48 protein-coding genes and 1 pseudogene (1 of these 49 running past the window's edge) are annotated in these 57,671 nt (G+C 72.2%); 22 read left to right on the top strand and 27 right to left on the bottom strand.

The window, feature by feature from the left end:
- Window positions 1-88: 88 nt before the first annotated feature.
- From mraY to mraZ, 7 genes are all read right to left on the bottom strand, one after another.
- Window positions 89-1,213, bottom strand: coding sequence for a phospho-N-acetylmuramoyl-pentapeptide-transferase (gene mraY / locus F4558_RS04625; protein ID WP_053658091.1), 1,125 nt, complete (start codon window positions 1,211-1,213; stop codon window positions 89-91).
- On the bottom strand, window positions 1,210-2,607 hold the full coding sequence (locus F4558_RS04620; protein ID WP_053658089.1) for a UDP-N-acetylmuramoyl-tripeptide--D-alanyl-D-alanine ligase: 1,398 nt from the start codon (window positions 2,605-2,607) through the stop codon (window positions 1,210-1,212). The genes mraY and F4558_RS04620 overlap by 4 nt, the downstream gene beginning before the upstream one ends.
- On the bottom strand, window positions 2,604-4,166 hold the full coding sequence (locus F4558_RS04615) for a UDP-N-acetylmuramoyl-L-alanyl-D-glutamate--2,6-diaminopimelate ligase (protein ID WP_082377589.1): 1,563 nt from the start codon (window positions 4,164-4,166) through the stop codon (window positions 2,604-2,606). Before F4558_RS04615 ends, F4558_RS04620 begins: the two co-directional genes overlap by 4 nt.
- 52 nt (window positions 4,167-4,218) lie before the next feature.
- Window positions 4,219-6,426: a penicillin-binding transpeptidase domain-containing protein gene (locus F4558_RS04610; RefSeq protein ID WP_167943289.1), complete on the bottom strand. Its 2,208-nt coding sequence runs from the start codon at window positions 6,424-6,426 to the stop codon at window positions 4,219-4,221.
- A 3-nt stretch (window positions 6,427-6,429) separates the two neighbouring features.
- Window positions 6,430-7,032, bottom strand: coding sequence for a cell division protein FtsL (gene ftsL / locus F4558_RS04605; protein WP_167943288.1), 603 nt, complete (start codon window positions 7,030-7,032; stop codon window positions 6,430-6,432).
- Window positions 7,033-7,091: 59 nt separating this feature from the next.
- Window positions 7,092-8,132 carry a 16S rRNA (cytosine(1402)-N(4))-methyltransferase RsmH gene (rsmH, locus tag F4558_RS04600; protein ID WP_053658338.1) on the bottom strand — a complete coding sequence of 347 codons (1,041 nt, stop codon included), beginning with the start codon at window positions 8,130-8,132 and terminating at the stop codon, window positions 7,092-7,094.
- Between the two features lie 203 nt (window positions 8,133-8,335).
- Window positions 8,336-8,767, bottom strand: coding sequence for a division/cell wall cluster transcriptional repressor MraZ (gene mraZ, locus F4558_RS04595; RefSeq protein ID WP_053658083.1), 432 nt, complete (start codon window positions 8,765-8,767; stop codon window positions 8,336-8,338).
- Window positions 8,768-9,122: 355 nt separating this feature from the next.
- On the opposite strand from mraZ, the gene F4558_RS04590 reads away from it, so the two are divergent.
- The 3 genes from F4558_RS04590 to F4558_RS04580 are packed head-to-tail and all read left to right on the top strand — an operon-like array spanning window position 9,123 to window position 11,762.
- Complete coding sequence (locus F4558_RS04590; RefSeq protein WP_053658081.1) at window positions 9,123-10,370, top strand: MurT ligase domain-containing protein; 1,248 nt, start codon at window positions 9,123-9,125, stop codon at window positions 10,368-10,370.
- Entirely contained in the window at window positions 10,360-11,079 is a 720-nt protein-coding gene (locus tag F4558_RS04585) for a type 1 glutamine amidotransferase (RefSeq protein WP_053658079.1), read from the top strand. The genes F4558_RS04590 and F4558_RS04585 overlap by 11 nt, the downstream gene beginning before the upstream one ends.
- Window positions 11,076-11,762: a TVP38/TMEM64 family protein gene (locus F4558_RS04580; RefSeq protein WP_167943287.1), complete on the top strand. Its 687-nt coding sequence runs from the start codon at window positions 11,076-11,078 to the stop codon at window positions 11,760-11,762. The genes F4558_RS04585 and F4558_RS04580 overlap by 4 nt, the downstream gene beginning before the upstream one ends.
- A 112-nt stretch (window positions 11,763-11,874) precedes the next feature.
- Here F4558_RS04580 and leuS read toward each other — a convergent pair whose 3' ends face one another.
- Window positions 11,875-14,715 carry a leucine--tRNA ligase gene (gene leuS / locus F4558_RS04575; RefSeq protein ID WP_167943286.1) on the bottom strand — a complete coding sequence of 947 codons (2,841 nt, stop codon included), beginning with the start codon at window positions 14,713-14,715 and terminating at the stop codon, window positions 11,875-11,877.
- 431 nt (window positions 14,716-15,146) lie between these two features.
- Here leuS and F4558_RS04570 point away from each other — a divergent pair, with 431 nt between their 5' ends.
- Genes F4558_RS04570 through F4558_RS04560 form a run of 3 tightly spaced genes read left to right on the top strand, consistent with a single transcriptional unit; the run spans window position 15,147 to window position 19,990 of the window.
- Window positions 15,147-16,199, top strand: a complete 1,053-nt coding sequence (locus F4558_RS04570; protein ID WP_053658073.1) for an AAA family ATPase — start codon at window positions 15,147-15,149, stop codon at window positions 16,197-16,199.
- 1 nt (window position 16,200) lies between these two features.
- Window positions 16,201-17,499 carry a DUF58 domain-containing protein gene (locus F4558_RS04565; protein ID WP_053658071.1) on the top strand — a complete coding sequence of 433 codons (1,299 nt, stop codon included), beginning with the start codon at window positions 16,201-16,203 and terminating at the stop codon, window positions 17,497-17,499.
- Window positions 17,500-17,515: 16 nt separating this feature from the next.
- Window positions 17,516-19,990 (top strand): transglutaminase TgpA family protein, encoded by a 2,475-nt coding sequence (locus tag F4558_RS04560; protein WP_053658068.1) that lies wholly within the window; start codon window positions 17,516-17,518, stop codon window positions 19,988-19,990.
- Between the two features lie 278 nt (window positions 19,991-20,268).
- Here the strand turns inward: F4558_RS04560 and F4558_RS04555 are convergent, their stop codons facing one another.
- From F4558_RS04555 to F4558_RS04515, 9 genes and pseudogenes are all read right to left on the bottom strand, one after another.
- On the bottom strand, window positions 20,269-20,667 hold the full coding sequence (locus F4558_RS04555; protein WP_053658066.1) for an SCO2097 family morphological protein: 399 nt from the start codon (window positions 20,665-20,667) through the stop codon (window positions 20,269-20,271).
- Between the two features lie 116 nt (window positions 20,668-20,783).
- Window positions 20,784-22,043: a DNA polymerase IV gene (locus tag F4558_RS04550; RefSeq protein ID WP_167943285.1), complete on the bottom strand. Its 1,260-nt coding sequence runs from the start codon at window positions 22,041-22,043 to the stop codon at window positions 20,784-20,786.
- Window positions 22,044-22,105: 62 nt separating this feature from the next.
- The gene (locus F4558_RS04545) at window positions 22,106-23,266 is read right to left on the bottom strand and encodes an alkaline phosphatase family protein (protein WP_167943284.1); all 1,161 of its coding nucleotides are present in this window, start codon (window positions 23,264-23,266) and stop codon (window positions 22,106-22,108) included.
- Window positions 23,263-24,030, bottom strand: coding sequence for a methyltransferase domain-containing protein (locus F4558_RS04540; RefSeq protein WP_053658059.1), 768 nt, complete (start codon window positions 24,028-24,030; stop codon window positions 23,263-23,265). The genes F4558_RS04545 and F4558_RS04540 overlap by 4 nt, the downstream gene beginning before the upstream one ends.
- A 76-nt stretch (window positions 24,031-24,106) precedes the next feature.
- On the bottom strand, window positions 24,107-24,283 hold the full coding sequence (locus F4558_RS04535; protein WP_167943283.1) for a hypothetical protein: 177 nt from the start codon (window positions 24,281-24,283) through the stop codon (window positions 24,107-24,109).
- A gap of 92 nt (window positions 24,284-24,375) precedes the next feature.
- Window positions 24,376-27,789: an error-prone DNA polymerase gene (locus F4558_RS04530; protein WP_053658336.1), complete on the bottom strand. Its 3,414-nt coding sequence runs from the start codon at window positions 27,787-27,789 to the stop codon at window positions 24,376-24,378.
- Between the two features lie 132 nt (window positions 27,790-27,921).
- Window positions 27,922-29,892 carry a DNA polymerase Y family protein gene (locus F4558_RS04525; RefSeq protein ID WP_167943282.1) on the bottom strand — a complete coding sequence of 657 codons (1,971 nt, stop codon included), beginning with the start codon at window positions 29,890-29,892 and terminating at the stop codon, window positions 27,922-27,924.
- A gap of 397 nt (window positions 29,893-30,289) precedes the next feature.
- Window positions 30,290-30,970: pseudogene (imuA', locus tag F4558_RS04520) on the bottom strand (DnaE2-dependent mutagenesis accessory factor ImuA'); the annotation flags it as partial.
- A gap of 95 nt (window positions 30,971-31,065) precedes the next feature.
- Window positions 31,066-31,515 carry an SAV_6107 family HEPN domain-containing protein gene (locus F4558_RS04515; RefSeq protein WP_167943281.1) on the bottom strand — a complete coding sequence of 150 codons (450 nt, stop codon included), beginning with the start codon at window positions 31,513-31,515 and terminating at the stop codon, window positions 31,066-31,068.
- Between the two features lie 505 nt (window positions 31,516-32,020).
- Here F4558_RS04515 and F4558_RS04510 point away from each other — a divergent pair.
- The 6 genes from F4558_RS04510 to F4558_RS04485 are packed head-to-tail and all read left to right on the top strand — an operon-like array spanning window position 32,021 to window position 37,319.
- Window positions 32,021-32,509, top strand: coding sequence for a YbaK/EbsC family protein (locus F4558_RS04510; protein ID WP_167943280.1), 489 nt, complete (start codon window positions 32,021-32,023; stop codon window positions 32,507-32,509).
- Window positions 32,506-33,267 (top strand): monooxygenase, encoded by a 762-nt coding sequence (locus F4558_RS04505; RefSeq protein WP_053658056.1) that lies wholly within the window; start codon window positions 32,506-32,508, stop codon window positions 33,265-33,267. The genes F4558_RS04510 and F4558_RS04505 overlap by 4 nt, the downstream gene beginning before the upstream one ends.
- Window positions 33,264-33,815, top strand: a complete 552-nt coding sequence (locus F4558_RS04500) for a GNAT family N-acetyltransferase (RefSeq protein WP_167943279.1) — start codon at window positions 33,264-33,266, stop codon at window positions 33,813-33,815. The genes F4558_RS04505 and F4558_RS04500 overlap by 4 nt, the downstream gene beginning before the upstream one ends.
- On the top strand, window positions 33,812-34,696 hold the full coding sequence (locus F4558_RS04495; RefSeq protein ID WP_053658052.1) for a carotenoid biosynthesis protein: 885 nt from the start codon (window positions 33,812-33,814) through the stop codon (window positions 34,694-34,696). The genes F4558_RS04500 and F4558_RS04495 overlap by 4 nt, the downstream gene beginning before the upstream one ends.
- The gene (locus tag F4558_RS04490) at window positions 34,693-35,820 is read left to right on the top strand and encodes a glycosyltransferase family 2 protein (RefSeq protein ID WP_167943278.1); all 1,128 of its coding nucleotides are present in this window, start codon (window positions 34,693-34,695) and stop codon (window positions 35,818-35,820) included. Before F4558_RS04495 ends, F4558_RS04490 begins: the two co-directional genes overlap by 4 nt.
- Window positions 35,821-35,831: 11 nt before the next feature.
- Window positions 35,832-37,319, top strand: a complete 1,488-nt coding sequence (locus F4558_RS04485; RefSeq protein ID WP_167943277.1) for a phytoene desaturase family protein — start codon at window positions 35,832-35,834, stop codon at window positions 37,317-37,319.
- 18 nt (window positions 37,320-37,337) lie between these two features.
- On the opposite strand, the gene F4558_RS04480 is transcribed toward F4558_RS04485, so the two are convergent.
- Entirely contained in the window at window positions 37,338-38,027 is a 690-nt protein-coding gene (locus tag F4558_RS04480) for a CDP-alcohol phosphatidyltransferase family protein (protein ID WP_053658046.1), read from the bottom strand.
- A gap of 44 nt (window positions 38,028-38,071) precedes the next feature.
- Window positions 38,072-38,989, bottom strand: a complete 918-nt coding sequence (gene metF, locus F4558_RS04475) for a methylenetetrahydrofolate reductase [NAD(P)H] (RefSeq protein ID WP_053658043.1) — start codon at window positions 38,987-38,989, stop codon at window positions 38,072-38,074.
- Between the two features lie 248 nt (window positions 38,990-39,237).
- On the opposite strand from metF, the gene F4558_RS04470 reads away from it, so the two are divergent.
- The gene (locus tag F4558_RS04470) at window positions 39,238-39,621 is read left to right on the top strand and encodes a helix-turn-helix domain-containing protein (protein ID WP_167943276.1); all 384 of its coding nucleotides are present in this window, start codon (window positions 39,238-39,240) and stop codon (window positions 39,619-39,621) included.
- Between the two features lie 17 nt (window positions 39,622-39,638).
- On the top strand, window positions 39,639-40,721 hold the full coding sequence (locus tag F4558_RS04465; protein WP_167943275.1) for a polyprenyl synthetase family protein: 1,083 nt from the start codon (window positions 39,639-39,641) through the stop codon (window positions 40,719-40,721).
- Between the two features lie 126 nt (window positions 40,722-40,847).
- On the opposite strand, the gene F4558_RS04460 is transcribed toward F4558_RS04465, so the two are convergent.
- Complete coding sequence (locus F4558_RS04460; RefSeq protein WP_053658037.1) at window positions 40,848-41,237, bottom strand: Rv2175c family DNA-binding protein; 390 nt, start codon at window positions 41,235-41,237, stop codon at window positions 40,848-40,850.
- Between the two features lie 199 nt (window positions 41,238-41,436).
- Between F4558_RS04460 and pknB the strand changes: the two genes are divergently transcribed.
- Both pknB and F4558_RS04450 read left to right on the top strand, forming a co-directional pair.
- Entirely contained in the window at window positions 41,437-43,422 is a 1,986-nt protein-coding gene (gene pknB, locus F4558_RS04455) for a Stk1 family PASTA domain-containing Ser/Thr kinase (RefSeq protein WP_167943274.1), read from the top strand.
- Between the two features lies 1 nt (window position 43,423).
- Window positions 43,424-44,281 carry a deoxyribonuclease IV gene (locus F4558_RS04450; RefSeq protein WP_053658034.1) on the top strand — a complete coding sequence of 286 codons (858 nt, stop codon included), beginning with the start codon at window positions 43,424-43,426 and terminating at the stop codon, window positions 44,279-44,281.
- 66 nt (window positions 44,282-44,347) lie between these two features.
- On the opposite strand, the gene F4558_RS04445 is transcribed toward F4558_RS04450, so the two are convergent.
- From F4558_RS04445 to F4558_RS04430, 4 genes are all read right to left on the bottom strand, one after another.
- Window positions 44,348-45,376, bottom strand: coding sequence for a threonine aldolase family protein (locus F4558_RS04445; RefSeq protein ID WP_167943273.1), 1,029 nt, complete (start codon window positions 45,374-45,376; stop codon window positions 44,348-44,350).
- 56 nt (window positions 45,377-45,432) lie between these two features.
- On the bottom strand, window positions 45,433-46,839 hold the full coding sequence (locus tag F4558_RS04440; protein WP_053658031.1) for a class II 3-deoxy-7-phosphoheptulonate synthase: 1,407 nt from the start codon (window positions 46,837-46,839) through the stop codon (window positions 45,433-45,435).
- Window positions 46,840-46,933: 94 nt separating this feature from the next.
- Complete coding sequence (locus F4558_RS04435; protein WP_053658030.1) at window positions 46,934-47,440, bottom strand: nuclear transport factor 2 family protein; 507 nt, start codon at window positions 47,438-47,440, stop codon at window positions 46,934-46,936.
- A 177-nt stretch (window positions 47,441-47,617) separates the two neighbouring features.
- Complete coding sequence (locus F4558_RS04430; protein ID WP_053658029.1) at window positions 47,618-49,249, bottom strand: glycosyl hydrolase family 18 protein; 1,632 nt, start codon at window positions 49,247-49,249, stop codon at window positions 47,618-47,620.
- A 273-nt stretch (window positions 49,250-49,522) separates the two neighbouring features.
- On the opposite strand from F4558_RS04430, the gene F4558_RS04425 reads away from it, so the two are divergent.
- The gene (locus F4558_RS04425; protein ID WP_167943272.1) at window positions 49,523-50,017 is read left to right on the top strand and encodes a glutathione peroxidase; all 495 of its coding nucleotides are present in this window, start codon (window positions 49,523-49,525) and stop codon (window positions 50,015-50,017) included.
- 67 nt (window positions 50,018-50,084) lie between these two features.
- On the opposite strand, the gene F4558_RS04420 is transcribed toward F4558_RS04425, so the two are convergent.
- A complete protein-coding gene (locus tag F4558_RS04420; RefSeq protein ID WP_167943271.1) occupies window positions 50,085-50,246 on the bottom strand; it encodes a hypothetical protein in 162 nt (53 codons plus the stop codon).
- A gap of 181 nt (window positions 50,247-50,427) precedes the next feature.
- On the opposite strand from F4558_RS04420, the gene F4558_RS04415 reads away from it, so the two are divergent.
- A complete protein-coding gene (locus tag F4558_RS04415; RefSeq protein ID WP_376767490.1) occupies window positions 50,428-51,135 on the top strand; it encodes an NADPH-dependent F420 reductase in 708 nt (235 codons plus the stop codon).
- On the opposite strand, the gene F4558_RS04410 is transcribed toward F4558_RS04415, so the two are convergent.
- Window positions 51,048-52,763: a glycosyltransferase 87 family protein gene (locus F4558_RS04410; RefSeq protein ID WP_167943269.1), complete on the bottom strand. Its 1,716-nt coding sequence runs from the start codon at window positions 52,761-52,763 to the stop codon at window positions 51,048-51,050. The genes F4558_RS04415 and F4558_RS04410 overlap by 88 nt on opposite strands.
- Before the next feature lie 210 nt (window positions 52,764-52,973).
- Between F4558_RS04410 and F4558_RS04405 the strand changes: the two genes are divergently transcribed.
- Together F4558_RS04405 and F4558_RS04400 are read left to right on the top strand one after the other, a co-directional pair.
- Window positions 52,974-53,840 (top strand): DUF4397 domain-containing protein, encoded by an 867-nt coding sequence (locus F4558_RS04405; RefSeq protein WP_245241266.1) that lies wholly within the window; start codon window positions 52,974-52,976, stop codon window positions 53,838-53,840.
- Window positions 53,810-54,607 carry a class F sortase gene (locus F4558_RS04400; RefSeq protein WP_312877268.1) on the top strand — a complete coding sequence of 266 codons (798 nt, stop codon included), beginning with the start codon at window positions 53,810-53,812 and terminating at the stop codon, window positions 54,605-54,607. Before F4558_RS04405 ends, F4558_RS04400 begins: the two co-directional genes overlap by 31 nt.
- 32 nt (window positions 54,608-54,639) lie before the next feature.
- Here the strand turns inward: F4558_RS04400 and F4558_RS04395 are convergent, their stop codons facing one another.
- Window positions 54,640-54,990 carry a DUF2203 domain-containing protein gene (locus F4558_RS04395; protein ID WP_053658024.1) on the bottom strand — a complete coding sequence of 117 codons (351 nt, stop codon included), beginning with the start codon at window positions 54,988-54,990 and terminating at the stop codon, window positions 54,640-54,642.
- Between the two features lie 356 nt (window positions 54,991-55,346).
- Between F4558_RS04395 and F4558_RS04390 the strand changes: the two genes are divergently transcribed.
- Window positions 55,347-57,035, top strand: a complete 1,689-nt coding sequence (locus tag F4558_RS04390; protein WP_053658023.1) for a calcineurin-like anti-phage phosphoesterase MisA — start codon at window positions 55,347-55,349, stop codon at window positions 57,033-57,035.
- Window positions 57,032-57,671, top strand: partial view of a haloacid dehalogenase-like anti-phage phosphatase MisB gene (locus F4558_RS04385; protein WP_082377586.1) — the 5' portion only. 287 nt of this gene lie beyond the right edge of the window; 640 of the gene's 927 nt are visible here — the first part of the coding sequence; the start codon lies at window positions 57,032-57,034; the stop codon falls past the right edge of the window. Before F4558_RS04390 ends, F4558_RS04385 begins: the two co-directional genes overlap by 4 nt.

The raw sequence follows: 57,671 nt of genomic DNA, 5'->3' as shown, positions 1-57,671 counted from the left end.
GATCTTGCACTTTCGGCCCGGACGGAAGCCGCAGACCGGGACATTCCACGGTCCGAAAGTGCAAGATCGCGGGGCGGGTGGGGTGGGGTTACGTCATGTTCGCGAGGAACTCGCTGTAGAACAGGCCCAGGGCTATGGCCACGCCGATGCCGGCGATGATCCAGAACCGGACCACGATGTTGACCTCGCTCCAGCCGGCCAGCTCGAAGTGGTGCTGCAGCGGCGACATCCGGAAGACACGTTTGCCAGTGGTGCGGAACGAGATGATCTGGATCACCACGGACATCGTGATGATCACGAAGAGGCCACCGATGATCGGCAGCAGCAGGATGGTCCGGGTGGACATCGCCATGCCGGCGATCAGGCCGCCCAGGCCCAGCGCGCCGGTGTCACCCATGAAGATCCGCGCCGGGGACGTGTTCCACCACAGGAAGCCCACACAGGCCCCGGCCGCGGCCCCGGCTATCAGCGCGATCTCCAGCGGGTCCCGCACGGCGTAGCAGTACGACTGGGTGTAGCTCGGGTCGGCGCACCAGTGCCGGTACTGCCAGAACGCGATGAGCGCGTACGCGGCCAGGACCATCACCGAGGCGCCGGTGGCCAGACCGTCCAGGCCGTCGGTGAGGTTCACGCCATTCGTCGCGCCCATCACCACGAAGATGAAGATGATCACCGCGCCGACCTTGCTGACCTCCAGGGCGTCGATGTCCCGGATGAAGCTCAGCGTGGTGCTGCCGACCGTCTCGGTGTTCGTCACCGCGCCCGAGGCGTCCGTCATGGTGCTCGGGAAGTACAGCGCCACCACGCCGAACACCGCGCCGACCAGGATCTGGCCGAGCAGCTTGCCACGCTTGTTCAGCCCGGCGCTGTTGCGCTTGCGCACCTTGAGGAAGTCGTCGAGGAAGCCGACCGCGCCGGAGAACACCATCAAGCCCAGCAGCACCAGCGCGGTGATCGTCGGCTCGACCTGGGCGATCTGCGCGTCCGGCAGGGTCGTCAGGGCCAGGTGTCCGGCCACGTACGCGATGACAGTGGCCAGGATGAAGACCACGCCGCCCATCGTGGGCGTGCCCTTCTTGCCCTGGTGCATGGCCGGGCCGTCGGAGCGGATCGGCTGACCGGCCTTGAGCCGGGTGAACACCTTGATGGCGATCGGGGTGCAGAAGAGCGAGACGAGGAAGGCCACCCCGATGGCGACGATGACCGCCCTCATCGGGTGGATTCCCCGGCGGCGTCGGCGCGCAGCGCGTCGACCACCTCCCAGGTCCGATACCGGGAGCCCTTGACCAGGACGACATCGCCCGGCCGTAACTCGCTCCGCAGCACCTCGACGGCCGCCGCCTGATCGGTGAGCAGCACCGACTCTCCTCCCCAGTTTGCTACCGCTGTCGCGCCTTCGTGGATCGGCGCGGCCGGCTCACCCACCACGAGCAGCCGGTTGACGCCCAACTCGGCCGCGAGTCGGCCGACCTCAAGGTGGCCGTCGCGCTCGAACGGGCCCAGCTCGGCCATGTAACCGAGCACCGCGACGGTACGCCGCCCCTCGCCGAGGCTGGCAAGCGCCCGCAGCGCGACAGCCATCGAGGCCGGGTTGGCGTTGTACGAGTCGTCGATGACAGTGACCCCGTCGGGCCTGTCGAAGACGTCCATCCGCCGGGTCGAGACCAACACCAGCTCGCCGAGCGCCGTGGCCAGCTCGGCGAGCGGCATGCCCAACTCCCGGGCGACCGCTGCGGCGGCGAGGGTGTTGCCGACCTGGTGGCGGCCGGTCAACCCGAGCCGTACCGGCGCGCGCCCCTCCGACGTCACAAGGGTGTACGACGGGTGCCCGCGCTCGTCGAGCGTGACGTCCTCGGCCCGTACGTCGGCGTCCGCCGCCTCGCCGTAACGCACCACCCGTGCCCGGGTGCGGCTCGCCATGGCGGACACCCGTGGGTCGTCGGCGTTGAGGACGGCCAGCCCGTCGGGCGGCAGCGCCTCGACCAGTTCGCCCTTGGCCTGCGCGATTGCGTCCTGGGAGCCGAACTCGCCGATGTGCGACGTCCCGACGTTGAGCACCACCGAGATCCGGGGCGGCACCAGCTCGCACAGGTAGCGCACGTGCCCGATCCCACGGGCGCCCTTCTCCATCACCAGGTAGCGGGTGCCCGGGTCGGCCTGCAAGGCCGTGTACGGGTGCCCAAGCTCGTTGTTGAACGAGCCGGGCGGCGCCACAGTGGCCCCGAGCCGGGTGGCGAGCTGCCCGATCAGGTCCTTCGTGGTGGTCTTGCCCGACGAGCCGGTCACGCCGATCACTGTCAGCTCGGGCAGCCGGTCGACAGCGGCACGGGCCAGCCGGCCCATCGCGGCGAGCGCGTCGTCGACAAGCACCATCGGCACGCCGGGCACCTCGCGGGTGCCGAGCACCGCCACCGCGCCCGCCGCCATCGCCGTGTCGGCGTAGTCGTGCCCGTCGACCTTCTCACCGGGGAACGCCACGAAGAGCGATCCGGCCCCCACCTTGCGCGAGTCGAACTCGACAGGGCCGGTGACTGTGGCGGTCGGGTCGGCGGCCACGAGCCGCCCCTGCACCGCCTCGGCCACCTCGGCCAGGCTCAGGGCGATCATCGCTGACCCGCCGTGTCGCCGAACCGTGCCCGCAGCGCGCCGGCCAACTCGACGCTGTCGTCGAACGGGAACACCTCGCCGGCAACCTCCTGGCCCCGCTCGTGGCCCTTGCCGAGCAGCGCGATGACGTCGCCCGGCTCGGCGAGCCGGACCGCCTCGTCGATAGCGGCCCGGCGACCTGCCACCTCGATGATCCGGGCGGGCGTGCCTGCCGCGTACGCCCCGGCGAGCACCTCGGCGCGGATCTCCGCCGGATCCTCGGTACGCGGATTGTCGTCGGTCACCAGCACCACGTCGGCCCCCTCCGCCGCGGCGGCGCCCATCACCGGCCGCTTGCCCCTGTCCCGGTCTCCGCCGGCACCGATCACACAGATCAACCGGCCGGCGCTCAGCTCGCGCAGCGCCGCCAGCGCCGCCACTATCGCGTCGGCCTTGTGCGCGTAGTCGACGACCCCGCGCACAGGCCCGGCGACGTCCACCAGTTGCAGTCGACCGGGTACGCCACCGCAGGCGGCCACGCCGGTCGCCGCGGTATTCGGGTCCACCCCCGCGCCCACGAGCGCGGCGATGGCCAGCAGCGCGTTGGCGATGTTGTGCCGGCCGGGCAGCGCCACTCCGGCGGCCAGCGCCACGCCGTCCGGGCCGTGCGCGGTGAACCGCTGCGCGTACCCCTCGCCGCCCACACTGTCGGCCCACCAGGTGGCGTCCTGGTCGCCGGCCGCCGAATAGCTGACCGTCGCCGGCTTGTAGAGCGGCTTGAGCGCCGCGTCGTCGTGGTTGAGCACCTCGACCGCGCACCGACCGTCGAAGAGCTGCGCCTTTGCCGCGAAGTAGTCGGCCGTGTCGGCGTGGAAGTCCAGGTGGTCGGAGCCGAAGTTGGTGTAGCCACCGACGGTGAACCGGACCCCGCCCACCCGGCCCATCGCCAGCGCGTGGCTGGAGACCTCCATGACGACGGCTGTCACCCCGCGCTCGCGGGCGGTGGCAAGCATGGCGTGCAGGTCCGTCGCCTCGGGCGTGGTGCGCACGCTGTCGATCACCAGGTCGCCGAGTCGGGTCTCCACGGTGCCGATCAGCCCGGTGGTGTGCCCGGCCGCCCGCAACCCCGACTCGATCAGATACGCGGTGGAGGTCTTGCCCGCCGTGCCGGTCACGCCGATCACTGTGAGCGCGGCCGTCGGATCGCCGTAGACGGCCGACGCCAGCTCGCCGAGCACCGCTCGCGGGTCCGCGACCACGAGCGTGGGCAGGCCGGCCCCCGCTGCCAACTCGGCACCGGCCGGGTCGGTCAGCAGGGCCACGGCACCCGCCTCGGCCGCCCCGGCGGCGAACTCCGCGCCGTGCCGGCGGGCACCGGGCAGGGCCGCGTACAGGTCGCCGGGGCGGACCTCCTGGCTGGCGTGGGTCGCCCCGGTGACGACCACGTCGGCGGCGTCCGCCGGAAGGTCGACAGCGATCCGGGCGGCGAGATCACCGAGCCGTAGGCCGGTCACGGTACGTGGACGTGGATTGCCGGGCACGGCGTCAGACCCTACCCGGTCGTCCGGTTCCGGCCGCACAGCCGCCCCGGTGGTTCGTCGGCACTCACCGATGATGTCCCGCCATTGCTGCTCAGCGCGGATAGACCACGAACTTGGGTGCCGAACCACTTGCCGAAGGCGGAATCCGGTTGTGACGCAGCGTGAACTGCATCATGTCCCGGAAGGCCGGTCCGGCGATCGCCGCGCCCCCACCGGAGGGCGCGTACACGAAGACGGCGATCACGTACCGCGGCTTCTCGGCGGGCGCCATGCCGATGAAGGAGGACACCTCGCCGGGCTGCTTCTTGCCGTCCACGAGCCGCCAGCCGGTGCCGGTCTTGCCGGCCACCCGGTAGCCGGGGACGGCGGCTGTGACACCGGTGGCGCCGTCGACGGTGGTGACCGCCTCCAGCATGGTGCGCAGGGCCGCCGCGTTCTGCGGGCTGAGCACCGAACGGGTCACCGGGGTGGGTCCGGGGGTGCGCTTGCCGTCCGGGTCGATGGTCTCCTTCACCAGGTGCGGCTGCACGTACGTGCCGTCGTTGGCGATGGCGGCGTACGCGGCGGCCATCTGCAGTGGCGTCGCGTCGACGCTGTGCCCGATCGGCACCGACCCGCGCGACGATTCGCTCCACTCGTCGGCGGGCAGCAGCCGCCCGCTGGCCTCGCCGGGAAGACCCTCTCGGGTGGGCTGACCCAGCCCGAACCGCTTCTGGTAGTCGATCAGCCGGTCCGGCCCGAGCCGGTCGGCGATGGTGATGGTGCCGACGTTCGACGAGTAGGCGAGCATCCCCGGAATGCTCATCTTCCGGCCGTTGGCCCGGTGGGTGTCGGAGAACCAGGTGTCGCCCTTCTTGATGCTGTTGGCGATGGGCAGCGTCGTGTCCGGGGTGATCACCCCCTCCTGGAGCGCCGCACCGAAGGTGATCGCCTTGTGCACCGAGCCGGGATCCACCACGAAACTCGTCGCGGCGTCCTCCCGGGCGACCGGGTCGCTGTCCGCGGGCTTCTTCGCGTCGTACGTGGGATGACTCGCCTGGGCCAGCACCTCACCGGTGGGCACGTCGATGATCACCGCCGCGGCGGTGCCACCACGCTGCTGGGCCATCCCCGCACTGAGGATCTGTTGCGTCTTGAACTGGAGGTCCCGGTCGATGGTCAGGCACAACGAGCTGCCCGGATTGGCCGGAGTGGTCTTGCTGTAGCCGCCGGGGATCGGCGCGGCCAGGTCGCTGCGGCCTGCCTCGTACACCCGTTTGCCGTCCTGACCGGCGAGCTGCTCGTCGTAGCGGGCCTCCAGCCCTTCCAACCCGACCATGTCCTGGCTTGTGAAACCGATGAGGTTGGCCGCCAGGTCACCGCCGGGGACCTCGCGGCGCTCGTCGCGGTGCACCCCGATGCCGGGCAGTTCCAGCGCCAGCACCTGCTTGGCTGTCGGGATCTCCACACCGCGCGCCAGGTACTCGAACCGGGACGGGTTGCCGTTCTCCAGCTTGCGGGGCTTCATGAGCGTGGTGAGCTTGGAGGCCGGGATGCCGAGCAGCGGGGAGAGCGCCTTCGCCGTGGCGGGCCCGTCCTTGATCTCGACCGGGTCGGCGAAGACGTACCGCGCCTCGACGCTGTGGGCGAGCGGCTCGCCGGTGCGGTCGTAGATCGCCCCGCGCGGCGCTGGCAGTTCCACGGTGCGGGTCCGGTCGGCGACGCCCGCCCCGGCGTACGCCGGGGCGTCGACCGCCTGTAGGAAGATCAGCCGGATCCCGATGGTGACGAACAGCGCCAGGGTGAGCACTGTGCCCAGCCGCAGCCGCAGGCGCGGGTCGGCGAGCTTCGGCGGGCGCGGCGGCTTGCGTGACGGCCGCCGGGCCGCCGGGCGGTCGGTGCGGCCGGGCGTCCTCGGCGTGGTCCGGCGACGCGGCGGCGGCTCGTCGCCGGCCGGGCGTCGCGGGGTACGCGGCGCGACGGTGCGCACCACGCCGCCACGTCCGGCGGCCGGGGCGTCGCGCCGGCCGGACCGGGCGGCGGCGCGACCGCCGTCGAGCACCTGCAACGCGGGGCGGAACGGGTCGCCGGACCTGGTGCTCCGCGGGGTACGTCGCTGCTCGGCGCCCCCGCTGCGCGCTGGCGTGCCGCGCTCCTCGCGGACCGTCCGACCCCTCGGGGTGTACGCCCGCGCGCCGGAGATGCCTCCGATGCCCGGCTCGTCGGGCCGAGGCTCCCCGTCGGCGGGGTTGGCGTCACGCGAAGAGCCGCGCCGGGCTCCCTTGGGATCCCGGCGCGGCTCGTCCGACCTTGGCGGCACCGGTCAGCCTCCCGCACCCTGACTGGTCACCGACGGCTCACCGGTCGCCGGCTTCGGCACGCCGATGGACTTTCCGTCCGGCAACCGGATGTACGCCGGCTCGACGTCCACCAGGCCCAGCCGCCGCGCCTCGGCGGTCAGGTTGCCGGGTGCCTTCGCCTCGGCGATCTGCTTGTCCAACTGCTGCTTCTCCAGGTCCAGCCGGGCCTGCTGCTGCTGCAGCTTCTCCAGCCGGAACGCGTTCTCATTGATCTTGGTGTTGACCGCCAGGATGCCCAGCACCCCGCCGACGACCAGCACCACGATCAGCGCCGCGAACGGCGCACGCGGCACCGACACCGGCGGCGGCGGTGCCACCCGCAGCCGGGGCGGGCGGGCGGTGGGCGCGGCGGTGGCCTTCTCGGCCGGTCGCAGCGCGGCGCTGCCCTGGGTGGGGAACTCGCGCGCCCCCCGGGCGCGAGCCTCCCCCTGCCGGTTGACTCGATCGATGCGTGGCGTACCGTTCTCCACGCGCGTGGCTCGCTCCGCCGCGGTCCGGCCCCCCGACCGCGGTGCGCGCTGCCCGCCGCCGGTTACGCCCCGGCGGTCGCGCTTGTCAATGCTCATGTCCCCTCCCCCTCAACGTCCGTCCCTCTGTGGGTCGACGTCTGCGGACCCCCCACGGATCACGCAGACCCCGTCCCCGGTTGGTGCATCCCCTTCACCCGTCGGCGGGACCGTTCGCGGTCGGTCCGCCCCTGCTCTGTCGCGTTCGGATCGAGTCGTTCCGCTGCCCGTAGCCGCACCGAGGCGGCACGCGGGTTCGCAGCGACCTCCGCCTCCCCGGGAAGCTCCGCGCCCCGGCTGAGCAGCCGGAACGTCGGACCTGACCCGGGAAGCTCGACCGGGAGGTCGATCGGGCCCTTGCTACGGACCCGTTCCGCGAGCGCCGCCTTGGTGAGCCGGTCCTCCAGCGAGTGGTAGGACAGGACCACCATGCGACCGCCCACGGTCAGAGCGTCGAGCGCGGACGGCAGCGCTGTCTCCAGCGCTGCCAGCTCTCTGTTTACCTCGATCCGCAAAGCCTGAAACGTTCTCTTTGCCGGGTGTCCACCCGTTCGTCGCGCTGGTGCCGGAATGGAATCCCGAACCAGCTCCGCCAGCCGCGCCGACGAGGTGATCCGGGCACGTTCCCGCTCCCGGATGATCGCCGAAGCGATCCGGCCGGCGAACTTCTCTTCGCCGTAGACCCGCAGCACACGGGCCAGATCCGGATGGCCGTAGGTGTTGACCACCTCCTCGGCGGTCACCCCCCGCGTCTGGTCCATCCGCATGTCAAGCGGGGCGTCCTGCGCGTAGGCGAACCCGCGGTCGGGCGCGTCCAACTGCAACGACGAGACACCCAGGTCGAACAGGATTCCGTCGATGCCCGGATAACCCAGCCGGGCCAGCACGTCCGGCAACTCGTCGTAGACGGCGTGCTCCAGGTGCACCCGGTCGGCGAAACGCGCCAGCCGGACCCGCGCGTGAGCGAGCGCCTCGGTGTCCCGGTCGAGCCCGATCAGGACCGTCTCCGGGTGCGCCTCCAGCACCGCCTCCGCATGCCCGGCCAGGCCGAGCGTCGCGTCGACGTGGATCGTCCGGCCGCCTCGACCCAGCGCGGGGGCCAGCAGCTCGAGGCACCGCTCAAGCAGCACCGGCACGTGCGTGCCGCGTAGCTCCCCCATGTTGACCCCCACTGGTTGAAACGTCCGTTCTTCTCCTGCGTCTGTCGTGGCGACGGCGCTGCCGTCGTACCGCCAGATCCCCATCCGCTCCCGCCGGCCACCGGACCACCCGATGACTGGATCGTGCGCCTGGCACCGGGGAAGGGATGCCAGGAACTCGAAAGCGGCTGGAGATCTCGCAGTACGTCGGGCGCCGTTCCGCCCTACAGTCCGCCGGGCAGCACCCCCTCCTCGATGTCGGCGAAGTCGTCTTCGCTCTCGGCGAGGTAGGTCTCCCAGGCGCCCTTGTCCCAGATCTCCACCCGCGTGCTCGCGCCGATCACCACAAGGTCCCGGTCGAGCGCGGCGTACTCCCGCAGGTGGGCGGGGATGGTTACCCGGCCCTGCTTGTCCGGCACCTCGTCGTGCGCGCTGGCGAAGAAGACCCGGCTGTAGGCCCGGGCCGCCTTGTGTGTCATCGGCTGCGCGCGCAACTGCTCCGCGATGCGCTGGAACTCAGGTGTCGGAAAGACATAGAGACAGCGATCCTGCCCTTTGGTGACCACGACACCCCCCGCCAGCTCATCCCGGAACTTCGCCGGAAGGATCAACCGGCCTTTGTCGTCCAGGCGCGGAGTATGGGTGCCGAGGAACATCGGCCCAACCCCCTCGCCCTGAAGCGGCGTTCGCGGCGCCGCTGACCCCCCGGGCCGGTGAGCCCTCCCGGCCTCACCATTGGGCCCCACTCTACTCCACTTCCCTCCACCTGCAACCAGAATCGCCCGCGTGGCGTGGCCGATCCCCGGGTAAAACAGCACGTCACGCGGGGTGGAGCGGAGTGGAGGGCTGGAGGGCCCACCGGGCGCGGTCCGCTTTCCGACATAGATCGACTCCGTCCGGTGGAGGTCGACCCGGCCGCCCACACACCCACCACGGCCGAACGGTTCGGCGTCGGCGGCGATCTGGCGGGGTCACCGGTCCGGTAACCTCGCTCGCGTGACGGACGCGAAAATGCCCCTACGGGCGAAGGTGGCCAGCTCCGTGTCACGGACCGCCGCAGCGCTCTCCCGGGCGGCCGGACGTGGCGACGGTTCGGTGATCGGCGGGTGGATCGGGCTGAAGATCGACCCGGATCTACTGGCGCACCTGTCGGCCGGACGCGCCATCGCGCTCGTCTCCGGCACCAACGGCAAGACAACCACCACCCGGCTGACCGCCGCCGCCGTCGGCGTGCTCGGGCGTGTCGCCACCAACTCCTTCGGCGCGAACATGCCCACCGGGCACACCTCGGCGTTGGCGAAGGCCGGCAGCACCCCGTACGCGGTGCTGGAGGTCGACGAGCACTACCTCGCCCAGGTGCTGGAGTCGACAGAGCCGCACGTGGTCGCGCTGCTGAACCTCTCCCGCGACCAGCTCGACCGCGCCAAGGAGGTCGCCATGATGGCGCAGCTCTGGCGTGCGGCGCTGGTCCGGCACACGAACGTACGGGTGGTGGCCAACGCCGACGACCCGATGGTGGTGTGGGCAGCCACCCCGCCCGCCGACCCGGCCAGCGGCATCAACCCGCCGCACGTGACCTGGTTCAGCGCCGGCCAACGCTGGCACGACGACTCCTGGGTCTGCCCCGAGTGCGGTTCCACGATCCAGCGCTCCGGTGACCAGTGGTGGTGCACCGGCTGCGCGCTGCGCCGACCGGAGCCGCAGTGGGTCGTCGAGGACGAGGGCGTGCTCGACCCCACCGGCGCCTGGCACAAGGTCTCCCTCCAGCTACCCGGCAAGGTCAACCTCGGCAACGCGGCGACCGCGCTGGCCGTGGCAGCCGAATTCGGCGTACGCCCCGTCGACGCGGTGTCCCGCCTCGGCATCGTCACGTCGGTGGCCGGCCGTTACGCCCAGGTAGAGAAGGACGGGCGCAACATCCGGCTGCTGCTGGCCAAGAACCCGGCCAGTTGGCTGGAGGCGTTCGACATGGCCGACGAGGCGCCGACGCTGCTCTCCATCAACGCGCGCGACCCCGACGGGCTGGACACCTCCTGGCTCTTCGACGTCGACTTCGCCCCGCTGCGCGGGCGGCAGGTGTTGATCACCGGCGACCGGGCGTACGACCTGGCGGTCCGGTTGGACGTCAACGACGTGCCGTTCCAGCATGTGCGTACCTTCAGCGACGCGATCCGGTCGGTCCCGCCCGGGCGGCTGGAGGTCATCGCGAACTACACCGCGTTCCAGGACATCCGAGCGGAGTTGGACCGTGTCAACTGAGAGCCTGCGCATCGTCTGGATCTACCCCGACCTGCTCTCCACCTACGGCGATCGGGGCAACGCGCTGATCCTGGCCCGGCGGGCCCGCCAGCGCGGCATGCCGGTCGAGGTGCTGGAGGTCCGCTCCGACCAGCAGTTGCCCGCGACCGCCGACATCTATCTGGTCGGCGGCGGTGAGGACGGCCCGCAGGCGCTGGGTGCGCAGCGGCTGATCGCCGACGGCGGCCTGCACCGGGCGGTCGCCCAGGGCGCCGTGGTGTTCGGCGTCTGCGCCGGCTACCAGTTGCTCGGCACGTCGTTCTTCGCGAAGGGCGTGCAGTGCCGTGGCCTGGAGTTGCTGGACCTGCAGTCCGACCGTGGCCCCAGCCGGGCCGTCGGCGAGCTGGCCGGTGAGATCGACCCTCGCCTGGGCCTGCCCGCGTTGACCGGTTTCGAGAACCACGGTGGCCGCACCCACCTCGGCCCGGAGGTCTCCCCACTGGCCCGGGTCAGCGCCGGCGTCGGCAACGACGGCACCACCGAGGGCGCCTGGCGCGGCAAGCTGCTCGGCACGTACTCGCACGGCCCCGCGCTGGCCCGCAACCCGGCCCTGGCCGACCTGCTGCTGCGCTGGGCCACCGGGGCGCACCAGCTCCCGCCGCTGGACGACACCTGGTCGGACCGGCTCCGCGCGGAGCGTCGCACCGCAGTGGCCGCCGCCCGGGCATGATCCGTGCTGTCCGACGGCTGCTCCGGCAGCCGTCGGCCGCCCGGTTCGCCCTGCTCGTACTGCTGATCGCCACCTGCGGACTGCTGCTGCTCCTGGTGCCCCGACCCGATCTGGCGGAGCTTCCCCGGCTTGCCGACCAGCTCGGTGACCTAGCCCCCGTGGCGGCGATCGTCGGCGGGGCGCTGCTGCTGGTCGCGCTGGTCCCCCGGACCTTCGTCACGCTGGCCGCCGGCGCGATCTTCGGCCCTCTCGAAGGTGCCGCCTACGCCCTGGGCGCCGCTCTGGTGGCGGCGGCCATCGGGTTCACGGTCGGCCGGCTGCTCGGTCGGGAGTTCGTCGCCGAGCGGGTCCGCGGCAGACTGGCCCGCCTCGACAGGTGGTTCGCGCGGCAGAGTGTGTTCGGGGTGGTCACCGTCCGGCTGCTGCCGGTCGCCGGCTTCGGGCTGGTCAGCTACGGCTACGGCACCACCGCCGCCCGGCTGGCGCCGTTCCTGACCGGCAGCGTGATCGCGTCCGCGCCCACCGCCTTCGGGTACGCAGCGATCGGCGCGGCCGTCAGCACCCCAGGCCAGATCAACTGGTACGCCGCCGCCCCGGCGAGCCTCGGCCTGATCGCCAGCCTCGTGCTTGTCCACCAGTGGTGGCGCGCCCAACGACGGGGTGCCCCAGGTCCGACCGGCTGACCGGCGTACGGCACCGCACACACCAGTGAGCGTGATGACTCACAGGTATATATATACCTGTGAGTCATCACGCTCGTCTCGACCACCCGCCTCGGCGGAGGTGACGCTGGCGTCAGGCGACCACGGAGACCATTCGGCCCGGGACCACGATGACCTTGCGAGGTTCCTTGCCGGCCAGGGAGGACGCCACCGCTTCCAGCGCTGCCGCGCGTACGGCCTCCTCGGGCGAGTCGGCCGGGACCTCGATGCGGCCCCGGACCTTGCCGTTGACCTGCACCGGATACGTGACGGTGTCGGCCACCAGCAGTGCCGGGTCGGCGGTCGGGAAGTCCGCGTACGTCAGCGAGGTGTCGTGGCCCAGCTTGCGCCACAGTTCCTCGGCCACGTGCGGGGCGAACGGCGCCAGCATCAGCACCAGCGGCTCGGCCACCTCACGGGGCGTCGCCGACAGCCCGGTCAGCCCGTTGGTCAGCTGGATCAGCTTCGCGATAGCCGTGTTGAACCGGATGCCGTCCATGTCGCCACGGACCCCGTCGATCACCTTGTGCAGCAGTCGGCGGGTCGCCTCGTCGGCCGGGTCGTCGGTGACCCGCACCGCGCCGGTCTGCTCGTCGACGATCGCCCGCCAGACGCGCTGCAGGAACCGGTACGAGCCGACCACTGCCCGGGTCTCCCAGGGGCGGGACACCTCCAGCGGGCCCATCGACATCTCGTACACCCGGAAGGTGTCGGCGCCGTACGCGGCGCACATGTCGTCGGGGGTCACCACGTTCTTCAGGGACTTGCCCATCTTGCCGTACTCGCGATTGACCACCAGGTCGTCCAGGTAGTACGCGCCGTCGCGCTCGACGACGTCCTCGGCCTGCACGTAACTGCCGCGCGAGTCGGTGTACGCGTACGCCTGGATCATGCCCTGGTTGAACAGCTTGCGGAACGGCTCGAACGACGACACGTGCCCCAGGTCGAACAGCACCTTGTGCCAGAACCGCGCGTACAGCAGGTGCAGCACGGCGTGCTCGGCGCCGCCGACGTACAGGTCGGTGCCCCCGCAGTCGCCCTCGCCGCGCGGGCCCATCCAGTACCGCTCGTTCTCCACGTCGACGAAACGCTCGGAGTTGGTCGGGTCCAGGTAGCGCAGCTCGTACCAGCAGGAGCCGGCCCACTGCGGCATCACGTTGGTCTCGCGGGTGTAGCGCTTCGGGCCGTCGCCCAGGTCCAGCTCCACCTCGACCCAGTCGCGGCGACGCGACAGCGGGGTCTCCGGGTTGGAGGCCGCGTCGTCCGGGTCGAACGTCTTCGGGGAGAAGTCCTCCACCTCCGGCAGCTCGACGGGCAGCATCTCCTCCGGCAGGGCGATCGCGGCGCCGGTCTCGTCGTAGACGATCGGGAACGGCTCACCCCAGTAGCGCTGCCGGGAGAACAGCCAGTCCCGCAGCCGGTAGGTCACCGCGCCCGTACCGTGGCCGTTGGCCTCCAGCCAGGCGATGGTCGCCGCCTTGGCGTCGGCGACCCCCAGGCCGTTCAGGTCCAGGCCGCGCTCGGGCGCGGCGCTGTTGATGGCCGGGCCGTCACCTGTGTACGCCTTGCCGTCGAAGCCCTCCGACGGCTGCACGGTACGGACGATGGGCAGCTCGAAGACCTCGGCGAACGCCCAGTCCCGCTCGTCCTGCGCGGGCACCGCCATGATCGCACCGGTGCCGTAGCCCGCCAGCACGTAGTCGGCGATGAAGATCGGGATCTGCCCGCCGGTGACCGGGTTGGTGGCGTACGCGCCGATGAAGACGCCCGTCTTCTCCTTGGAGTCGGACTGCCGCTCGACGTCGGTCTTGGCGGCGGCGTCCTTGCGGTACGCCTCGACGGCGGCCCGGGGGTTGGCGTGCCCGCCGGTCCAGGCGTCCCTGGTGCCCTGCGGCCAGACGGCCGGCACCAGCGCGTCGACCAGCTCGTGCTCGGGCGCCAGCACCATGTAGGTGGCACCGAAGATGGTGTCCGGTCGGGTGGTGAACACCCGCACCGGCGCCTGCGCGGTCGGGAAGTCGATGTGCGCGCCCGTGGAGCGACCGATCCAGTTGCGCTGCATCAGCTTGATCGGCTCGGGCCAGTCCAGGCTGTCCAGGTCGTCCAGCAGCCGGTCACCGTACGCGGTGATCCGCATCTTCCACTGCTTCAGGCTGCGCTTGAAGACCGGGAAGTTGCCCCGGTCGGAGCGGCCGTCGGCGGTGACCTCCTCGTTGGCCAGCACGGTGCCCAGCCCGGGGCACCAGTTCACCGGCGCCTCCGAGACGTACGCCAGCCGATGGTCGTCGACGACCTGGCGGCGCTCGGCGACGCTCAGCTCCGCCCAGGGGCGGCCGTCCGAGGTGGGCCGGTTGCCGCCTTCGAACTCGGCGATCAGCTCGGCGATGGGCCGGGCCTTCGCGGCGTCGCGGTCGTACCAGGAGTTGAAGATCTGCAGGAAGATCCACTGCGTCCAGCGGTAGAAGTCGGTGTCGATCGTCGCCACCGAACGCCGCTCGTCGTGCGCCAGACCCAGCCGACGCAGCTGCACCTTGTACCGCTCGATGTTCTGCTCGGTAGTGGTCCGCGGGTGGGTTCCGGTCTGCACCGCGTACTGCTCGGCGGGCAGGCCGAACGCGTCGAAGCCCATCGCGTGCAGCACGTTGCGCCCGGCCATCCGCTGGTAGCGGGCGTAGCAGTCGGTGCCGATGTAGCCCAGCGGGTGGCCCACGTGCAGGCCGGCACCCGACGGGTACGGGAACATGTCCAGCACGTACAGCTTCTCCGCGCCGGCTCGCGGGTGACCCGGGTCGGCCAGTGGGCCGCTCGGGTTTGGCGCGTGGAAGGTGCCCTCGCGCGCCCAGGTGTCCTGCCAACGGACTTCGATCTCGTCGGCCAGGGCCGCTGTGTACCGGAACGGGGGGATGTCGTCCGCCGGTGCGGCTGCCTCACTCATCGTCTCTCCTCGCTTCACTTCGCTTCGTCTCGGCACCGCCGGGCCGGGCCGGTCCTCTCGGCGCCACCGGCGGCGAGCCGGCGGCGGGCACGAAAAAGCCCCTCGCGCAGGAGGGGCCGCCGTGCTGTCGCGCGATCAGCGCATCAGCACGGCCCGGTAAGAAGCAGGAAGACTCCGGCCATGTCCGGCAGTGTACCCCTGTCCCGAGGCGGACAGACCGGACCCCGCACCGGCCGGATCCGATCCCCCGACTCGGCGAATATCCGTACGTAACCGACCGACTACCTGCGGGGGTCGGCGATAACGACAAACATGGTTAGCCTGAGAGGCCAGTGAGATTCCTGCGGCAAACGAGGCTCGGCGTCGCGAACCCAACGGCGGGTCCAGGTGCTCTCAACAGAGCTGCCGTGACGGCGACGAGGAGGAGGCCCGTGACACAACAGACCTGGGACGAGGTTGGCGGCCTACTGCCGCACGACGAGTTCCGCGCCGCCAGCGAGGCCATTGTGGCCAACATCGAGCAGGTCATCGAGGGCAAGACCGCCACCGTGCGGCTTGCCCTTGCCGTCCTCCTCGCCGAAGGACACCTCCTCATCGAAGACGTTCCCGGCGTCGGCAAGACCAAGCTGGCCAAGGCCCTCGCTCGGTCCATCGACTGCACGGTGCGGCGCATCCAGTTCACCCCCGACCTTCTGCCCAGCGATGTCACCGGCGTCAGCGTCTACAACCAGGAGACGCACGACTTCGAGTTCCGTCCGGGTGCCGTCTTCGCCAACCTCGTCGTTGGCGACGAGATCAACCGGGCGTCGCCGAAGACCCAGTCGGCGTTGCTCGAGTGCATGGAGGAACGCCAGGTCACCGTCGACGGCGTGACCTACCAGCTGCAGACCCCGTTCATGGTCATCGCCACCCAGAACCCGATCGAGATGGAGGGGACGTACCCGCTGCCCGAGGCGCAGCGGGACCGGTTCACCGCCCGGATCGCGATGGGCTACCCGGACGTCAGCGCCGAGCTGGCCATGCTCGACGGGCACGGTGCCACCGACCCGCTGCACGAATTGCGCCCGGTCTCCGACGCCAACATCGTCCGGCAGCTCATCTCCACCGTCCGGCAGGTGCACGTCGCGGACGCGGTCAAGCAGTACGCGATCGACCTGGTGACCGCCACCCGCGAGGCCCCCGACCTGCGCCTCGGCGCGTCCCCCCGGGCGACCCTGCAGCTGCTGCGTACCGCCCGGGCGGTCGCCGCCCTGGAGGGCCGCGACTACGTCCTCCCCGACGACCTGCAGGCCCTGGCGGTGCCGGTGCTGGCCCACCGCATCATCCCGACGGCCGACGCGCAGCTCGCCCGGCGTACCACCGACGCGATCGTCTCGGAGCTGGTGCACCGGCTGCCGCTGCCGCACGACCGGCAGCGCAACCCGTACGACACCCGGCCCGCCACCGGCAACGGTCGCGCCCCCTACGAGCCGCGGAGGCCGTGACGTGCGTGCCGGGCTGCGCGGTCTGACCACCCGCGGGCGCTCGTTCCTGGCCGCCGCGGCGGCGGCGGCCATCTCGGCCTTCATCCTGGGCGAGAAGGACCTGCTCCGGGTGGCCGTACTGCTGGCCATCCTTCCGCTGCTTGCCGCCGCCTACGTGGGGCGCAGCCGCTACAAGTTGGCCTGCAACCGGTCGCTGGACCCGCACCGGGTTCCGGTCGGGGCGAACTCGCGGGTGGTGCTGCGCCTGCAGAACCTGTCCCGTCTGCCCACCGGCACGCTGCTGCTGGAGGACCGGCTGCCCTACGCGCTGGGCAGCCGGCCACGGGTCGTGCTGGAGCGGCTCGGCGCCCACCAGGCCAGCTCCGTCGCGTACACGGTGCGCGCCGACGTGCGTGGCCGCTACGACGTGGGCCCGCTTGTGGTCCGGATGACCGACCCGTTCGGTCTGTGCGAGCTGACCCGGGCCTTCCCCAGCACCGACCACCTGACGGTCATCCCGCAGGTCACTCCCCTGCCGTCGGTCCGGCTCCCCGGGGAGTACGCGGGCAGCGGCGACAGCCGGGCCCGGTCGGTGGCGGTGCACGGCGAGGACGACGCGGCGACCCGGGAGTACCGGCGCGGCGACGACCTGCGCCGGGTGCACTGGAAGTCGACAGCGCGCACCGGTGAGCTGATGGTGCGCCGCGAGGAGCAGCCGTGGGAGAGCCGGGCCACTGTCGTCCTGGACACCCGCGCGTACGGCCACCGGGGTGACGGGCCGACGGCGAGTTTCGAGTGGGCGGTCTCCGCGGCCGCGAGCATCGCCGTGCACCTGCGCCAGTCCGGCTACAAGCTGCGCCTGGTCACCGGCTCGGGGGTGGACGTGGACGCCTCGGAGGGCGGCGGCGACGGTGTGCTGCTCGATCATCTCGCGGAGGTCCGGCTGGACCAGCGGGCCGAGCTGGCGGGCCTCGTGCAGCGGGTACGGCAGCGTGCCGACGGCGGTCTGATCATCGGGCTGTTCGGCGCGGTGAGCGTGGCCGAGGCCGAGTTGCTGGCCGGGCTGCGCGGCAACGGCGCGACGTGCGTCGGGTTCCTGTTGAACAGCTCCGGGTGGCTCAGCCTGCCGGAGAAGGCCCGCGCCGAGGCGGAGCACGCGCACGGCGCCGCCGTGCTCGCCATGGTGCAGAGCGGTTGGCGGGTGGTCGGCGTCGACCACGGTGGCCGGCTGCCGGCGCTCTGGCCGCAGGCGGGCCGGGGTTCCCAGGGCTTCGCTCTGCGCGCCGCGCTGGCCGAGACGGTCGCCGGCGGCGTGCGATGAACGGAAGGTCCCCCTCATGATCGCCAGTCGGAACATCGGTGCGGTGGCGGCCGCTGCCACGCTGCTCGCCGCCGCGCCGCTGTCGGCCATCTTCCAGAGCTGGACGTGGCTGATCCAGTCGGCCATCGCGGTCGCCGTGGTGGCCGGGGTCGCCGCCCTGACCCGGCTGGTCCGGGCACCTCTCTGGGGTCAGGTGCTCGGCATGCTGGCCGCGCTGACGCTCGCGCTGACCTGGCTGTTCCCCAGCGGTGGCGAACTGTTCGCCGTCCTGCCCACGCCGACCACGTTCGGGCACTTCGCCGACCTGCTCGGCGGCTCCATGCAGGACATGCGCTCGTACGGCGTCGAAGTTCCGGACACGGACCCGCTGCTGTTCATCACAGTGCTCGGTGTCGGCGGGGTGGCCGTGCTGGTGGACGTGCTGGCCGTGGGTATGCGCCGGCCGGCGCTGGCAGGGCTGCCGATGCTCGCCATCTACTCGGTGCCGGTCGCCGTCTACGTGGACAGCGTCCCCGCGCTGCCGTTCGTGATCGGCGCCGCCGGATACCTGTGGCTGCTGGTCAGCGACAACGTCGACCGGGTCCGGCGGTTCGGCCGCCGGTTCACCGGCGACGGCCGCGACGTCGACGTGTGGGAGGCGTCGCCGCTGGCCTCTGCCGGCCGCCGGCTCGCCGTGGTCGGGGTGGTGGTGGCGGTGGCGCTGCCACTTGCGGTGCCCGGCATGACCGGCGGGCTGCTCGACAGCCTCGGTGGCTCGGGCAACGGCTCGGGCAACGGCCGCGCGGGATCGGGAGGGTCGACGGGTCGGATCGACCTGTTCGCCTCGCTCGCCGGTCAGCTCAACCAGTCCGAGGTGGCAGACCTGGTCAAGGTGACCACCTCCGAGCCCAACCCGTTCTACCTGCGCTACGCGGTAGCCGACGAGCTGCGCCCCACTGGTTTCCAGGCTCGTAATCCGAGTGGCCGGCCGGCCAACCGGGACCTGCCGGATCCGACCGAGCGGGCCGGCCGAGGGGTGCAGCAGACCAGCTACCGGGCGACCGTCGAGGTCACCAAGAGCCTCAACATGTCGCTCATGCCGGTGTACGCCGAGCCGGTACGCACCGAGGACCTCAACAGCAACTGGCTCTACGACCCCAACCAGCAGGTCGTCTTCTCCAACCGGGAAAACTCCCGGGGCCGCAAGTACTCCTTCGACTACATCCGTTCGACGTACACGCCTGCCGCGCTGCGGGCGGCCCAGCCGTTGGCGGCCGACCACCCGGTACGCCGCCAGCTCACCGCCACCCCCGGGCCGGTGCCCGAGGTGGAGGAGCTGGTCAAGGGGCTGATCCAGGGCAAGCGCACCGACTACGACCGGGTGCTGTCGATCTACCAGCACTTCTCGTCGGACAACGGGTTCAGCTACCGGCTCAGCACCGAGAGCGGCAGCAGCGGCCAGGACATCGTCGACTTCCTGACCAACAAGGTCGGTTACTGCCAGCAGTACGCGGCGGCCATGGCCTGGCTGGTCCGCTCGGCGGGAATCCCGGCACGGGTGGCGTTCGGGTTCACCAATGGCAGCAAGCGCGACGGCGAAACGTACACGCTGACCAACCTCAACCTGCACGCCTGGACCGAGGTCTACTTCGGCGGGATCGGCTGGGTGCCGTTCGACGCCACTCCGGCGTACGGCGTACCGGGCTCGACCCGTTCGGCCTGGGCTCCGGACACGGACGCGCCGGAGCCGTCCGCGCCGCAGAGCGGTGCCACTGACACCCCGACCGACGCTGACCCGTCCGCCGGCCCGGCCGGCCCGGACAACGCCGACCGGGACACCGACTCCGGGCTCTCCCTCGCCGGTGAGGAGCCGGCCGAGCAGGCACCGGTGTGGCCGTGGTGGGCTGCCGGTCTGCTGGCCCTGATGGCGCTGCTGGCGGTGCCGGCTCTGCGCCGGATGGCGTTGCGCCGGCGGCGGGGTGCCCGGGCCGGCGCAGCGGTGACCGCCACCACCAGCGGCGAGGTCCAGCCGGCCGACGGGGCACCTGTGGTGGTGGTCGGCCCGGATGCCAACCGTGCCCGCGCGGACGCGCACGCCGCCTGGGCGGAACTGCTCGACACGATGGTCGACTTCAAGGTCCTTGTCGACCGCACCGAGACACCTCGGGCAACAGCGGACCGGCTGATCCGGGACACTCTCACCGACGACTCGGCGGCGGTCGGGGCGGCACGGCTGCTCGGCCGGGCGGAGGAGCGGGCCCGGTACGCGCGGGACCCGCTGACCGGTGAGCCGTTGCTGCCGGCGCTGCGCGCGGTGCGCGGTGCGCTTGCCACCCGGGCGGACCGGCGGACCCGTCTGCTGGCCGCCGTACTGCCGCCGTCGGTGCTGCTGCGCTGGCGGGTCGGCATGGCGGACACTTCGGGGCGTCTGGTGGCGCTGACCGGGCGGGCCCGCTATCGGCTCCTGCGCTGGAGCCCGCGTCGGATTCTGGCAGACCGCGCGGCCCGCTGAGCCCGACCGGCCGCGCGGCCCGCTGAAGTCGAGCGGCCGCGCGGCCCGTTGGAGTTCGGCCGGCCGCGCGGCCCGTTGAACTCAAGCGGCCGTGCGGCCTACGTTCGGTTGGTGCTCGGTCGTGCAGGGGGCGCGCGTCCGCTGATCGCATCAGCGCATGGTCGTCAGCCACAACGACAGGCCCGGCGGAGGACACGCCGATACGACGGCGGTCGCCGGAGCTGTTTCCGGCGACCCGCTCGTCGCGGTGTGCGGCCCGCCTCAGCGGCGGGACGGGTTCAGCGGTGGCCCTCCGGGCGCTGCCGCCACCTGTCTTCCATCCGGTCCAGAAGCGACGGCCGCCGACCTGATCGGCCACCGCGGGGACGACGACGACTCGTCGTGCCGCCCACCACGTGCAGGTCAGGTGACTGCGCCTTACGGTGCGACTGCACCGCGAACGCGGCCGACGCCAGCATGACGACAAAGCCCGCCACCGCCAGCGGTGGAGTCTTGATCACCGCGCCATAGACCAGTAGAGCCAAGCCAGCGATGATCACGCCAGCAGCGACGAGCAGGCGACGCCGCGCGTGGAAGCGCGGATCGCTGGCGCGCACGGCCGAGGCGAATTTGGGGTCCTCGGCAAGCGACCGCTCGATCTGCTCGAACAGCCGCTGCTCGTGCTCCGAGAGCGGCACGGCACTCCTCCCCGGTCACGTTGGTCGGACCCACTCGGGCCGACAGACCGTGGCAGCCATCCGGCTGCTTACCCGCAAGTCTACGAGGGGGGTCGCGCGTCGGAAAGCGGGACGACCTACGGGTGGGTGGGATTTTCCTTTTGCCGAGCGTCAGGGTCGCCTAACAGACTGGCCGGACCTATGACGGACCGCCCGAAACGGGCAGCGGCGGCGTCGGCGGCAGCTTCCGCCTCCCGCCAACCGCGCTCGGGCGCGCCGAGGGTGAGCTGCCGGGGCGCGCCCTGCGCCGAGGAGAGCCCTTCCACCCGGACACCGACGAGGCGAATCCGCTCGCCAGGGTCCAACGCGGTGTAGAGAGCCCAAACGGTGTCGAACATCTCACGGGCGGTGTCGGTGGCAGTGCCGAGGGTGCGGGATCGACTGACGGTGCGGAAGTCGGCCAACCGCACCTTGAGCGACACGGTGCGCCCCACCTGACCGGAGCCGCGCAACCGGACGCCGACCTTCGCGCTGAGCGCCAGCAGGGCACGGCGGATCTCCAGCGGGTCGGCCACGTCGGCGTCGAAGGTGACCTCGGCGCCGATCGACTTGTCGACCTGCTCGGGGCTGACCCGTCGCGGGTCACGCCCCCACGCCAGCTCGTGCAGGTGCGCGGCCGATGCGGCGCCCACCGCCCGGCGGAGCATGCCCACCGGGGCCTCGGCGAGGTCGCCGACGGTGGCCAGGCCGAGGCGGCGCAGCGTCTCGGCGGCCCGCTCCCCCACTCCCCACAGCGCGTCGACGGGCAGCGGGTGCAGAAATTCGAGGACCTGCCCGGGCGGCACGACCAGCATGCCGTCGGGTTTGGCCCGGGTGGAGCCCAGCTTGGCCACGAACTTGGTGGGCGCCACCCCCACCGAGCAGGTCAGCGCCTGCTCCTCGGCGACCCGGCGGCGGATCAGCCGGGCGATCGTCGCCGGGGAGCCGAACAGGCGGCGGGCCCCTGTCACGTCGAGGAACGCCTCGTCGAGGGAGAGCGGCTCGACCAGCGGGGTGACGTCCCGGAAGATCTGCATGACCGCGCGGGAGGCTTCCGTGTAGGCGCTGAAATCCGGAGGCAGGTAGACCGCGTGCGGGCAGCGGGCGCGGGCCTGACTGGTCGGCATCGCGCTGCGCACGCCGTAGCGGCGGGCCTCGTAGCTGGCCGAGCTGACCACGCCGCGCGGCCCGACGCCGCCGACCACCACCGGTCGTCCGCGCAGATCGGGTCGGCGGCGCACCTCGACGGCGGCGAAGAAGGCGTCCATGTCGACGTGCAGGATCGGGCTGTCGGAATCGTCGGCGTCCGGCCCGAAGCGCGGATCGCCACCTCGGGGCAACGACTGGCTGCGGCCCATCCCGGCAGGTTAACCCGGAGGTACGACAGCACCAGCCGCCGACCGGCCGGACCGTACGCCGGTCAGCCCCGCACGACAAGCAGCGGGACTGTCAGCTCGGCGGCGGTGTCCGAGCCGTGGTACGCCACGAGTCGGGACGCCATCGGCGGCTCGGTCCGGGTGGCCATGACCGCGTACGTGTCGTTGCAGATCACCACCACGTCGCCGATGCGGCCCAGATGGTCCTCGGGCACCGGCCCGAACCACCCGCCGGCCACCACCTCGTCCCGGGTCCGCACCCGTGCGGCGTCGCCAAGCACCTCGGACCAGGCGGCCACCACGTCGTCGACAGCACCCGGCTCGACGTGCAGGTACCGCACCCGGGCCTCCCCCGCCACCACCCGTACGCCGGCGCGCAGCCGCAGGTCGGTGTCCAGGTCGAAACGGTGCGCCACGGGCACGTCGAGTTGCCCGTGGTCGGCGGTCACCAGCAGGGCCGCGTCCGGGGGCAGCCCGTCGACCAGCCGGGCCAGCAGCGTGTCCACCTCGGCGGCGGCGATCCGCCAGGGCTCCGAGTCGACCCCGCTGACGTGCCCGTGCCGGTCCAGGTCGGCGTGGTAGCCGGAGACAAGTGTGGGGCCCGGGCCGGCGGCCAGCGCGGCCAGCATGGTGGCGGCCACCGCGTCGACACCTGCGGCGCCTCGGAAGTCACCGCCCCGGTTGGCGGCGAGCGTCAACCCGCTGCCGCCGAACTCCGGCCGGCTCACCACTGTCACCGCCACCCCGGCGGCGCGTGCCCGCTCGAACTGGGTGGGCACCGGCTGCCAGCGCAGCGGCGACGGATCGGCGGCCCAGACGGTGTGGGTGAGCACCCGGTCGGTGCCGGGCACCCGCACGGTGAAGCCGAGCACCCCGTGCGCGCCGGCCGCGACGCCCGTACCAAGCGTCACCAGGCTGGTCGGGGTGGTGGACGGGAAACCGGCGATGAGCGGGCGGGCCACCGTCGCGGCGAGCCCGGCGAGGGTCGGCGCGTACGGGGCGGCGGTCGGCAGCTGGTACCAGCCGAGCCCGTCGACGAGCAGCACGGCGACCCGGCGTACCCCGGCGAGGGAGGGGACCAACCCGAGCGGGTCGGCTGAGCCGGGCACGCCCAGTACGGCGAGAGCGCTGGGCAGCACGTCGGCGAGACGGCCGCCGCCGTGGTCCGGGCCGAGAACGGCCAGCGGTGCCGGAGGTGCGGTCATGCGGGCCGGCGGGCGAACAGGTGCAGCTGGGCCGCCAGATCCCGGTACGGGGGCTGGGCGGCCAACGCCAGTTCCAACTCGACCAGGCCGGCCGGCTGGCCGTCGGCGACGGTGGCCGGCAGCAGGTCGGCGAGCACGCGTACCCCGTGAATCTCCTCGACCGCGAGCCCGGCGGCGGTGAGCAGCGCGGCGGCGCCCGGGGCGTCGTAGCGTCGTCGCAGGGTGTCCCGCGCTCCGGCGGTGCCGGCCGGGTCGGCCGCCAGTGCCGCCGCGACGTCCAGGTGCCCGTTCATCGCCCGGCCCAGCACGGCGGCGGCCCGGCCGGCCACGAGCACGCTGGCCGCGCCGCCGGGGCGCAGCGCGGTGGCCAGCGCGGTCACCACAGGCGTCGGGTCGTCGACGACCTCCAGCACGGCGTGGCAGAGCACCAGGTCGACGCCGGCCGGCTCGACAAGCCCCGCGAGGGCGTCGCCGTCGCCCTGCACGGCGACGATCCGGTCGGCCACGCCGGCCTCGGCGGCCCGGCGGGTGAGCGCCGCCAACGCGTCGGGGCTGGCGTCGACCACTGTGACCCGGTGCCCGGCGCTGGCAAGCGGGACGGCGAAACCGCCGGTGCCACCGCCCACGTCCAGCACTGTCAGCTCGGCGTCGCCGCGCCGGTCCAGCTCGGCGCGGAGCACCGACCAGATCACTGCGGTACGGGGGGTCAGCGGCGGCCCGGCGAACCGGCCTCGGGTCTGCTCCACCCGGTCGAGCCTAGTCACCCGGTCCAGTCGTATCGCGGCCGTATGGCAGGTGGAACCAGCCGTCCGGCCGGTCGGGACGCGACCGCCCGGCGGGTCAGGACTCGCCGCCCTCGGCCTCGTCCTCCGCGCGGGACCGCCGCTCGTTGGCGACCGGGCCGTTCGTCACCTCGTACTCGCGAGGATCGGCGAGGTGCGACGGCATCCAACCCGCGCCGAGCCGGGTCCGTCGGGAGTTGGCGATTCCACCGGTGTACGCGTGATTCCCCAGCACTGTTCATCTCCTCATGGATCACGGGCGGCTCTGCCCGCTCAGCACGAGTGTCCCGTCCAGCGTCGCCGGAAACCGTAATGTGGATCACTGGATCAGCGAAAGTCACGGGACGCGGGGCTGACCGGCGGCTCAATGGGGTCCAGCCGGTCGGCGACCAGGTTGGTCACCCCCTCGTGCCGTTGCAGCCGCCCCCGGACCACAAGCGCGGCGCTGGTGCGGGCCACCCGCCGGTAACGCTGCCACAGCCCCGGCGAACAGGTGACATTCAACATCCCGGTCTCGTCCTCCAGGTTGAGGAACGTGACACCACCCGCGGTGGCCGGGCGCTGCCGGTGGGTGACGATGCCGCCGACCCGGATCCGCTGGCCCGGCTCCACCCGGCCGAGCCTGGCGATCGGCACCGCGCCGAGCACGTCGAGCTGCCCCCTGATGAACCGGGCCGGATGGCTCTCCGGCGACAACCCGGTCGCCCACACGTCGGCGACCAGCCGGTCCACCGCCTCCATCCCGGGCAGCGTGGGCGCCGCCGCGCCGGTCACCGTGCCGGGCAGCCGGCCCGGCCGGTCCTGGGCCGCCGCGCCTGCGGCCCAGAGCGCCTCCCGCCGGGTCAGCCCGAAACAGGCGAAGGCGTCCGCGGTGGCCAGGGCCTCCAGCTGCGGTGCGGTGAGACCGACCCGCCGGGCCAGATCGGGCATGTCCCGGTACGGCCCGTGCGCCGCCCGCTCGGCCTCGATCCGCTCGGCCACGTCAGCCCCGAGGGTACGCACGCTGGACAGCCCGAGCCGGACCGCCGGCCCGCCCAGCCCCCAGGCGTGCGGCGGCTCCCCCGGCCCGCTGCCCCACCGGGTGCCCGGGGTGGATTCCAGCACCGCCAAGGCCCCGCTGGCGTTGATGTCGGGGCGGCGGACCTCCACCCCGTGCCGGCGGGCGTCGTCGACAAGGGTCTGCGGGGAGTAGAACCCCATCGGCTGGGCGTTGAGCAGCGCGGCCAGGAACGGCGCCGGGTGGTAGCGCTTGAGCCAGGAACTGGCGTACACCAGGTAGGCGAAGCTCATCGCGTGGCTCTCCGGGAAGCCGTAGCTGGCGAACGCGGTGAGCTTGCGGTAGACGTCGTCGGCCAGCTCACCGGTGATGCCCCGCTCGGCCATCCCGGCGTAGAGCCGGTCGGCGATGCGGTTCATCCGCTCGACCGACCGCTTCGCGCCCATCGCCCGGCGCAGCTGGTCGGCCTCGGCCGCGTCGAAGCCCGCCAGGTCGATGGCGAGCTGCATCAACTGCTCCTGGAACAGCGGCACACCAAGGGTCTTCTCCAGGGCGTTGCGCATCAACGGGTGCGCGAACGTCACAGGTTCCTGGCCGTTCTTACGCCTGATGAACGGGTGCACCGAACCGCCCTGGATCGGGCCGGGCCGGATCAGCGCCACCTCCACCACCAGGTCGTAGAACTCGCGGGGCTTGAGCCGGGGCAGGGTGGCCATCTGGGCGCGGCTCTCCACCTGGAACACCCCGACCGAGTCGGCCCGGCAGAGCATGTCGTAGACCTCGGGGTCGTCGAGCGTCATGTCACCGAGATCCAGCCTGGACCCGATCATGTCGTAGCCGTAGTGCAGCGCGGAGAGCATGCCGAGGCCGAGCAGGTCGAACTTGACCAGGCCGACCGCCGCGCAGTCGTCCTTGTCCCACTGCAACACGCTGCGCCCGGGCATCCGCCCCCACTCCACAGGGCAGACCTCGATCACCGGCCGGTCGCAGATCACCATGCCTCCGGAGTGGATGCCCAGGTGCCGGGGGAACGTCTGCAACTCGTTGGCGTACTCCACCACCTGCTCCGGGATGCCCTCGACGTCGACAGTGGCCACCGAACCCCACCTGTCGATCTGCTTGCTCCAGGCGTCCTGCTGCCCCGGTGAGAAGCCGAACGCCTTGGCCACGTCCCGCACCGCCGACCGGGGCCGGTAGGAGATGACGTTGGCGACCTGGGCGGCGTGCTCCCGGCCGTAGCGGGTGTAGACGTGCTGGATCACCTCCTCCCGGCGATCGGACTCGATGTCCACGTCGATGTCCGGTGGGCCGTCCCGCTCCGGGGCGAGGAACCGCTCGAACAGCAGCCGGTGCCGAACCGCATCCACGTTGGTGATCCGCAGCGCGTAGCAGACCGCCGAGTTGGCCGCCGACCCCCGGCCCTGGCAGTAGATGTCCTGCTCACGGCAGAACGCGACGATGTCGTAGACCACAAGGAAGTAGCCGGGGAAGCCCAGCTCCTCGATCATGTTCAGCTCGTGGTCGAGCTGCGCGTACGCCGCCGGGTGCGCCTGCGGCGGGCCGTAGCGCTCCCGCGCGCCGTCGGCGGTCAGCTTCCGCAGCCAACTCATCTCGGTGTGCCCCGGCGGCACCGGGTACGCCGGCAGCCGCGGCGCGACCAGTTGGAGGTCGAAGGCCAGCTCCGCGCCGAACTCCGCGGCCCGCGCCACCGCACCCGGGTACGCGGCGAACCGGGCCGCCATCTCCGCCCCGCTGCGCAGGTGGGCGGTGGCCGCAGCGGGCAGCCACCCGTCGATCTCGTCCAGACTGCGCCGGGCCCGTACGGCGGCGACGGTGGTGGCCAGCCGACGTCGGCCCGGCGTGGCGTAGTGCACGTTGTTGCTGGCCACCGTCGGCAGCCCGGCCGCGGCGGCCAACTCGGCGAGCGCGTCGTTGCGGTCGGCGTCGACCGGGTGACCGTGGTCGGTCAGCTCCACCGCCACCGTCTCCGCGCCGAACAGCGTGGTCAGCCGGTCCAACTCGCGGGCCGCCGCGTCCACGCCCTCGCTGAGCAGCGCCGCCGGCACGTGCCCCTTGCGGCAGCCGGTCAACACCAGCACGTGGTCACGCAGCTCGGCGGCGACCTCCTCCAGCTCCCCGTAGACCGGGCGGCCCTTCTCCCCGCCGCGCAGATGCGCGCGGGCGATGGTGGTGGCCAGCCGGGCGTACCCCTCATGGCCGTGCGCGAGCACCAGCAGGTGCGTGCCGTGCGGGTCGGGTTCGCCGTTCTGCGGGCCGGGCAACCCCAGCGAGAGCTCCGCGCCGAAGATCGTCGGCAGGCCCAGCGTACGGGCCGCCTCGGCGAACCGGACCACGCCGTAGAAGCCGTCGTGGTCGGTCACGGCGAGCGCGGTGAGCCCCAGGCGGGCCGCCTCCTCGGCCAGCTCCTCGGGGTGGCTGGCGCCGTCCAGGAAGCTGAAGTTGGTGTGCGCGTGCAACTCCGCGTAGGGCACCACATCGTCGGGACGGGCCAACTCTGGCGGCTGGTACTGCTCGCGGCGGCGACTCCAGGCCGGGGAGTCCCCGCCGTCGGCGTCCACGGCGAGCGGGTCCACCACGTGCAGGTGCCGTTCACCCCGGCTCGCCCGGCCGTCCCCAGAACGGCCCCCGCCGGGACGGCCATCGCCAGACCGGCCCCCGCCGGGACGGCCGGAGAGCACCTGCTCCAGCTCCGACCAGGGCATCTTCGGGTTGTGGAAGCTCACCTGCACGCCCCCAGGGCGCCCACCGGCTTGATCCACTCGACATCATGGAAATCGGGGTGTCCGAAGGGGCGGGATACCCCGATTTCCGTGATGCCGAGTCGATCACGGCTAGGCCGGCGTCCATCTGAACGCTCAGTCATAGATCGCCTCCACCAGCCACTGCCCGGCCTCGACAGCGAGCAGCAGAGCGGTGCCATCGGCCAGGCAGACCTGGAACCGGGCCCGCCTCCGCGCCTCGGCCGGAGCCCACCATCGCTCGTCCACCGGCCACGGGCCGGCCCAGCCGACGATCTCCGCTGGCCGACCGGTGCCGACCACCAGCCGGGCAAGCGGGGCGCTCACCGCCAGCCGCGCGCTGATCACCACCGCCTCGCCAGCGGCGTCATGCACGGTCGCGGCGAGGGGGCTCGGCAGCACCACCGCTGGTGAGGGCCGCGGCAGCCGACCGGGCCACGGCGGAACTCCGCCCCCACCACGGCCAGCAGCCCGACCAACGCCAGCAGCTCGGCCAACTCCAGCTGCCCGGCCACCGCCAGCAGCTCGACCGGCACCAACGGCCCGACCAGTGCCTCCAACCTCGCCGGCGCCGGCAACCCCACCAGCGCCAGCAACGCCTGGAGCCTGGCCAGCATCCGCGGCCCGCCGAGCGCCCGCCACCCCGCCGGCGCCGGTGTCGCTGCCAGCGATGGCGGCCCGGCCAACGCCAGCCGCGCCGCTATCGCCCGCAACCCGACCGCCGCCCGCAACGCCGCTGGCGCCGGTGACACCGTCAACGCCCGCGACCCGGCCGCCGCCCGCAACGCCGCCGGCGCTGGCAGCACCCGGAAACCGGCCGTCGGTAGCGATCGGCTCGTCCGGCAGCGGTGGTGGGCCGGGACGGTCGGGGAGCCGTTCGTCGCCCCAGGGCACCAGTCGCACCTGGTCGGTCGGGGAGCGCCCGCCGCCGAGCACCGCGGTGACCACTGCTTCCGGGCCGAGGATGCCCTGCACACGGCTCAACGCCCGGTGCGCCCGTTCCCGCTCTTCACCGGTCTCCCCCCAGAGACCGACCTGGAGGCCAGCCTGGGCGATCACTCCGTCCGGGACCAGCCGCAGCCGGATGATGCCAGCCGTCGGCCGGGCCGGGCGGGCGCCGGCACGACCGTTGCTGCCGGAAAGCCAGCCGTCCAACTGCCAGCGCACTCGATCGGCGATGGCCGCTGCGGTGAGCAGACCGTCGTGCCGCCACACCCGGTGCAGTTCCTGCCCGTGCGCGGTGACCGCCTCGATGCCGAGCCGGGTGCAGGCCAGCCCGTACCCGGCGAGCCGGTCGTGCAACCGTTCCGCCAGCGCGCGGGCGGCGAACGCCGCCGCATCGACCCGGTCGATCGGCTCGTCGTGCTCGGCGGTCACCGTCAGGTCGGTCGGCGGCTGCCGGACGGCGAGCGGGCGATGATCCCGCCCGGCGGCGAGCCGGTGGGCCAGCGCGCCGTCGAACCCGAACCGGGCCAGCACGTCGCCGGCCGGCAGCGCGGCGAAGTCACCGAGGGTCCGCACTCCCAGTCGGCGCAGCAGATCGGCAAGCGCCGACCGGCCCAGCGCCTCGACCGGCAACCCGGCCAGGAACGCGGGCGTCCCACCCGGTGGCACCACCCGGCCGGCGCGGGCGGCCAACCCGGCGGCGAACACCCCGTCGGCGATGCCCACCTGGCTCTCCACAAGGCACGACTGGGCGACATGCTCGATGATCCGTTCGGCGGCCGCCTCCTCGCCGCCGAGGTAACGGCTCGGCCCCCGCGCGGCCACCGCGCAGGCGCCGGGACGAACCACTTCGACACCCGCTACCAACTCCTCCACGGCGGCGACCACCGGCTCGAACGCCCGGGCGTCCCGGCCCGGGTCGTACTCCACGACGGTGAGCTGTGGGCAACGGCTCTGCGCCTCCCGCTTGCGCAGCCCTCGACGTATCCCCTCGGCGCGGGCCTGCTCGGAGCAGGCGACCACCCGGTTGTCGTGCAGGACGGCGACCGGACTCGTGGCCGGCACCCCGTCGACGATCTCGGCGGCGAGCACCGGCCAGTCCGGACACCACAGCAGCAGGGTCCGGACCGGCGAGCCGGTCACCCGGTGCCTCCCGGACCGCACCCGGCCCGCACGACCCCGATCAACCGCACCGCCGTCGATGGTCCGGACCAGGGGTCGATCCGACCGACCACGCAGCCCGCACCTCCGGCCGGGCACACCGTCGCGGGGACACATCTGGTTGCCCCGACCACCGACGTCACGCCGGGCCGACCAGGGTGAGAGAGCCCGGTCGACCGGCTTCGGCACGGGACCTGTCACCTGCCGGCGACGCCGGACGAGGCCGCTCACCGGCCGACGACGCCGGACCAAACCGATCACCCACCGGCGACACCTGATGGGACTGCTCACCGGTCGACCGCACCGGACCAAACCGATCATCCGCGGACGGCACCGGGTGAGGTCGTCCGTCGAAGGGCACCGTCGATCGTCGGCCCACGGTGGAGGACACCGCCCGGGGAATCACCCGGGTGAGCTCGTCACCGGGGAGCCAGACCTTGATCTCCTTGGGTCGTGCGGCCGCTCCGCGTCCGCGCGCCGAGACGGTGACCTCCCGGCGACGCAACCGCCCCCGCCCCTGGCCGAGCCCTTCCCAGAGCCCACGGACCACCTGCAACGTCACGTCCGCGCCGTCCCACCGGCCGTACGGGACGAGCACACTGCCGCGCTGCCGGGCCCGGGCGGCCAGCCGGGTGGCGACCGAGGCGGAGACGGCGGCCGGTACGGCGGTGACCACGACGTCCACCCCGTCGATCAGCGCGGCGACCACAGTGGCCCATTCGGGGCCCGGGTTCGGCACCAGGGCCAGCCGGTCCAGGGCGATGCCGAGCTCGGCTGCCGCACCCGCGCCGAGCGTCGGCACTCCGACCACGGCGCACCACGAGCCGGCCCGGGATGCCTCGGCGAGCAGGGCCAGCACCAGCGAGGTGCCACCGCTGCGCTGGGGTTGACCGGCGGCGACCGCGATGGTGCTGCCTCGGCGCAGACCCCGGTTGGGCAGGAGGCCGGTCAGCTCGGGTGCCACCGGTAGCACCCGCTGGTCGGCGACCGGATCGGATGCGCTCGCCGGGCGTACCAGATCGGCCAGAGCAGCGGAACCGACCACCATGCGGCCCGCCATCGGACCAACCCCCCGTCGTTGCTGTGGAACAGGTCAGGACCGGCCAGCCGTGACGTCGACCGGCCGGCGGCCGGACGGCCGGCGTCGTGGCGGGATCAGGCGGCGAAGCCGTCCAGGGCCGGCTGGTGGGCCACGCCGAGCGCGGTCTCCACCACCGTGACGAACTGCTCGGCGGCGCGGAGCAGGTCGTCGGCCTCCCGGGCGGTGACCACCCGTGGGATGCCGGCCTCGGCAGCGGCCCGTTTGCTGGCCCCGGCGGCGAAGAAGCGGGCCCACTCGTCGAGCTCGGGGGCGACGGCGCAGAGCAGGACCCAGACGCTGGTGATCCGGTTACGCCGGCTCGGCGCAGGCCGAGCCCGGGCGGCGAGCAGGGCGGCCGCCGCGCGCAGCGCCGCCAGATGGGCGGCCGCGTAGCGCAGGCCGTCAGGTCCGGTCTGGTTGGCCTCGACAAGCCCGCGCCGGGCCAACCTGAGCAGCTGGGCGGGGGTGCGGTGCGGCAGCACGTGCGCCGGCACCGTCGGTGCCTGAGCTGAGTTGGTCGGCATGGCTGTCTCCTCCACGTGGCCGGGCGTCGACCGGCGCAGTGGTGCCGCCAGCGAAAGACGCCTAGGTCGGTGGTGCGGAGGAAGGCGCACCGTGGGTGGCCGGCCGGGTGTGGATGCTTCCCCACACCACACCCGGCCGGCGTACCGGCGGGTTCGTCGCCCGCCGCCCGGGGGTCGTGGGCGGCGGGCGACGCTCCTGCCTGTCGGGACCGGGCTCGCGACTGCCCGGAAACCCAGGTGCGGCCCGCGGAGCCGCACCGCCCGGAGCTGGCGCCGCGAAACACCGCGCTCCGGCTGGTTGGAACGAGCGTACGAGACAATCGAACACTCGTTCTAACTGCTGTTGACAGTACACCTCCCCTCCGACGAAAACGCAACGTGTGACGCGCCGACTGAACCCATCGGGCGTGGTGAGCCGCACCGACACGACGACACGACGCATGGTGAAGCGGGCTTCGGCGTGGCCGGCTGAACCGTTCGCGGGCGGACCGTGAAGAATGGCGACATGCAGCCACACCCGAACGTACGGGCGGTGCAGGACGCGCTCGACGGCGTCGGTGCGCTCGACGGCGCCGGCCGACCCAGCACAGTCCGCCTGCTGCCCGAAGCGGTGCACACCGCCGCCGCGGCCGCCGAGGCGCTCAGCGTCGAGGTCGGCCAGATCGCCAACTCGCTGATCTTCGACGCGGACGGCGCGCCACTGCTCGTCCTCACCTCCGGCGCGCACCGGGTGAACACCACAGGCCTGGCCGCGTCGATCGGAGTCACCCGGTTGCGCCGGGCCACCCCGGAGTTCGTCCGGCAGCACACCGGGCAGCCGATCGGCGGGGTCGCACCGCTCGGGCACCCGCAGGCGCTGCGCACGCTTGTGGACACGGCGCTGGCGGCGTACCCGGAGATCTGGGCCGCGGGTGGCGTGCCGCAGGCGGTCTTCCCGACCACCTACGCCGAGCTGCTGCGGGTCACCGCCGGTACGCCGGCCGAGGTGGCGTGAGCGAACGAACCAGCGGGCACACGAACGTCGTACCGGAGCTGGTCACCCTGCACGTGTGGCGGACCTCCCGCGGCGCGTTGCCCCGGGCGCTGACCAGGATGGCTGTGGACCCTCGCCGGCTGCGGGCACTGCCGGGCGTCCGGTTCGGCAAGCTGCTGGGCACCGGGACCGGCACCAGCTTCGGGCCGGGTGACGCCGACCTGACCCGGTGGGCGGCGTTGACAGTGTGGGACTCCCCCGCCGAGGCGGCCGGCTTCGACGGCTCGCCGGTGGGGCGTGCCTGGGCGCGGATCGCCCTCGCCCAGGCCCGGGTCGACCTGCGCCCGGTGAGCAGTCGGGGCGAGTGGTCCGGCCAGCAGCCGTTCGGCGATCCGCCGGGCGGCCGGGTCACCGGGCCGGTGCTGGCGCTGACCCGCGCCCGGTTGCGGGCCCGCCGGGCGGCCACCTTCTGGCGGGCGATCCCGCCGGTGGCAGCCGCCCTGCGCGACGCGCCGGGGCTGCTGGCCCGCTTCGGTGTCGGTGAGGCGCCGCTGGGGTGGCAGGGCACGGTCAGTGTGTGGCGCGACCCGACGGACCTGGTGGCGTTCGCGTACCGTCACCCGGAGCATCGGGCGGCGATCATGCGAACCCCCACCGCGGGCTGGTACGCCGAGGAGCTCTTCGCCCGATTCGAGGTACGCGACGTGGTCGGCGATCCGACGGTGCTCGGGTGGGTCGCCGACGACGACCCTGCAACGGTGAAGGGTGGACGGGCATGAGGTTGGTGCGCTGGACGCCGGACGATCTCGTCCGGCGGCTGGACGACGTGGTCGCCGTCTACGGCGAGGCGATGGGCTACCGCACCGACCTGCTGGAGGCCCGGCGCGGCTACATGGCCACCCACGTCCGCCGGCCCGGATTCCGGGCGGTGGCCAGCCTGACCAGCGAGGGACATCTCGCCGGCTTCGGCTACGGCTATCTGGGCGGCCCCGGCCAGTGGTGGCACGACCAGGTGTACCGGGCGTTGGACGCCCCGACGCGCAAGCGCTGGCTCACCCACTGCTTCGAGGTGGTCGAGCTGCACGTCCGGCCACCGGCGCAGGGCCACGGACTGGGTGCCGGCCAACTGCGGGCGCTGCTCACGATGGCCGAGGGCGACACCACGCTGCTGTCCACCCCGGAGGCCGAGGAGCAGACCTCGCGGGCCTGGCGGCTGTACCGCCGGTTCGGTTTCGTCGACGTGCTGCGTGACTTCCACTTTCCCGGTGACGAGCGGCCGTTCGGCGTCCTCGGTCGGGACCTGCCGCTCGAGCCTCCGACGTCATGACCAGGCGGATCTCCTGGACGCTGCTCGGCGTCCTGGTGCTCGCCCAGATCTGCTACCCGCTCACCACCGGCACCACCCGGGCCGGGCTGACAGTGGCCACCGTCGTGCTCGGCTGGCTGCTCTCGGTCGGCCACGCGCTGCTCAGTCGCGGGCCCCGGGTCGCGGTGGCGCTGGTCGCGGTGGCCACCGGCGGCGGGTTCGCGATCGAGGCGATCGGGGTGGCCACCGGTGTGCCGTTCGGCAGCTACGACTACTCCGGTGAGCTCGGCCCCAAGCTTGCCGGGGTGCCGCTGATCATCCCTCTGGCCTGGACCTGGATGGCCTGGCCGGCCTGGCTGGCCGCGGTCCGCCTGACCGGCGGCAACACCCCGACGGCCACCGTCAACACGGCGGAGGCCAGCGCCCCGACGACCGGCTCGACGGTCGGTCGGTGGGTGGGGCGGATCGCGCTGGCCACTGTGGGGCTGGCCGCCTGGGATCTTTTCCTCGACCCGCAGATGGTCGCCGAGGGCTACTGGGTGTGGCGCAACGCCACCCCGGCGCTGCCCGGCCTGCCCGGCATCCCGGTCAGCAACTACCTGGGCTGGCTGCTCTTCGCGGTGCTGATGATGAGCGCGTTGCGCCCGCTGGCCGGGCCGGCCGCCGAGCGCACCGACAAGCGGGACCACCCGATGTTCGCGCTCTACCTGTGGACGTACTTCTCCAGCATCCTGGCCCACGCGGTCTTCCTCGACCTGCCCGCCTCGGCGCTCTGGGGCGCGGCCGGCATGGCGGTGACAGCCGTGCCGCTGGCGGTGACCCTGCTGCGCGCCCGCCGGGCCGGCAACGCGTACGGCGACGACCGCCAGCCGACCCGCCCCGGCGTCGACGCGACCCGATGACCGTCCTGCTCGCCCTGCTGTTCGTCATCGCCGTGCTGACCGGGCACACCTGGCTCAACGCCGCCCGCTGGCTGCGCCGGCCCACCGACCGGCCGGGCGAGGTCGGTGAGCCGGTGGCAGTGCTGCTGCCGCTACGCGACGAGGCCACTCGGGTCACCCCCTGCCTGCGCGCCCTGCTCGCCCAGCGCGGCGTGCCCGGGCTGCGCATCGTGGTCCTCGACGACGGGTCCACCGACGGCACCGCCGACGTGGTCCGGGCGGTGGCCGGCGACGACCCGAGGGTCACACTGCTTAGCGGCGTCGCCCCGCCGCCGGGCTGGCTGGGCAAACCACACGCCTGCTGGCAGTTGGCCACCCGGGTCGACCCGGAGGCCACAGTGCTGGTCTTCGTCGACGCCGACGTGGTGCTCGCCCCGCACGCCGTGGCCGCCGCCGTCACCGAACTGCGCGCCGCCCGCGCGACGCTGCTGTCGCCGTACCCCCGGATCGTTGTGGCGACGGCGGCCGACCGGCTGGTGCAGCCCCTGCTCCAGTGGCTCTGGCTGACGTTCCTGCCGCTGCGCGCCATGGAACGCTCGCGGCGGCCCTCGCTGGCCGCCGCGGGCGGGCAGTTCCTGGTGCTGGATCGGGCCGGCTACACCACAGCGGGCGGGCACGCGGCGGTCGCCGACAAGATCCTGGAAGACGTCGAGCTGGCCCGTGCGGTCAAGCGGTCCGGTGGGCGGATCGCCCTGGCCGACGGTTCCCGGCTGGCCACCTGCCGGATGTACGACGACTGGCCGCAACTGCGCGACGGGTACTCGAAGTCGCTGTGGGCGTCGTTCGGGCATCCGGGAGCGGCGGCCGCCGTGGTGACGATGCTGCTGCTGCTCTACACCGCCCCGCCGCTTGTCGCGGTGGCCGGCGTGGTGGCCGGCGCGCCGATGGTGGCCGCCGTGGGCCTGGCCGGCTATCTGCTCGGGGTGGCCGGGCGGGTGCTCACCGCCCGGTCGACCGGGGGCCGGTGGTGGCCCGACGCGCTCGCACACCCCGTATCGGTCGTGGTCCTCGGTTGGCTGACCCTGCGGTCGTACCATCTGCGAAAGCGACACCGCCTGACCTGGCGGGGCCGCCCGGTCAGCTAGGAGGACGCGGCATGGCGCGGATCGTGGTCGTCGGCGCCGGGGTGGGTGGCCTGGCCACCGCCGCCCGGCTGGCCGCAACCGGGCACCAGGTGACCGTCTTCGAAGCTGCCGACACCGTCGGCGGCAAACTCGGCAGGTACGTGCACGACACCCCGGCCGGGTCGTTCCACTTCGACACCGGGCCGAGTCTGCTCACCCTGCCCGAGGTCTTCGAGGATCTGTTCGAGGCCACCGGGGCGAAGCTCGACGAGTACCTGGACCTGACGCCGCTGGACCCGATCGTCCGGCACGTCTTCGAAGGCGGCGGTCCGACGTTGGACTCCTGCGCCGACCCTGTGGAGTTCGCCGGCCGGATCGGGGCCGCCTTCGGTGACCGGGCGGCGGCCGACTGGCAGCGGCTGTGGCGGCGGGCCGCCCGGGTGTGGAACGCCTCCTCGCGGGACATCCTGCGCCGCGCCGTCGACTCCCCCCGCGACCTGGCGTCGCTGGCCTGGCGCGTCGGCGACCTGGCCGCCATCGCCCCGGGCCGCACCCTGCGTGGGCTGGGCCGCCGGCACCTCTCCGACCCGCGGCTGCGGCTGCTGCTGGACCGGTACGCCACGTACACCGGCGCCGACCCGCGCCGGGCGCCGGCGGCGCTCGTCGCGGTCCCCTATGCCGAGCTGACGTTCGGCGGCTGGTACCTGCGCGGAGGGCTGGGCACGCTCGCCGACGCGCTGCTTACCCGCTGCCTGGACCTCGGCGTGGTCGTGCAGACCGGCGCCACCGTGACGCGGATCGACGCGGCGGGCGGCCGGGTGCACGGGGTACGCCTCGCCGGCGTCGCCGCGCCGGTACCCGCCGACGTGGTGGTGGCCAACGTGGACGCACTCACCGTCTACCGCGACCTGCTGCCGCACGCTCGTCGGCTGGCCGGGCTGAGCGACCGCAGCCTGGCCGGTTTCGTGCTGCTGCTCGGCGTCTCCGGCAACACCGGGCTGGCGCACCACAACGTCTTCTTCCCGCGCGACTACGACGCCGAGTTCGACGCGGTGTTCGGCGATCCGGGGCGGGGCGTACGGGCCCGACCGGCGGCCGACCCGACGGTGTTCGTCACCGTCGCCGACGACCCGATGGTCCGCCCGGCGGGGCACGAGGCATGGTTCGTGCTGGTCAACTCCGCGCGGCAGGGCACCGCCGCTGGGGCTGTCGACTGGCGGCGCCCGGGGCTTGCCGACGCGTACGCCGACCGGATCCTGGACGTGCTGGCGCAGCGCGGCGTGGACGTGCGCGACCGGCTGCTGTTCCGCGAGGTGCGTACCCCGGCCGACCTGGACGCGGCGACCGGAGCACCCGGCGGCGTGATCTACGGCACCGCAGGTGGGCTGCTCCGCCCGGCCAACAGGGGCCCGGCGCACGGCCTGTGGCTGGTGGGCGGCTCCAGCCACCCGGGCGGTGGCCTGCCGATGGTGACCCTCTCGGCGCAGATCGTCGCGGACGAGATCGGCCCCGCCTGGTAGCCCTCGTCGGTGCGGCGGTCAGCCGGCGTCGAGCAGCGCGCGACGGACCGTGGAGAGCAACTGCCCCAGCCCGAAGGCGGCCAGCAGCACCCACACGGCGGTCGCCATGGTGATGGTGCCGGCGGCCAGGTCCGGCTCGATCAACCCGGACAACCCGGCGACAACCAACCCGGCCAGCGCGACCGAGACGCGGGTGGGTCGCTCGCCGACGGTCACGGCGCCGATCTCGCGCATGCCGGCGGAGACCGCGCGGGCACGCACGTACTCGTGCAGCCACGACAACGCGCCGCCCGCGACGACGAGCGCGCCCGGCGCGCCGACCAGCCAGAACGCGAGCAGCCAGGCCACCTCACCGAGCCGGTCAGCGAGCGAGTCGTAGACGTAGCCGAGCCGGGTGGTGCGGCTGGTGGCGACCGCCACCGCCCCGTCGACGCTGTCGGCCACCGCGGCGAACAGCACGAACAGCGCGCCGAGGAACGGCCCGTCCCCCGGCCGGGTCACCAGCAACGGTACGCAGAAGCAGAGCAGCACCCCGGCCACGGTGACCGCTGTGGGGCCGACCCGCAGCCGGCCCAGCACATATCCGACGTGGTAGGAGAACCGCAGCCAGGCGCGTACCACCGGCGCGGCCGCCCGGGGGTCGAAGCCGCCGTGCAGCCGTGCCCATGCCGTGGCGTACTCGTCCCAGTTCAGCTGTGTGCCCACCACTGATCAACCGTGGTGTCGAGCATCAGGTGTCGCACGCGCTGTGTTCACACCCGGGCGCCGACCTTGAGGTTCTGCCACACCTCGCGGGTCGCGGTGGACCGGTTGAGGGTGATGAAGTGGATTCCCGGCACACCTTCGTCCAGCAGCCGGCGGCACATCTCGCTGGCCTGCTCGATGCCGAGCCGGCGGACCGCCTCCGGGTCGTCGGCGACCCGCTCGAAGCGCTCCGCCAGAGCCGTCGGGAACGGCGCCCCGGACAGTTGCACGGACCGCTCGATGGTGCCGATCTGGGTCACCGGCATCACACCGGCCAGGATCGGGGTGTCGCAGCCGGCCGCGGCCACCCGGTCGCGCAGCCGCAGGTAGTCGTCGGCGTCGAAGAACATCTGCGTGATCGCGAACTCGGCGCCGGCCCGGCACTTGCGGACGAAGTGCGCGGTGTCGCTTGCCACGTCGACCGAACGGGGATGCTTGTACGGGAAGGCCGCCACGCCGACGCTGAAGTCACCGGCGTCGCGGACCAGGCGCACCAGGTCCTCGGCGTAGTCGACGCCCTCGGGGTGCCGGACCCACTCGCCGCCCGGGTTGCCCGGCGGGTCGCCGCGCACCGCCAGCACGTTGCGCACCCCCACCCCGGCGAGCCGGCCGATCACGTGCCGCAGCTCGGCCACGGAGTGGTTGACGGCGGTCAGGTGGGCCATCGGCAGCAGGGTGGTCTCGGTGGCGATCCGCTCGGTCACCGCGACTGTGGTGTCCCGGGTCGAGCCGCCCGCGCCGTAGGTGATCGACACGAACGACGGGCGCAGCGACTCCAACTCGCGGATCGCCTGCCAGAGCAGTCGCTCACCCGCCTCGGTCTTGGGCGGGAAGAACTCGAACGAGAAGGTCGGCTGACGGTCACGGATGAGCTCCCCGATCGCCGGCTGCGGATTGGGGAGTACCGAGGGAAGACCGAGCGCCACGACCCGACTCTAGCGGGCGACGCCGTCGGCACCCAGCCCTTCCCACACCGCCTCCCACAGTTCGGCTGGCGCGTGCCGGACCGGTGGAGGGAAGCCGTCGTACCCCCGGGGTAGGAAGGGGTGGCGCGGGAGGGGCGGCGGGGGCGGCCCGGCATCCGGCGCGGGGGTCGCACAGCCGAGAGGTGGCACCGGTCCCGTCCTTCGGGCGGGCGGGGTGCCACCGCGCCGACGCGCCGCCGGGAGGCCCCATGACCTCGCTCACATCACCGCGCCCCACACAGCTCGGGCCGCTGCTGGCCCGGTGCCGGCTGGCCCGGGGTTGGAGCCAGCAGCGCACCGCCGCCGAGTTGTGTGCCGCCGCCGGCGTGCCGACCTTGAGTAGACACGAGGTGTCCCGGTGGGAGCGGCAACGACGCGTACCGGGAGGGTTCTGGCTCGGTTGGCTCGCCGTCGTGCTGGACGTGCCGCTCGTGGTGCTCGCCGAGGCCGCCGCGAGCACCCGACGGGTCGGTCCGCCCCGCGCTGTCGGCCCAGGCCGGACCGACTCGGCGGGTACGCGTCCGGCCGGCCGGACGGGCCCCGCACGCACGCCGACGGGAGCACGTGTGGCGGTACAACGTCGGCCGCGGTGACCCGCTAGCGTCGTGGCGTGACCCACGCTGCTCCCGTGTCCCCCGTCGACCGTGCCGGCCTGCGGCAGCGGGTCGACAAGGCCCTCACCGAGTTCCTGGCCAGCCAGCGGGCCCGGCTGACCCGGGTGGACGACGCCCTCGTCCCGGTGGCGGAGGCCATCGAGGCGTTCGTGCTCGGCGGTGGCAAGCGCCTGCGGCCGGCGTTCGCGTACTGGGGGTTCCGGGGTGCCGGCGGGATGGACACCGAGGCGGTCGTCACCGCCCTCGCCGCGCTGGAGTTCGTGCAGGCCAGCGCACTGATCCACGACGACCTGATGGACCGCTCCGACACCCGGCGCGGCGAGCCCGCGGTGCACCGGCGGTTCGCCGCCCGGCACCGGGCCGCAGGCTGGGGCGGCGACGCGGACGGCTTCGGTGACTCCGCCGCGATCCTGCTCGGTGACCTCTGCCTCGTGTGGTCCGACGAGCTGCTGCACTCCGCAGGCCTGGACCTGCGGGCGGCGGCCCGGGCCCGGCCGGTCTTCGACGAGATGCGCACGGAGGTCACCGTCGGGCAGTACCTCGACGTGTTGACCCAGGTCACCGGGGACACGTCGGTGGAACGGGCCAGCAAGGTCGCCAGGTACAAGTCGGCGAAGTACACGGTCGAACGGCCGCTGCTGCTGGGTGCCGCGCTTGCCGACGCGCCGGACGACGTACGGGCCACCTACTCGGCGTACGGGCTGCCGTTGGGTGAGGCGTTCCAGTTGCGCGACGACGTGCTGGGGGTCTTCGGCGACCCGGCGCACACCGGCAAGCCGGCCGGCGACGATCTGCGCGAGGGCAAGCGCACGTACCTGGTGGCGGCGGCAGTGGAGGCCACCGACGACGCGGGCCGGGAGCTGCTGCTGAGCCGGCTCGGCGACCCGGACCTCGACGAGCAGGGGGTGACCCGGATCCGCGAGTTGATCACCGTGAGCGGTGCGCTGGCCCGCACCGAGCAACGGATCACCACGCTCACCGACACGGCGCTGGCGGCCCTCGCCGCCGTGGACCTGGACACCGAGGCCCGCCAGACCCTGGTGGACCTGGCGATAGCAGCAACCCGCCGAGCCGACTGACCCTCCCGCCCCCACTCCCTCGGTTGATCATGGGGTTGGCGGCGGCGACACGCCGGCACGGGCACGCCAACCTCATGATCAACGCCGAGGGACGGGAGGGCGCGGGGGCGGGGGCGGGGGCGCGGGTTAGAAGGCCTGGGCCTGGGCTCGGCGCTTTACCTCGCGGGCGTGGTCGCCGGAGAGGGCGGCGGCCGGGGTGCCGCCGCGCAGCGTGTCGTCGGGCTCATAGAGCCAGCGCAGCGCCGCCTCGTCGTCGTAGCCGTTGTCGGAGAGCAGGTTGAGCACGCCGGGCAGATGCTTGAGCACGACCTCGTTGGCCACCAGGTCCGCCGGCACCCGGCGGACGCCGTCGCGGCGGACCGCCAGCAACTCGCGGTCGCGGATCATCTGGTGCACCTTGCTAATCGAAACGTCGAGGCGCTCGGCGACGTCGGGCAGGGTGAGCCAGCCGGCCGGGTCGGTGGGGCCGGCAAGCTCGGGGCCGGGCACGGCCTCAGCGGGTACGGGTTCGGTCACCCGATCACCCTGCCACGCCGCCGACCCGGGCAGCCAGCGGCACCCCGAACGGCCCGCTCCGACCAGCTCGGGAACCCTGGATGAGCAGCGGATCAGGGCTGAGGCGAGGTGCCCGGCCTCGGCGGGACGGGCCAGCGGTGCCCCCGGGCTGTAGCATCCTGTTCTACCTTCACCCCCTGGACACATAGACTCCCTGCCGATGGACACACAGGTCGCCGACACGTTGCTGGGCTCGCTGATAGACGGGCGCTACCGCATTCGCGGTCGCGTGGCCCGTGGCGGCATGGCGACCGTGTACACCGCAACAGACGAGCGCCTCGAGCGCACCGTCGCTGTCAAGATCATTCATCCGACGCAGGCGCCCGAGGCCCGTACCCGGATCGCCAACTTCGTGGCCCGGTTCACCGACGAGGCCAAGACGATCGCCCGGTTGACCCACCCCAACGTGGTGGCGGTCTACGACCAGGGCACCCACGCCGGTCTGCCGTACCTGGTCATGGAGTACGTCCGCGGTCGCACGCTGCGCGACGTGCTGGCCGAGCGGCGCCGGCTCAACCCCGACGAGGCGCTGGCCATCGCCGAGCAGATGCTCGCCGCGATCGGCGCCGCGCACCGGGCCGGTCTGGTGCACCGCGACGTCAAACCGGAGAACGTGCTGGTCGCCGAGGCGCCCACCGGCGGCGTCGCCAACCTGGTGGACAGCGTCGTCAAGGTGGCCGACTTCGGGTTGGCCCGCGCCGTCGAGGCGAGCGCCGACGACGAGCAGGGCACCCAGTTGATGGCCACCGTTGCCTACGTCGCTCCGGAGCTGGTCACCGAGGGTCGGGCCGACCCGCGTACCGATGTCTATTCCGCCGGGATCGTGCTGTTCGAGATGCTCACCGGTCGGGTGCCCTACGACGGGGACCGCCCGGTGGACGTCGCCTGGCAGCACGTCGACCGGGACGTGCCGGCGCCCTCGACGCTGGTGCCCGGCCTGCCGTCGGTCCTCGACGGCCTGGTCCAGCGGGCCACCCGACGCGATCCCGCCGCCCGGCCCGCCGATGCCGGCGCGCTGCTGGCCGAGGTGCAGGTCGCACGGGACCAGTTGGGCGACATCAACAGCAGCACCGCCGTGCTGCACCGGGTGGCCGACGACACGTCGGTCTCCCAGCCGACGATGATGGTCGCCACTGTCCGTCCGGCCGAGCGTCCGACGTGGGCGCGGCTGCCGGAGGGCGGTGGTCAGGGGCCGGGCCGACGGCGGGCCGCCCCGGAGCCGTCGGAGGGTCTGGGAGCCCGGCTCGCCGGGCTGCGCAGCACGGTGATGGGCCACCCGCAGGGCCGGTTGGCCGTCGCGGCCGTGGTGGTGACGCTGGGCCTGGTGGCCGCGCTCGGCGGCTGGTGGTTCGGTGTCGGCCGGTACACGTCCGCCCCGCAGCTGGTGAGCCTGAGCAGTGCGGACGCGCAGGCGCAGGCCGACCGCGCCGGCCTGAAGCTGGCGTACGGGGAGCCGCGCTATGACGAGAAGGCCCCGAAGGACAGCGTGCTGGAGCAGAACCCGGCGTCGTCTGCCAAGATCGTCAAGGGTGGCACGATCACGCTGACCCTCTCCCTCGGCCCGGAACGCTTCCCGGTGCCGGACGTCATCGGCAAGGAGTACGAGCTGGCCGAGGCGGACCTGCTCAACGCGAAGCTGGTGGTGGCCAAGGGCACTCCCCGCTACGACGACACCCTGCCCGCCGGCGTCGTCCTGGACAGCAACCCGAAGGTCGGCGCCGAGGTCAAGCCGGGCACGAAGATCACCCTCGTTCTGAGCCGCGGCCGGGCGCCGATATCGGTGCCGAACCTGGTGGGCAAGAGCCTCACCGAGGCCCGGGCCACCCTGTCCCGGCTCGGCCTGGTGGCGGTGGAGACACCAAAGGACTCCGACAAGCCCAAGGACGAGATCCTCGGCCAGAGTCCGGCCGACGGCACCGGCGTGGAGAAGGGCACCCAGGTCAAGCTGGAGGTCAGCAAGGGTCCGCCGCTTGTCGTCGTGCCCCGCGTGGTCGACCTGCCCTGCCAGCAGGCCAAGCAGGTGCTGGAGGGCCAGGGCTTCCCGGTGGCGATCCAGTTCAACCCGAACGCCACTGTGCGCTTCCAGACGCCAGGTGAGAATTCGCAGGTACCGCCGGGCACCCAGGTCACGATCGGATGCCTCTGAGATGCCGGTGACCCCGGTCGGCGCCCACACCCCCACCTCCGGTGGACTGGCGAAGGCCGCCCTGCCGTACGTCGACGCGACAGGCGCCGAGGTGGTGCAGGTCTACGTCTCCAACTCGCGGGGCTGGGCGTTGCCTCCGGGCGACCCGACGCAGGACGCGCTGTTCCGCGACGGCTGCGCCGAGCGGGGCATCCCGGCGTTCATCCACGCCTCGCTGCTTGTGAACCTGGGTTCCCCCACGCCGGGCACCGTCGAGAAGTCGGCGCAGACGCTGGCGCACGCGCTGCGCCGGGGTGTGGCGATCGGCGCTCGGGCCGTGGTGTTCCACGCCGGCAGTTCGGTCGACGAGGGGTACGCCGAGACGGCGATGCGGCAGGTCCGTGAGGAGCTGCTGCCCCTGCTCGACTGGGCCGCCGAGGCCGGCGGGCCGATGCTGCTCGTGGAGCCGAGCGCGGGCGGCGGCCGGTCGCTCGCCTCGCGCGTGGAGCAGCTCGGCCCCTATCTCGACGCGGTGGACCGGCACCCCATGCTCGGGGTCTGCTTCGACACCTGCCACGCCTGGGCTGCCGGGCACGACCTGGCTGCCGAGGGCGGCATGACGGCGACACTCGACACGCTTGTGGCCACTGTGGGTGCGGACCGGCTGCGGCTTGTGCACGCCAACGACTCGAAGGATCTGTGCGGCTCCACGCGTGACCGGCACGAGAACATCGGCAAGGGCACCATCGGTGAGCCCGCCTTCGCGGAGCTGATGACCCACCCGGCCGTCGCCGGGGTCCCGATCGTTGTGGAGACCCCCAGCGAGCAGCAACTGGGCCACACCGCCGACATCACCACGCTGACCCGCCTGCGCCCCTGACACTCCCCCGCTGATCATGGTGGCGATGTCGCCACCATGATCAACAGTCAGGGCTGGCAGGTGAGGTCAGGCGGACAGAACGCGGGTCAGGGCCGTACTGGCCTGGGTCACCGCGTCGTCGTCGATGCCCAGGTAGGTGACCAGGCGGGCGGTGCGCGGGCCGAGCACCGAGATGAGTACGCCCTGCTCGCGGGCGGCGGCGGCCAGAGCGCGGGCATCCAACGCGTGCTTGGTGAGGTCCAGGAGGACGAGATTGGTGCGGACCGCGGTGGCGAGCACACCGAACGGCGCGACCGCCTCGGCGAGCCGGGCCGCCCGGGCGTGGTCCTCCGACAGCCGGTCGACGTGGTAGGCGAGCGCGTATCGGCCGGCGGCCGCGAGGATGCCAGCCTGACGCATGCCGCCGCCCATCCGCTTGCGGATCATCCGGGCGCGTTCGATCTTCTCGGCGCTGCCCACCACGAGCGAACCGACAGGCGCGCCGAGGCCCTTCGACAGGCAGACCGACATCGTGTCGAAGAGCCGGCCGTACTCGATCAGGGGCACCCCGTCGGCGACGTGCGCGTGCCAGATCCGGGCGCCGTCGCAGTGCAACGCCACTCCTGCCGCGTCGGCGACACCGCGCAGCTCACGCAGCGTCGCCAACGGGATCACACCGCCGCCGCCCCGGTTGTGGGTCTGCTCCACGGCGATCGCACGGGTGGGGACCGCGAAGTAGCCGTCCGCGCGGACCATCCCGGCGACCGTCTCCGGGTCGATGTCCGCGCCGACCGCCGGCCAGGTCCGCGAGGAGATGCCACCGTACGCGGCAGCGGCCCCGATCTCGTATGTCACGACGTGCGCGTCGGCGTCGCAGAGCAACTCGTCACCGGGTGGCACCAGCAGTTGCAGGGCGATCTGGTTGGCCATCGACCCGCTCGGGGCGAACAGCGCCGCCTCGTGCCCGAACAGCGCGGCGACCTCGGCCTCCAGCGCGTTGATCGTCGGGTCCTCGCCGTAGACGTCGTCACCGACCTCGGCGGTGGCCATCGCCTCCCGCATGCCGGCCGTAGGCCGGGTCAACGTGTCGGAGCGCAGGTCGACAAGATCAGCCACGGTCATTCCCTTCGGCCGCCGACTGCGGGGCTCGCAAACCCGGCTCACTCCTCGCGTCAGCCACGGAGCATCTCCGCCACGAGGAATGCCAGCTCCAGCGACTGCTGGGTGTTGAGTCGCGGGTCGCACGCGGTCTCGTACCGGTCGGGGAGGTCGAGGTCCTCGATGCCCTGGGCGCCGCCCAGGCACTCGGTGACGTCCTCGCCGGTGAGCTCGACGTGCAGGCCACCGGGGTGGGTGTCAAGCCCTCGGTGCACCTCGAAGTAGCCGAGCACCTCGTCGACGATGCGGTCGAAGTGCCGGGTCTTGTAGCCGTTTGACGACTCGTGGGTGTTGCCGTGCATCGGGTCGCACTGCCAGACCACCTTGGCGCCGGAGGCGGTGACCTTGGAAACGATCGGCGGCAGGGCGTCGCGTACCCGGTGGTTGCCCATTCGGCTGATCAGGGTGAGCCGGCCGGGGATGTTGTCCGGGTTGAGCTTCTCGCACAGCTCGATGGCCTCGTCCGGGGATGTGGTCGGGCCGAGCTTGACGCCGATCGGGTTGGCGATCCGGGAGATGAAGTCGATGTGCGCGCCGGTGATCTGCCGGGTGCGCTCGCCGATCCACAGGAAGTGCCCGGAGAGCCCGTACGCCCGCTTGTCGGAGACCCGGGTGAGCGCCCTGTCGTACTCCAGGGCGAGGGCCTCGTGGGAGCAGTAGAGGGTGACGGTCCGCAGCGCCTCGTCGTCGGTCATCCCACAGGCCCGGATGAAGGCCAGCGCGCGGTCGATCTCCCGGGCGATCGCCTCGTAGCGCTCCCCCGCCGGGGAGTTCTTCACGAAGCCCTTGTTCCAGTCGTGCACGGCGTGCAGGTCGGCCAGCCCACCGGCGAGGTACGCCCGGAGCATGTTCATGGCTGCCGCCGAGTTGGCGTACGCCCGGATCATGCGCTGCGGGTCGGCGACGCGGGCGGCCGGGTCGGCCTCCAGCGAGTTGATCATGTCACCGCGGTAGGCGGGCAGGCCACGGGCGTCGGTCGGCAGCGAGCGGGGCTTTGTGTACTGGCCGGCGACCCGGGCGACCTTGACCACCGGAAGCGACGCGCCGTAGGTGAGCACGATCGCCATCTGGAGCAGGGTGCGGGCGTTGGCAAGCAGATGGCTCTCGGTGTTGTCGACGAACGTCTCGGCGCAGTCGCCCCCCTGGAGCAGGAACGCCTTGCCCTCGCAGACCAGTGCCAGCTTCTGCCGGAGCTGGTCGACCTCGTAGGGCGCGACGACCGACGGCACGGTGTCGAGCACCTTGCAGACCTCGGCGACGGCCGCGGGGTCGGACCACGGCGGGATCTGCTCGCGGGGCAACTCCCGCCAACGGTCCAGGCCGAGCGCGGCGTCCTCGGCGGAGTCGGCTGTCGGACGACTGGTCTGCAGACCCGGGCTAACGAACCCGGGATGGCTCAACTGATGCCACTCATGGCGCATGACAGAAAGCCTACGGCGACCGGCCGGGTACCCGAGCGTCGAGGGGGACGGTTCCGTACGTTGGGAGATCGATCCCGCTGGAAAAAGGCGCGACTCAGGACACCGGCGACGGCACGGCGGTCGGCGACGCGCTCCCGGCCGGTACGCCGCCGGGTGCCTCTGCGGCGATGCACCAGTCGCCACCGTCACGGGTGACGGTGAACACCAACGGACGGGTGATCTTCTTCTTGCCCGCGGTGACCGAGACCGAGACGCTCACCTCCTGCCCGCGCGGCGAGGATCGGACGTCGGTGATGGACGCCTCGGGCACCGTGAAGTGGTCGGCGAAGTCACCGTTGGGGCCGGTGGCGGCGAGGTCGAAGCCCTCGTGCAGCAGCGCGCAGAGCTGGCTCCGGCCGGCGGCGACGTCCTTGGCGATCATCGCGTCGAGGTACGCCTGCACGCGCTCGCGGGACCGGGTGGCGGCCTCCTCGGCCGGCGCCCGCTCGGGCTTGGCGGCCGACTCCTCCTTGTCGCCGCCGATCCCGCAGCCGACCAGCGCGGCCGGGAGCAGCACGAACCCGGCGGCGGTCGCCGCCATCCTGCGGTGGATCGGGCGCATGCCACCTCCGTCGACGGGATCGAGATGTGCCGAGCCGCGAGTCTGCCATATCGCAGCGGAACCGCCCAAGGCCGGCGGCCCGGCCGACGCTTGGCGTCGACCGGGCCGCTTCGTCACGGGCGGGGAGGGACGGTGCGGGCCCCTCCCCGCCGTGTGGGTGTTGCGTCGGCGCTCGGCTCAGCCGAGACCGCCCTTGATGGCGCCGATGAGCTCGCCGTTGCTCGTGTCACCGGAGAGTTCCCAGAAGAACGCGCCACCGAGGCCCTGGTTCTTCGCGTACGTCATCTTGCCGTTGATGGTCGACGGGGTGTCGTAGCTCCACCAGTTGCTGCCGCACTTGGCGTAGGCGGTGCCGGCGATCGTGCCGGTGGCCGGGCAGGTGTTCTTGAGGACCTTGTAGTCCTCGATGCCGGCCTCGTAGGTGCCCGGCGCCGCGCCCGTGGCGCTGCCGCCCGGTGCGGCCTGGGTGACGCCCGTCCAGCCCCGGCCGTAGAAGCCGACGCCGAGCAGCAGCTTGTTGGCCGGGATCCCCTTGCTCTTGAGCTTCTGGATCGCCGCGTCGGAGTTGAAGCCCTGCTGCGGGATGCCGGTGTACGAGGTCAGCGGCGAGTGCGGGGCGGTCGGGCCCTGGGCGTTGAACGCGCCGAAGTAGTCGTACGTCATCGGCATCAGCCAGTTGAGGTTGCCGATGGCTCCGGCGTAGTCGGTGGCGTCGATCTTGCCGCCGTTGCTGCCGTCCGCGGTGATGGCGGCGGTGACCAGGGCGTTGGAGCCGAACTTCGACCGCAGCGCGCTGATCACGTTCTTGAAGGCGTTCGGGCCGCTGCTGTCACAGGTCAGGCCGCAGGCGTTGGGGTACTCCCAGTCGACGTCGATGCCGTCGAAGACGTCCGCCCAGCGGGGGTCCTCGACCAGGTTGTAGCAGCTCTCGGCGAACGCTGCCGGGTTCTGCGCGGCCTGGGTGAAGCCACCGGACCAGGTCCAGCCGCCGAACGACCAGATCACCTTGAGGTGCGGGTTCATCTGCTTGAGCTTGCGCAACTGGTTGAAGCTGCCGCGCAGCGGCTGGTCCCACGTGTCGGCGACACCGTCGACACTGTCCGCCGCCGTGTACGCCTTCTCGTAGTCGGCGTAGCTGTCACCGATCGAGCAGCGGCCGCCGGTGGTGTTGCCGAAGGCGTACAGGATGTGGGTCAGCTTGGCGGCCGAGCCGCTGGTCTGGATGTTCTTGACGTGGTAGTTGCGGGCGTAGACGCCCCACTCGGCGAAGTAGCCGACGACCTTCTTGCCACCCGTGTTCGGCGGTGGCGTGGTGGGCGGTGCGGTAGTGGGCGGTGCCGTGGTCGGCGGGGCGGTGGTGGGCGGGGCCGTCGTGGGCGCTGCCGTGGTCGGCGGGGTGGTCGGGGTGCCGCCACCGCACGGTATGCCGTTGATGGTGCAGTTCAGCGGCGCCTTGTACGCGCCGGTGCCGTTGTAGCCCCAACTGAACGAGGCGCCCGGGGCGAGGCCCCCGGCCCAGCTCTTCTTGACCGCCACGTAGTGGTTGCCGCTGCTTGTCACGTCGGCGTCCCAGGCGCTGCTGATGGTGGTGCCCGACGGCAGGTCGAACTCGATGCGCCAGGTGCTGACAGTGGCGCTGGAGCCGTTGGTGACGGTCACCTTCGTCTCGTGACCGGTCCCCCAGTCCTGCGCCTTGGCGAACGTGGCGGTGACCGTGCCGGCACCGAACGCGGTGGTCATCGGCACCGCTGCGACGGTCACGGCGACCACGGCACCGGCCCAGAGGGCTCGGCGGAGCGATCTTTTCATGAGGCGTCTCCCGAACTGTTAGGAAACTTTCCAAAATAGATTGGTGAGACGGTACTCACACCGTCATCACTTCGTCAAGATGCGCATGTGTCGATTTCCCCTGGTGCGTGACCGCCCCGCTACCCGTCGGCTACCGCGTTGCTCCACGCCCCCACCGGCCGTCGCGTCGCTCCACGTCCTCGCCGGCCGTCGCGTCGCTCCACGCCCACGACGCCGGCGGCACCGTCGACAGCCACCCCGGCCCGAACGCCTACAGGCGCGTAACCTCTGGCCATGACCGTGTTCGACACCCCCATCGATGCCCTCAACGGCGGCCCCGCCAACCTCGCCCAATACCGGGGCAAGGCGCTGCTGGTCGTCAACGTCGCCTCCCGCTGCGGCCTCACACCGCAGTACGCCGGGCTCCAGGCCCTCGCCGACTCGTACGCCGAGCGCGGCCTCGTGGTGCTCGGCGTGCCGTGCAACCAGTTCGCCGGCCAGGAGCCGGGTACCCCCGCCGAGATCAGCGACTTCTGCCAGGTCAACTACGGAGTCACCTTCCCGCTGACCGAGAAGATCCACGTCAATGGCCCGGACCGGCACCCGCTCTACGCCGCGCTTGTCGACACCCCGGACGCCGACGGCCACACCGGCGACGTCCGCTGGAACTTCGAGAAGTTCCTGGTGGCACCCGACGGAACGGTAGCGGCCCGCTTCGCCCCCACAGTCGCGCCCGACGCCGAAGAGCTACACAAAGCCCTAGAAAAAGCCCTCCCCGCCAAACCCTGACCGAGCCGGGTCGCGCCGAACCCACCCCGGCCCCGTCGATCATGGACTTGTGGTGCCTGATAGGGAATCAATTGCCGGGCTTCTCCCCCACCACAACTCCATGATCGACGCGGTGGAGGCTGGGTTGGCGCGACCGCTCGTCACCGACGGGTGGCACGTTGTCGGAGAGCCGGTCTTCGACCGGTGCGAGCAGTACGTTGTGCTGGACCGGGGTCGCTGCGCCGGCCATGCGTCCGTGCTGGCGCAGACGGTCGCCGGATTCTCGGCCAGGCAGCGCATGCCGGGAGCCGGTGGGGCCGGTCGCCAGCCGGTCGCCGGTCGGTGGGCGGTCGCCGGTCGATGGGCGGTCGCCGGTCGATGGGGTTGGTTGTCGCTCCGGCAGCCGAACGACCCACCGTGCCGGTGGCGGAATGTGTCACGGGTGGACGGAGTTGGAAACCAACATGACAACTGTGGGACTGATCGGCAGTGGCAACATCGGCGGGACCGTGGCGCGGCTGGCGGTGGCCGCCGGCTACGACGTGGTGGTCAGCAACTCGCGGGGGCCCGAGACGCTCACCGAGTTGGTCGAGGAACTGGGCGAGCACGCGAGCGCCGGCACGGCACACGACGCCGCGCAGGTCGGTGACCTGGTGGTGGTCAGCGTGCCGCTGAAGGCGTACCGGGCGGTGCCCGTGGAGCCACTGGCCGGCAAGGTCGTCATCGACACCAACAACTACTACCCGCAGCGCGACGGGACCATCCCGGAGTTGGACTCCGGCGAGACCACAAGCAGCGAGTTGCTCCAGCGGCACCTGCCGGACTCTCGGGTGGTCAAGGTCTTCAACAACATCTACTTCAAGGGCCTGGCCGACCTGCCCCGGCCCTCCGGCGCCCCGGACCGCAGCGCCCTCGCGATCGCCGGTGACGACGCCGCCGCAAAGGCGGAGGTCACCGCATTCCTGGACCGCATCGGGTACGACGCCGTCGACGTCGGCCCGCTCGCCGAGGGCTGGCGCTACCAGCCGGACACCCCCGCGTACGGCACGCTCTACTCCGCCACGCCGACAGACTGGGAGCACCCGGCGCCGGGCGACGCCGAGAAGCTGCGCGCCGCCCTGGCCGCCGCCACCCGCTGAGCACCGCCGCCGCCCTCCCCGCGACCGCCTACCGAGCGGTTGTACTCCAGGGCGGCGGCGAGTTCGTCGTCGTAGCTGGCGATCGGCCTGCCGTCCGAGGCGTACGCGACGAGCCGCCCCTGCGCCATGTTCGCCGAACGGAACGAGAACGTGCGGATTCCCTGGTACGCGGCGAGCAGCGGGATGGCGCGGGGCGCCCCGCCCGGGGCTGAGTAGTACTCCAGGCGGGTCACCTGCGGGGACACCACGCCGTTGACACGTACCTTTGTCTTCTCGGCGCGGGTGTCGAAGGTGACCGGCGCGTCGGTGCCGTAGGCGGCACACTCCGCCGGGCCTCGGCAGACGAAGAAGTAGCGCGGGTTCGCGACGTCGTCGAGGGCGTACGCCTTGAAGGTCGGGTCCGCTCCGGCGGGCAGCGGTTGCACGGCGAAGAACGCGAGCGCCACAGTGGCCGTGACACCCACCCGCAGCCAGCCCCGGCCGGCGACCCGCCGGTTGGCCCGTGTGGCGGCGACCGCGACGCCACCGAAGCCGACAAGGCACAGCAGGCACACCCCGACGGCACGGGCGTTCTCGAAGAGGAACTGAAGGCCCGGCCGCATCGACACCGGGCTGAGGACCGCGCCCAACGAGACGACCATCGTGCCGAGCAGCGCGGCACCGGCGATCCGCCGGGTGACGCCGGACGCGCCGATCAGCAGCATCGCGGCGAGCACCGGCCACACCTGGTGATGCGTCCACGACACCGGGGACGCGGCCACTGTGGCGCAGCCGACCAGCACCGCCGCGTGCCCGGGCCGGCCCTCCCGCGTCAGCTGGCGGGCGCGCAGCAGCGCCGCCGCGCAGATCACCGCCACCAGGCCGGCCCAGATCAGGGGCAACGTCGCCTCGTCCACGCCGACGCGCAGCAGCATCCCGTGCAGGGACTGGTTGCCCAGCGAGGCCAGGTTGCCGATCCGCGAGGTCTGCCGCACGGCCTTGGTCCAGTACGTCCAACTCTCGCCCGGCAGCACGATCGCGGCGATCCCGGCGCAGGCCACGAACGTGGCCACCGCGCGGGCAGCGTCGCGGTAGCGGCCCGTGGCGAGGAAGTAGACCACGAACAGCAGCGGGGTCAGTTTGATCGCTGCGGCGACCCCGACCAGCATCCCGCGCAGCCGGGGCGGCACGACGCCCATCCCGTCGAGCAGCGCCATGAGCACGATGAAGATGCTGACCTGACCGAAGCGCAGATTGCTCTGCACCGGCGCGGAGAGCATCAGCACCGTGGCCGCCACCGCCACGACGAGCGGCCGCTGGGCCTGCCGGGTGCCCAGGGCGACGCCGACCGCTCCGGCGATGGCGACGACAGCCGCGCACGTCGCCACCAGCCAGAGCCCCTGCACCACGCCCTCGCTGACAGCGGTGATCGGCCCCAGCACCAGGGCGGCGAACGGCGGATAGGTGAACGGCCCGCCATTGGCCGCCACGAACCCGTACAGCGGCCGGCCGGCGTGCAGATCGGACAGCGCGCCGTAGTAGATGTGCAGGTCGGAGAGGCGGTCCTCGCGCCGCAGCACGAGCACACAGGACACCAGCGCGACGACGACGAACGTCGCCCACACCAGCGCGACCCGACGATCCCGCATCGATCGAGAATAGGCGATGGCGGCGGTCGGCGAAGGCCCGTCATCCGCCGAGGGCCGCCGCGTCTGCTCGCCGTGAAGATCGATCCGTTGCAAGGAACGATGACAAATATTCGGCGACATCTCCTTCCACAACTTGCGGCAGAGTCCCGTTCACGGGACTCTCTGTCTCTGGGTTGCGGCCCGTTCACCGAAAGCTCCCTCGGAGGTGACATGCAGACGCTCCGTACCGTGCCCCGCCGGCTGTTGGCCGGCGCCGGCGCGCTCCTGCTCGGTACCACCCTCGCCGTCGGCACGCCGATGCCGGCCAGCGCCGCGACCGGCGCGGACACCGTGGGGTACGTCCGGCTCGCCCACCTCTCCCCCGACACCCCAGCCGTCGACGTCTACCTGGCCACCCCCGACGCCGCGAAGCCAAAGGTCTTCCCCGGCGTCGGCTACGGCGTGGTCTCCGACTACCTGGGGCTTCCTCCCGGCCGGTACGCGGTGGCGATGCGCGAGGCCGGCACCCCCGCCGGCGAACCCCCGGTGCTGACCACCGAGGTGGCCGTGACCAGCGGCAGCGCGTACACGGTGGCCGGCGTCGGTCGGCACGCCGACCTGGGCCTGCGGGTGCTCCACGACGATCTCAGCGCGCCCGCCCAGGGGCACGCCAAGGTCCGTGTCGTGCAGGCGTCGGTGCGGACCCCGGTCCTCGACGTGGCAGCCGCCGACGGCCCGATGATCGCCAACGACGTGCAGTTCGCCACCACCACCGCATACCAGCAGGTCCCGCCAGGTGCCTGGCGGCTGCGACTGACCGGAGCCGGCGGGCCGAGCACCGACGCCGAGGTCCGGCTCACCGACGGCGCCGTCTACTCGCTGCTGGTGCTCGACGACAAGCAGGGCGGGCTCACCGCCGAGCTACGCCGTGACGCCGAGGGTGGCACCGTCGTACCCGCCGGTGGCGTGGACACCGGCGCAGGAGGCGCCGCCGAGGCAGGCTTCGGCGCGTACCCCCTGGTGGCCGCCGGATTGGCCGCGGCGGCCGTCGCGGCGAGCCTGCTGCTGTGGCGCCGGCGGCAGCGCACGACCTGGTGAGCGCCGGGCGTGCCGCGACGGCGACGAACGGCCCGGTGAGTGCCGGGCGCGCGGCGCACGACGCGGTGAGCGCCGGGCCCGGCCTCGCGATCCGGCGGCACCGCGACCGGCGGGCGCCGGTGGCCGCGCTTGTCGCGGCCGGCGCGGCGGTCTGCCTGACCCTCGGCGCCGGAGTCGGGCTCGTCACCGGCGCCGGGCGGGCCGACCCCGGCCGACCGCCGGCCGCACGTTGGCACCCCGGCTGCACCGACGGATGCCCGTCAGTGGCCGCCGCGCCCGCGCCCCAGGGTCCACCCACGCGGGTACGCATGCCGCGCATCGACATCGACTCGCCGCTCACGGTGCTCGGCCTGGACAGCGCCGGCGCGCTGGTTCCGCCGGCCGACTTCGACACGGCTGGCTGGTACGGCGGCGGTCCCGCCCCCGGCGACACCGGTCCGGCGGTGCTTGCCGGCCATCTGGACTCGCGGCGCGGCCCGGCGGTCTTCGCGCGGCTCGACGAGCTGCGACCCGGCGATCTGGTGCAGGTGTGGCGTGGCCGGCAGCAACTGTCGTTCCGGGTGACCGGGTCGCTGCGCACCCGCAAGGACGATTTTCCCACCGCCCTGGTCTACGGCCCGACACCCGGTGCGGAGTTACGCCTGGTCACCTGCGGCGGCGACTTCGACCGGCGGCGCGGGCACTACCGCGACAATGTCGTCGTGTTCGCGATCAGCGTGGCCGCCGATCCGGCCCTGCCGGAGTCCAGCGCCGCCCGCCGGCCCTGATCGACGCGGGCCGCACCGCGGGCGGCGCAGCGTCAGACCGGGCGGCGACCGGCGAAGCCGCACTCGGCCCGGTGGTACCAGCGCACGTCGGAGTCGCCCTCCAGCCAGCACCAGAGCACGGCGCGGCCGGCCCGCTCGCCGGGGAAGTCGAGAAGCACCGGGGCGATGCCCTTGACCTGGATGTCGTGCTGGTGCAGCTCTTCGACGACGCCGTGCAGCCGCGCCTCAAGCCCTTTCACCTCGGCAAGCCCGCCGAGCGCGCTGACGCCGTGGTCGGCCAGGTCGACGCGCAGCTCGGCCAGGTCGGCGCGGAGCCGGATCAACTCGTCGACGCGGGGCCGGAGGGTGGCCACCAGGTGCCGGGCCTGGGCGAGTGTGAACACCGGGCCAGTATGCCCGTCACATCGCCCTGCTGGTCACCCCAAGCATAAGATCAGAAGCCCTTGGGTGGATCTTGAGCTACAGGGCTGTCGGCAAACCTCTTCGAGCATTGGCAGGCGTACGCACCGTCCCACCATTGCCAGACAGCTCCAGACGGGCATCTACAAGCAACCGTACCGGCCAGCTTGGGACATCCGACAAGCTCCAAAAACGACTTCAGCAGGGAACCACTGGGCTGCGGGTGTTGGAGCTGTGAAGAGGGGTGTCACTTGACGCTGTGCTCAGGTATACAGAGTTCTCCTCGCGGAGCAGCCTTACATTTTCGGGAATTCCGTCGGTGCAACGGAGGCTCACTGGCATGAGCGATGGTTTGTCCCCCACCACGCCCCCGGCCCTTCGGTTCTTGTTCCGCTACCGCGATCTGGTCGCTGACACACTGCCCGAGCATCGCGCCGTCCTGCAGGAGCGGGGGTGGTGCTGGTGGGGATGGTGGAAGCGACCCAACGAGCCTGGCCGGCTGGAGATATGGCAGGCCTTGGAGCAGGAGACACGCGCAGGGCAGCGGGTGCTGATTGGACTGTTCCACTCCGGTACGGGCGCCGTCCATCCGGCGTCCGTCGAGCGGGTAATCGTCCCGCAGGCCGATGAGCTAGGTAACTATGTTTCGCTCAGTCCGCCCAGCGCCGAGCAAGATGGCGTTCCCCCGTACTACCGATCGAGTCGACACAGTCGGGGCTGGTTGCGGTTGGTGGTCTTGGCCGAGGAGCCGATCGAGTTCTTCGGGAAATTCTCGTTCGCCTCGGCGCCGCCGTTGCCGCACCACCCGGCAAGCCAGTTGGAGCGGCTAGTCGGCAAGCGGATTCTGGACGCCGACGAGCTACGCGCGATGGACACCACCATCTGGGAAATCCGGGCAGCCCAGCCAGGCGATTCCCACGAACGGTTCCTGACCGCGTCGCAGCGCGAGGACGGCGCGCTGTCCGCAGAGCCGATCGCTTGCCCGGGGCCGTGGCTGCTGCACCTCACCGATCCGCACTACGCGACCGGCCGGTTCCGTTCCGAACATCAGTGGCGGCTGGAGACCGAGGACGGGGCGACACGCCCCACCATGGTTGACGCAATTTCGAACGCACTCGCTCATCACCAGCGATCAGTCGGAGCGGTCCTCGTAACGGGCGATCTCACCTACGTCGCCGCCCGCGAGGAGTTCGAAGCGGCTCGGGCCGGCCTCTTCAAGTTGACCAACGGTCTTCTCGGCCTGGGCATGGAGCATCTCGTAGTCATACCCGGCAACCATGACATCGCGTGGACCCGCAGTGACTCCTACGATTACGGGGCACCGGTTGAGGTGGCACCAGCCGAGGCCACCGCCAACTACCGGAACTTCTTCAAAGCACTCTATGGCTACCCGGCTTCGCCCCACCTCTCGATGGCTCGCCGCTTTGTCTTCCCTGGCGGCAACCTCGTCGATGTCGCCGCGGTCAACTCAAGCTCTCTGGAACAGGGTCAGTCGTTCCTGGCAGGCATGGGCCGCGTGCAGGAATCCGCCTATCGAGAGGTGACGAGTGCCCTGACCTGGTCAAGTCCCGGCTCAGCCCTACGGGTGCTCGCCCTGCACCACCATCTTGCGCTGACCGAAGACCTGGAGTCCTCCAATGAATACGCCACTGGCTTCGGGATCGCCATCGATGCGCCACGGATCCAGCGCATGGGCGCTCGCGACGGTGTGCACCTTGTCGTGCACGGGCACAAGCATCGTGCGTTCGTCTGGCGTGCCGAGGCGTACCATCTCCCCGAATACAGCAACGAGCGCTGGGAGTTGGGGCGCTTCAACATTGTGGGCGGCGGAAGCAGCGGCTCGAAATCGTCAGACGGGCGGCGTAACTTCTTCAACCTGATCAGGTTGGCCGGCCCGGTCGTGGAGTTGGAGATGTACCGGAGCCAACACGAAGGCGCGTTCGAACGCTTCATGACCTGGAGGGCACCCTTGGCCACTGACACCGACGGCCGACTGGAGATCGCTCCCTGGCAGGTCGTCTCTCCATGACCGCTCGACGCCCGCTCGTGAACGCGCTCATCCTCGACATGGACAACACGCTGTACGACTGGGTCGCTTACTTCGTACCTGCGGTCCGGGCAATGGTGACCGAGGCCGCAAAGCTCCTCGACGTGTCCGAGGATGAGCTACGTAGCGACCTCCAAGCCGTACACCGCATACACGGCAACACAGAGCACCCATTCGCGCTGCTTGAGACCACTGCCGTCGAACGCCACCTTCCCGGTATGAGCCAGCGAGCACGACACGAGTACCTGCTGCCTGCCTTCGCCGCATTCAACGAAGTCCGACGACACCGCCTTCGCCTCTACGCAGACGTTGAACGGACCCTCCAGGCCATCAAGGCAACAGGTTGCCGCATCGTGGGCCACACGGAGGCCAAGGACGTGAACATCAGCAGCCGGGCACGCGCGCTCGGGCTGGAAACGATGTTGGAAGCGGTCTACGCGCCTCAGTTCATCGGACCACCGCACCCTCTAGGTGCCGAGCGGCAATCGACCCCTGGCGCAATCGAGGTTCGTGTACTTCCGCCGACAGCACGCAAGCCCAACCCGGACATCGCCCGTCGGATTGCCGAGCAACTCGGTGTGCCGCCCACCCGCTGCCTGTACGTGGGGGACAACCTGA

It is taken from the genome of Micromonospora profundi (assembly GCF_011927785.1).
In the GTDB taxonomy this organism is placed as follows: domain Bacteria; phylum Actinomycetota; class Actinomycetes; order Mycobacteriales; family Micromonosporaceae; genus Micromonospora; species Micromonospora profundi.
This window is presented reverse-complemented; position numbering and strand designations above follow the sequence as displayed.

Bases quoted from the DNA above. Each gene is read 5' to 3' on its own strand.
- F4558_RS04510 (WP_167943280.1), top strand. From the start codon at position 32,021: ATGCAGCCACACCCGAACGTACGGGCGGTGCAGGACGCGCTCGACGGC.
- F4558_RS04490 (WP_167943278.1), top strand. From the start codon at position 34,693: ATGACCGTCCTGCTCGCCCTGCTGTTCGTCATCGCCGTGCTGACCGGG.
- F4558_RS04560 (WP_053658068.1), top strand. From the start codon at position 17,516: ATGATCGCCAGTCGGAACATCGGTGCGGTGGCGGCCGCTGCCACGCTG.
- rsmH (WP_053658338.1), bottom strand. From the start codon at position 8,132: ATGGGGGAGCTACGCGGCACGCACGTGCCGGTGCTGCTTGAGCGGTGC.
- F4558_RS04470 (WP_167943276.1), top strand. From the start codon at position 39,238: ATGACCTCGCTCACATCACCGCGCCCCACACAGCTCGGGCCGCTGCTG.
- F4558_RS04390 (WP_053658023.1), top strand. From the start codon at position 55,347: ATGAGCGATGGTTTGTCCCCCACCACGCCCCCGGCCCTTCGGTTCTTG.
- F4558_RS04545 (WP_167943284.1), bottom strand. From the start codon at position 23,266: ATGACCGCACCTCCGGCACCGCTGGCCGTTCTCGGCCCGGACCACGGC.
- F4558_RS04620 (WP_053658089.1), bottom strand. From the start codon at position 2,607: ATGATCGCCCTGAGCCTGGCCGAGGTGGCCGAGGCGGTGCAGGGGCGG.
- pknB (WP_167943274.1), top strand. From the start codon at position 41,437: ATGGACACACAGGTCGCCGACACGTTGCTGGGCTCGCTGATAGACGGG.
- F4558_RS04405 (WP_245241266.1), top strand. From the start codon at position 52,974: ATGCAGACGCTCCGTACCGTGCCCCGCCGGCTGTTGGCCGGCGCCGGC.
- leuS (WP_167943286.1), bottom strand. From the start codon at position 14,715: ATGAGTGAGGCAGCCGCACCGGCGGACGACATCCCCCCGTTCCGGTAC.
- F4558_RS04435 (WP_053658030.1), bottom strand. From the start codon at position 47,440: ATGCGCCCGATCCACCGCAGGATGGCGGCGACCGCCGCCGGGTTCGTG.
- F4558_RS04485 (WP_167943277.1), top strand. From the start codon at position 35,832: ATGGCGCGGATCGTGGTCGTCGGCGCCGGGGTGGGTGGCCTGGCCACC.
- ftsL (WP_167943288.1), bottom strand. From the start codon at position 7,032: ATGAGCATTGACAAGCGCGACCGCCGGGGCGTAACCGGCGGCGGGCAG.
- F4558_RS04410 (WP_167943269.1), bottom strand. From the start codon at position 52,763: ATGCGGGATCGTCGGGTCGCGCTGGTGTGGGCGACGTTCGTCGTCGTC.
- F4558_RS04580 (WP_167943287.1), top strand. From the start codon at position 11,076: ATGATCCGTGCTGTCCGACGGCTGCTCCGGCAGCCGTCGGCCGCCCGG.
- F4558_RS04590 (WP_053658081.1), top strand. From the start codon at position 9,123: ATGCCCCTACGGGCGAAGGTGGCCAGCTCCGTGTCACGGACCGCCGCA.
- mraY (WP_053658091.1), bottom strand. From the start codon at position 1,213: ATGAGGGCGGTCATCGTCGCCATCGGGGTGGCCTTCCTCGTCTCGCTC.
- F4558_RS04440 (WP_053658031.1), bottom strand. From the start codon at position 46,839: ATGCGCCATGAGTGGCATCAGTTGAGCCATCCCGGGTTCGTTAGCCCG.
- F4558_RS04450 (WP_053658034.1), top strand. From the start codon at position 43,424: ATGCCGGTGACCCCGGTCGGCGCCCACACCCCCACCTCCGGTGGACTG.
- mraZ (WP_053658083.1), bottom strand. From the start codon at position 8,767: ATGTTCCTCGGCACCCATACTCCGCGCCTGGACGACAAAGGCCGGTTG.
- F4558_RS04515 (WP_167943281.1), bottom strand. From the start codon at position 31,515: ATGCCGACCAACTCAGCTCAGGCACCGACGGTGCCGGCGCACGTGCTG.
- F4558_RS04425 (WP_167943272.1), top strand. From the start codon at position 49,523: ATGACCGTGTTCGACACCCCCATCGATGCCCTCAACGGCGGCCCCGCC.
- F4558_RS04500 (WP_167943279.1), top strand. From the start codon at position 33,264: ATGAGGTTGGTGCGCTGGACGCCGGACGATCTCGTCCGGCGGCTGGAC.
- F4558_RS04415 (WP_376767490.1), top strand. From the start codon at position 50,428: ATGTGTCACGGGTGGACGGAGTTGGAAACCAACATGACAACTGTGGGA.
- F4558_RS04495 (WP_053658052.1), top strand. From the start codon at position 33,812: ATGACCAGGCGGATCTCCTGGACGCTGCTCGGCGTCCTGGTGCTCGCC.
- F4558_RS04420 (WP_167943271.1), bottom strand. From the start codon at position 50,246: ATGGCCGGCGCAGCGACCCCGGTCCAGCACAACGTACTGCTCGCACCG.
- F4558_RS04430 (WP_053658029.1), bottom strand. From the start codon at position 49,249: ATGAAAAGATCGCTCCGCCGAGCCCTCTGGGCCGGTGCCGTGGTCGCC.
- F4558_RS04550 (WP_167943285.1), bottom strand. From the start codon at position 22,043: ATGGGCCGCAGCCAGTCGTTGCCCCGAGGTGGCGATCCGCGCTTCGGG.